The organism is Deltaproteobacteria bacterium (genome assembly GCA_019309045.1).
GTDB lineage: Bacteria > Desulfobacterota > Syntrophobacteria > BM002 > BM002 > JAFDGZ01.
Genome location: JAFDGZ010000004.1, coordinates 1 through 57,671, shown reverse-complemented (window position 1 = coordinate 57,671; position 57,671 = coordinate 1). Strand labels below are relative to the sequence as shown.

Genomic DNA, 57,671 nt, shown 5'->3' with positions numbered 1-57,671 from the left:
GATATCTATGTTTTCACCGTTATCGTAGCTGTTGCCGGCGTCAAAGAATATTACACCCCTCAAACCCTGGGACTCTATGAGAGGAAAGAGGAGTTCTGCGTTGAAAAGCGCCATCTTGTTGCCGCCTATCCGGTCACCCGTCTTCCGGTCACGTGGACTCACGTCACCTGAACCAAAAGAGCGAATTGAGTTTATGCCACCTAGAAAGAAGCGTTCATAGATGGGCACCATGCCATCCACCTCCTCTATAAAGCCGATCTTTCCATGAAGAAAGCCGACGAATTTCCAGAACAGAGGATAGTACCAGCCGCTGTTAAATATGGCTTTGATGTACCCCGCATCTCCTCCCAGGCCGGCAAAGTCCAGAGTGAGACTATTGTCGGAGCCTCTGGTGGTGAAGAACGGGTGATCTCTGCTGTCCCGGCGCAGAATAGTGCTGATTACGCTGGAGATGATGGTGCCCTTCTGATCCTTGATAAAGTCAGCTGCCGAACTAGATACATTCTGCACTGCGGAGTGGTCATAGCCATAGGACATATACAGCCTGGTGTAATCCCACACCGGGTAGCCAAAGCCCAACTTGCCGCCATAACTTTCCTTGCTGTACTCGTCGTAATCCCGGAACCATCTATAGGCAGAAACACTTGTAGAGAGGGGCATGTCAAACAGCCAGGGTTCGGTGAACTGCAGCATAAATCTGTTGGAGTCTTTGCCGAATTGCCCCTGAAACTGTAGCTGCTGACCTCTCCCGAAAAGATTGCGCTCGGCGATTTGGCCGGCCACAAAAACTTTGTCTGCAGAGCTGTAGCCAGCCCCCAGAGAAACAAAACTGGTAGGTTTTTCCTTCACCTTGACATTGAGATCCATTTCATTCGGCTTTTTCCCCTTCATGGTGTCTACGGCCACACCTTCAAAATAATCCAACCTACGGAGATTTTGAACGCTTCGCTGCAGTTTGGCCTTGTCGTAGCGTCCCTGCTCTACTACTCGCAGCTCGCGCCTGATCACCTTGTCGCGTGTCTTGGTGTTGCCGCTGATTGTTATCCTGCCAAAGTATACCAGCTGGCCTTTGTTTACCTCGTAGTCAACATCAACCAGCTGTTCAGCAGGATTTTCACGAATGCGAGGAATCACCTCTGCAAAGGCATAACCCTTGTCCGTGTAGTAATTGGTAATCGCTTCAATGTCCCGCGCCAGAACTTCTCTGCTAAAGTATTCTGTCTCTGGTAACTTTAAGGAACTCTGCAGTTTTTTTTCATCCTCCGGCTCGATCCCCGTGACCTTCACCTTGCCCACCCTAAAGCGCTTCCCTTCAAAGATGGGAAATTCAATATTAATTCCCTTGTCATCGTAGGTAATCACCGGACTTCCCACCTTGGCGTCCACAAACCCCTGGTTGTGATAGAATGCCGCCAGTCGATCCACGTCAATGTCCAGCTGTTCTTGCTTGAGGATGCCGGACTCTGTGAGCCAGAAAAAGAATCCTTTCTCTGAAGTCTTGATCTTCTTCTTGAGTTCTTTGTCGCTAAATTCGTGGTTTCCAGTAAAGATAATCTTCCTTATGTAGAGCTTCTGGTGTTCTTTGATGTTGAATTTCACCACCACGGCATTGCCTTTCAAAGGCTGCACTTCGTAGGTTACCTTGGCATTGTAGTATCCTTTGTCTCGATAGAGCGCCCGTATTCTTTCCATATCTTCAGTGATGGTAGCCTGCTTCAGGATGGTATAGGGCTTGGTGGCAATGGCACCCCGGATGTCATCCTCCTTCACTGCATGGGCGCCATGAATTACCACCTTGTTGATGGTCGGCTTTTCCACCACAACGAAAATAACCTTCTGCCCCTGGGGGGTATCTTCAGTCTCTATCCGCACATCCGTAAAATAGCCCATCTTATAAATGGCTGTGAGATCCTTGCGTAATTGTGCCTGGTCCAATAGTTGACCTGGCTTGCTGTGAATTACTAGCTTTATTGCCTCGTCTTCTACCCGGCGATTGCCGCGGATAACTATCTCATAGATCTTCTTCTTGCGGTAGACACGAATACTGATCTCTGCAACCACATCGGCCACGGCACTGGCAAGATTTTCCAGACCCACCTTCACCGCGTATATGGAGGCAGTTGGCCTGGCGCCCTTCACATCTACCAGGCGAACATCGAGGCTGATTTGCTCGGCAAACTTGCTCAAACTTCCGTACAAAACGAAGTCGCACTCCAAGGACCGACCAATGGCTCTCGCCAGGGCGTCAGTCATTGCGGTGCCCACCTGTATTGCTTCACCCTGAAGGGCGTCTTTGGCAGAGATGGGCTGAAATCCTTGCTTTCGCAAGCTTTTCATGAACAGGTTCAACAGCGGTCCCTGCAGACCGCTGAGATCCTCCACACTATGAAAGGTGAATGGCACGATGGCTATCCGTACGGCCTGCCCATAAAGCGACTGGACCCAGACGAGACAAAAGAGAAACGGAATCAGATAGAAGCACTTTCTCAACTTGCTGACGCCCCCTTGACGTCCTCCGAAACTTGCCGCAAAGTACCGTCTTTCAACTGCAGTCTGAACTCCATCATACCGGCCAACTCCATATTATGAGTGACCACCACCATACTCACATTGTGTTCACGATTAAGGCGTAACAACAGTTCATGAATATCGCCTCCAGTTCTCGTGTCCAGATTTCCCGTGGGCTCATCTGCAAGAAGTACTTTTGGTCTGAGCACCAGGGCGCGCGCCACAGCAACCCGTTGCTGCTCGCCCCCAGACAGTTCTCCAACACGATGTGCCAACCGATGGCTCAAGCCAACCTGAGCCAGCACCTCTTCTGCCATTTCTCTGGACTCTCTCTTGCCTTTGCGGGCAATTAAAGCTGGCATCATGGTGTTTTCTAGTGCGGTGAATTCGGCAAGCAGATGATGAAACTGAAACACAAAGCCGATGGTCTGGTTGCGGAACATTGCCAGGGCTTCTTCAGGCAAACTGAATACGTCCTCCCCCTCGTACTGCACCGTACCTGAACTTGGACGTTCCAGCGTCCCGAGGATGTGGAGTAAGGTGGATTTGCCTACTCCTGAAGCTCCCACCACTGCCACACTCTGGCCTCTTTTTATGCTGAGATTGACCCCACGCAACACCTCCACACGGCGCTCGTCACTGCCGAAGTGTTTGTACAACTCAGACACCTGCACAAGGGGTTCTGCTCTACTCATAACGAATGGCCTCTGCCGGATCGAGCCGCGAAGCCTGCCAGGCGGGATACAGTGTGGCAGCAAGGGTTATGGCCATTGCAGCCAAGGCTATGACGGCGACGTCTATTGGATCCATCTTTACCGGGAGGGTGGAAATGTAGTACACATCCTTGGGCAGCTCGATGAATTTGTATTTCGCCAGCAGTTTGCACACAGCATAGCCGCCGGCAAGTCCGAGCATGGTACCAACTACCCCAATGACCAGACCTTCGATCATGAATATTTTCATGATGCTTCGGCTGGTCGCCCCCATAGATTTCAGAATGGCTATATCTCTTGTCTTCTCCATCACCACCATAATGAGAGTACTGATAATATTAAATGCTGCCACCAATATTATGAGAGCAAGAATGATGAACATGACTATCTTTTCCAGCTTCAAGGCAGAAAAAAGGTTTTTATTCATTCGCATCCAGTCCCGACAGTAGAAAGGAAACCCTCCCAGTAGCTTCTTGATATGTCGCGCCACAATGTCAGCCCTGTAAATATCCTCGACCCTTACCTCGATGCCGGTGATTTTTCCTTTCATGCCAAGGAAGCGCTGGGCCGCTGGGAGTGAGACGTAGGCCAGTGTGCTGTCATACTCATACATGCCAGATTCAAAGACTCCCACCATCTTGAATGCTTGTGCTCGAGGCATTTGGCCAAATGGTGTCAAGCGGCCTACGGGTGAAAGCACTGTAATCACCTGCCCTTTCACTACACCTAGATTCCTGGCCAACTCGTTGCCCAGGATGATTCCAGGCAAAGCACTGCCTGCCACAGGGATGTCTTGCCTGGCCAGGTCAGCCAGACTTCCCTGCCTCAGGTTTCTTCCCAGGCTCAACACCTTACCAGCTGTCTGCGGATCTATCCCCCTGAGCACAGCACCGGAGGTAGTCTGTCCAGTGCTGAGCATCACCTGAGAATAAATGAAAGGAGTGGCTGCCACAACACCCGGGACTGCTTCTATTCGAGAGGTCAACTGTTGATAGTTGGCTAGGGCACCAGTATAACTCGAGACCACCACGTGTGAGGTAACCCCCAGTATCTTTTGACGCAGATCTTCCTTGAAGCCGTTCATCACCGCCAGGACAATTATGAGGGCTGTTACCCCCACCATGACGCCGGCAACAGATATAAAAGTGATCAAGGAAATGAAGGTCTGTTTGCGTTTCGCTTTCAGATAGCGAAGACCGATAAACAGTTCGTAGGGCATAGCTATTTATGTTTAGGGGTGGGTAGTAACGACCAGCCCATATCTCCGCAGACCCCAGCAGCGCAGCTCTAGCGAGCATGGCAGAGAGCAAATCGAGCCAATCGGGGATCACCTTGCTGAGATCTTATAGCAGATTTCCATCCACACCGCCACTCAGCTGCGCTCGGGCCTCATGTGCGGGAACAGAATTACCTCCCTTATGGAAGCTCTGTTGGTGAAAAGCATTATCACCCTATCGATGCCGACTCCTTCACCAGCCGCAGGAGGCATGCCATACTCCAGGGCCCTGAGGTAGTCCTCATCCATGAAATGAGCTTCTTCGTCGCCTGCTTCCCGCTCGGCCACCTGCTGCATGAATCTCGTCCTTTGATCATCAGGGTCATTCAGCTCGGAAAAACCATTGGCAATTTCTCGGCCGCCTATGAACAGCTCAAATCTGTCCACCACAGAAGGATCGGCCACATTCCGCCGCGCCAAAGGTGAAACTTCCACAGGATAATGAGTGATGAAAGTGGGTTGTATCAACTTGGGCTCAACCAGTACATCAAAGAGTTTGGTTATGATTTTGGCCGGTCCTTGTTTTGCAGTGGCAATACCCAGACTCTCTGCCCGGGCCATGAGCTTGCTGCTGTCTTCGATCTCATCTCGGCCCAGACCACCAATATCGACGAGCGCTTCGTACAGGGGCAGTTTTCGCCAGGGTGGGGTGAGATCAATGTCCATTCCCTGATAGGAAAAGCGGAGATCCCCGTTGAGCTGCGAAGCGAGGAAGCAAAACATTTCTTCACTCAAGCGCATCAAATCCTCATAGGTGGCATATGCCTGATAAAACTCCAGCATGGTGAACTCGGGGTTGTGTTCAAAGGAGATGCCTTCGTTGCGAAAGTTTCGATTCAATTCGAATACCTTCTCGAATCCTCCCACCAGCAACCTCTTGAGATAGAGTTCAGGAGCAACCCGCAGATAGAGTTCGATGCCCAGGGCATTATGGAATGTGGTAAACGGTTTGGCAGTAGCACCTCCGGGAATGGGCTGCATCATGGGCGTCTCGACTTCCAAAAAGCCTCTGGTCTGAAGGAATTCCCGGAGCTTCTCAATGATAACCGCTCGCCTGACAAACAGTTGGCGCACCTCTTCGTTGACAATGAGGTCCACATAGCGCTGCCGATACCTTGCCTCCACATCTCGAAAGCCATGGTATTTTTCTGGCAGCGGCCTGAGGCTCTTGGTCAGTAAACGAATTTCCTGGCAGAGCAGGGTCAATTCACCTGTCCGGGTGCGAAACAGGGTTCCTTTGACGCCAACCAGATCACCTATGTCAAACTTTCGGAAGAGGCCATAACTGTCCTGGCCCACCTCCTCTTTTTTGACGTAGATTTGCAGCCTGCCGGTGGCATCCTGTAGAGTCACGAATGATGCTCGTCCAAAGGAGCGTATCGCCATGATGCGGCCGGCGCAAACAAATACCCGCCTCTGTTGTGCCAACTTATCGTCGTCTAAATCCTGGTAGCTAGCCTTGATGTTGGCAAATCTATCCTGGACAGCAAAGTCGTTACAGTAGATGTCAACCCCTGCCTGCCTGAGTCTCTCCGCTTTCTGCCGGCGTTGTCTCAGCAGTTGGCTCAATTCATCTGTGGCCATTTTCATGAATCCTTTGAGGCGAGCCCTTCACTGCTGAACCCACTGGCTGCAAGGCGACTCCTGCAAAAAATGGCCGCTGTATATTCGGCAACATAACAGCACATACATCTGCTGCCAAACACTCCATCTGGGCAGTAGCGGTGGCTCCTCCTCTCACTGGGTTGTGGCATGTATCTCAAGGGGCGTTACGATAAACGATTTGCCGGCAGGAGTCAAGCTCTAACAGAGGGGAGACATTTCATATTTTCAAGTTATGTTGACAGGTTGTCTGTTTGTCACCAGAGGGCTGCAGCGGGCCCCAGACCTGGCCACTTTCTATTCACTTTCGAGAGAACCATTTTCTGGAGAGTGATCTGTACTAGCCAGAGGCAGATAAATGGTGAAGGTGGTTCCTGAACGGCCGTCGCTTTTGAAAAAGATCCTGCCGCCATAATTCTCAATGATTCTGTGGACAATTGTCAAACCAAGCCCGGTACCGCTTTCTTTGGTAGTAAAGAAGGGATTGAATATCTTGTCCTGAATTTCCTGGGGAATCCCTGGACCAGTGTCCAAAATGGAGATCTTGGCAAAGTTCTTCCTGCTGTTTCCTGTACCATTTTCATAATGGATTCCGGTAGATATGCATATTTCCCCACCGTCATTCATGCTGTGCAGGGCATTCAGCATCAGGTTCCAGATCACCTGTTCTAGCTGTTGAGAATCAATATTTACCCAGAGATTGTCGGCAAAATTCTTGCGGATCCGTACGAGCCTCGGCAGTTCAGGGCTGTTACCCAGGATTTCCAGGGTATCGTTTATCACCTGGTGTATCTCCACAGACTCCTCTGCCTTCCTTGCTGGCTTGGAAAAGAGAAGGAACTCATTGACCAGGGCATTGAGCCGTTCAGCCTCACGCAAGGTTATATCCATGAGACGCTGGTATTCATCCTCTAGAGTCAATTCATCTCTCATCATTTGCAGAGATCCACTGAGAGATGCCAGGGGGTTCTTTATTTCATGGGCAATCCCAGCTGCGAGCTCGCCCACTACAGCGAGACGGTCCATCCGGCGAATCTGTTCTTCCATGCGGCGAATTTCAGTTAAATCTTGAAAAATAAGAATGAGACCAAATTCATGGCCGCGCGGGTCAGAAAGTACTGACTGAGAGAAACCCAGATGCACTGTGGTGCCATCCTTGCGGGTAAAACTAAAGTCGTTGCGCTCCGGTCGCCGTCTTGCCCCATCTCCCCTGGACTGCTTGCCTCCTATCAGCCGGGGAGCTATCTCGGGGAAAATGGCACTGATGTGTTTTCCCTGCATCTCTGCCAGCTTGAATCCTGAGATGCTTTCAGCAGCCCGATTTACATAGGTTATTCTCAGTGCATTATCCAGGGTGATCAGTCCACTGTTGATGCTCTGCACTATATTGCGATTGAGCAACTCCAGTTGATCGAGATCATACTGCTTCTCTTCCAACTTTGCGCCGCTGCGGCGAAGTTCCTCGGCGAGATAACTGCTCAAAAAAGCCACCGCGTAGAAAGCCATAATATTCATGAGAACAGTGTAAAAATAGTAGCCACTACTGTAATGCATGGCAGTCGAAGAGCGGGTGTAGAAGGGATGAGCAAGACCGAAATACTGCATATCGAGAAGCACGCCATAGAAAATGCTGCTAGCTGAAGCAATGAACAGTCCTCCTCGACGATACAGCATGATGGCAGCATTTATTATTACCAGGATGTACATGAAGGAAAAAATACTTTCGATGCCGCCGGTGACATAAATGAGGGCAGTGACGAAGACCACATCCAGGACGAGCTGGATGTAGGCCAGCAGTTTTACCCTGTTTGCCCTGTGCAACCGTCTCAAGAGCAGGACGTAGCAGCCAGTGGCAAAATAGATCAGCACAGCCACTGTGTAGAGGGAGATCGGTGAGGCATTGATAAAGAACTGGTAGGCCTTTGCCTGGACTACTGCCGTAACTGCGAGCAGAAAGGTGGCAAAGAGCACCCTGAGGAACATCAGCCTCTTGAGTTTCCTCAAGAGCTCAGCTGTAGCACCCTTGACAGGATCTTCATTCACAGACATCTTCGCTTAGTCCTTCGATTCATAAGTTCAATGACGAACTTATTTCCTCAGGACCTAGTGCTGGGTGAGCAATTGCTTCGAGATAAATTAGCAGAATACGTCACTGTATTTGCGAATCGTAGTACTTAGCCGCCCACAGCTCCGGCCATCTGAAATATCGGCAAATACATGGATATCACCAGAGCACCGATAGTGCCGCCGAGAAACACCATCATGAAGGGCTCCAACATGGAGGTGAGCGCCTCCACAGCAGCATCTACCTCATCATCATAAAAATCGGCAATCTTACCCAGCATGGTGTCAAGAGCTCCCGTAGCCTCCCCCACAGAGATCATCTGCACCACCATGGAGGGAAATACTTCACTGTCAGCAAGAGGCTCAGCAATAGTACGCCCCTCGCTGATACTCTGCCTGGTCTCTCTGATTGCCTCCTCAATGGTCCGGTTGCCTGCTGTGGCCGCCACAATTTCAAGGCTGTCCAGGATAGGCACCCCACTGCCGATCATGGTTCCCAGTGTGCGGGTAAACTTGGCCACCGCCACCTTGCGAATGAGCACGCCAAAAATAGGCACCCGGAGTATGAGTCTGTCCACCAGAGCTCTGCCCTTTTCAGTACGATAGAACCTTCTGAAAGCAAATACCAGAATAGCCAGCCCCACAATCATATAAAGAATATTACCTTTGACAAAATTGCTCAAGTTTACCACGATCTGGGTAGGAAGCGGCAGAGCGCGGCCAAAATCTGCAAACATGGTCTGAAACACCGGGATTACAAACACCAGGATTACTGCCACCACCAGGACGGCAATTGCCGTGACCACAATAGGATAGGTCATGGCGCTCTTGACTTTCTTCTTGAGCTTCGCCGCCTTCTCAATGTAATTCGCCAGGCGATTGAGAATGATATCTAGGATGCCGCCTACCTCCCCTGCTGCCACCAGGTTGACAAAGAGTTCGTCGAAGACTTGCGGGTGCTTCTTGAGTGCATCGGCAAAGGTCGAGCCTTCTTCCACATCTTCTTTTACCTGTTTGAGAATGCGTTTGAAGGTGCGGTTGTCCTGCTGACTGTACAGAATATCAAGACACTGTACCAGGGGAAGGCCTGCATCAATCATGGTGGCAAATTGCCGCGTCATGACCACAATATCCTTTTCGGTCACTTTGGGCTGAAAGGCCTTGACGTTTGCGAAGATGTCTTTCGGCTTGGGTTTGATTTTTTTGGGTTCGATGCCCTGTCGTCTGAGGGTGAGGCGGACCATATTCTCATTTTCCGCGTCCAGTTCACCCTTTTTCTTTTTTCCCTTCCGATTGATTCCTACCCACACGTATTCCGCCATACCGTGCTCCTTGTCATATTTCTTGGCAGCATCTTCGCCTTACAATTGCTGCCCCTGATCGCATGTTATCTTTACCCTTTTTTCAAGGGTTAGTCCTTCACGGAGCAGCGTACCACCTCTTCAACTGTAGTGATTCCAGCCTTCAACTTGTTGATTCCTGATTGCCGCAAGGTCAACATGCCGAGCCTCATTGCCTCCCGTTTGATCTCGGTGGTAGAAGCCCCTACCAGGACCAACTCTTTGATCTCATCATAGAGGGGCATGACCTCGTACAGGGCAATTCTGCCCTTGTAACCGGTCTGGTTGCACGAGGCACAACCAGCACCACGGTAGCAGGTAATGCTGCCCACTTCTTCTTCTGGAACGCCGAGATCCAGCAAGGTCTCCTGCGGTACTTCCATCTCCTGCTTGCAGTCCTCACAAATCATCCGCGCCAGTCTCTGGGCTAGAATGAGATTGACGGCCGAGGCCACCAGAAAAGGTTCCACACCCATATTGAGCAGACGGTTGACTGTACTGGGGGCGTCATTGGTGTGCAGGGTGCTGAGAACCAGGTGCCCTGTTAGGGCCGCTTTGATTGCTATTTCAGCAGTTTCGAAATCTCGGATCTCTCCCACCATGATAATATCAGGGTCCTGGCGGAGAAAAGAACGCAATGCTGCCGCAAATGTGAGGCCGATGGACTCGTGGATCTGCACCTGATTGATGCCACTGAGATTGAACTCCACAGGATCTTCTGCTGTTGATATGTTTTCAGTGGTCTTGTTCAGCTCGGACAGAGCGCTGTAAAGAGTGGTGGTTTTGCCGCTCCCTGTGGGACCGGTAACCAGGACCATGCCAAAGGGCTTATGGATCGCTTCTTTGAACTCTTTCAGCTGCTTCTCCTGGAAGCCGAGCTTGGTCATATCCAACTGCAGATTGGATTTGTCCAGAAGCCGCAGCACCACTTTCTCGCCGAACAGCGTGGGCAGCACGGAGACACGGAAATCCATCTCCTTGCCTTTTGTCTTTAACTTTATGCGGCCATCCTGAGGCAGGCGGCGCTCGGCTATATCGAGTCTGGACATGATTTTGATACGTGAAATCAGAGCATTTTTCAAGCGCAGAGGCGGCCTCATTATCTCATAGAGCACACCGTCTATTCTGAAGCGCACCCTGAAACTCTTTTCATATGGTTCGATATGGATGTCACTTGCCATTTTCTTGATGGCGTCCACCAGTATGAGGTTCACCAGTTTTACTACCGGAGCCTGTTCAGCAGCGCTTTCCAGTTCACTGATGTCGAGTTCTTCAGTAGAACTGATCACATCGACGCCATCGTCGGCAAACTCGCTGATCACGTCTTCCAGGTTGGCACCGGCGTCATAGAACCTGTCCATAGCCTGTTTGATGGCGCTTTCGGTGGCAACCGTCACCCTCACATTTTTTCTGGTGAGAAACCTGATGTCATCAATGATGAATATGTTGGAGGGATCCACCATGGCTATGGTCAGAGTCTGACCCTCCAGGGATATGGGCACAATTTTGTACTTCTGCACAATGTTGGAGGGGATCATGTCGATGACTTCAGGATCCACGTCCAATTTGGAAGGATCAGTAACCGGCACCCCATATTGCTTGCTCAGAAATTCCAGCAGTTCTCCCTCTTCCAGGTAGCCCATCTTGACCAGATGGGTCCCCAGGACGCCGCCGTTGTTCTTCTGCTCCTGGAGTGCGTTCTCCAACTGCTCCTCAGTGATGAGTGTTTCGCGGACAAGAAGTTCGCCCAGCTTCTTTACCATGCCTGACCCCTAGTGGCTTAATGGTCGCTTCAGATTGATAAATTCTCTGGGTCAGTTATGCAAAATGTGGACCAGAAGCAGGGGTTTCTCCAGGCAGCAAAAAGGCTTCATTCCATCAGCAGGTTCCGCCAATTGCTCGGCACTGCAAAGGACTGCATCACAGTTCGCCCCACAGCCGGCAATGTCGGCAGCCACCTGGCTGAGCTGTGCTCTTCTTCTTCAATACCAGGCATCTCGTTGCTAATGCAGCTGAGACAGAGCGGTACTCAGCAGTTCGAGGCCCCGTTCTATTACTTGCACCGAAGTAGCAAAAGAAAAGCGCAGATAACCGTCCTCACCAAAGGCGATGCCGGGAACAGTGGCAATCTGAGCCTTTTCCAACAGGTAAGAGGCAAGATCAACCGAGTTTTCTATGGTGTCGCTGGCAAAGGAGCGACCGTAAAATGCACTGCAATTCACAAATACATAGAAAGCTCCGGCAGGTCGAAAGGCCCGAACACCCGGAATTTTCTCCAGAAGGCTCAGCATGAGCTGGCGCCGCTGTTCATACTTGTCCACCATGTACTGCACTGCCTCCTGGGGACCGGTCAGGGCAGCCAGCGCCGCTTTCTGGGCGATGGAATTGGGGTTGGAAGTGTTCTGGCCCTGAATCTTGTTTACTGCGGCGGCTATCTCTGCGGGTGCAGCCAGATAGCCTATGCGCCAGCCCGTCATGGCATACGTCTTGGATACACCGTTCACCACAATAGTATACTGTCTGAGCTCATCGTCCAGCATGGCAAGGCTGTTCCAGTTTAGACCGTCAAACAGTATTCTGTAATAGATATCATCTGATATGACCAGCAAGCGGTGCTGCAGTACCACCTCCGCCAGCTCTGCAAGCTCCTCACTGCTGTACACAGTACCCGTGGGATTGCTGGGACTGTTGAGGATCAGGCCGCGGCAGCGCTCCGTTAGGTGGTCTTCCAGAATTGCCGCGGTCAGCTTGAAATCATTTTCCTCGAGGGTGGGGACCACCACAGGCTCTGCTCCTGCCAGCCTGACTATGTCCGGGTAACTCACCCAGTAAGGAGCTGGCACGATAACCTGGTCGCCTGGATTAAAGAGAACCTGAGCTAGATTGTATAAACTGTGCTTGGCACCGCAGGAGACAATGACCTGTGAACGCTCGTAGGAGAGGCCATAATATTTTTCAAATTCTGCAATTATGGCATCTTTCAACTCTTCGATGCCGCCAACAGGCGTATACTTGGTAAAGCCCTGGCGAATTGCCTCAATAGCTGCCTGGCACACGTGTTCGGGGGTGTGGAAGTCAGGTTCGCCAATGGAAAAATTTATCACTTCCAACCCCTGAGCACGCAACTCTCTGGCCCTGCTGCTGATAGCAAAGGTGGCCGAGGGTTTGATCTTGCTCATCCGTTCAGCAAGTTGCATCGTGAATTCTCCTTTTGCCACACCGGTTCTCCGCCTGCCAGGTACGACTGCAGAAGTGCTTCTCACCGGGCATGAAGCGGCGAGGTTTCCAGGGAGATTCACTCCTCTGGAGTCTTGCTGCTCAACGGCAGTCCGGCTCTGTCAATAGAATACCCGCCGCAAAAACAAACCGCGCGCCGGCGCTGTCATGCCAGCCTGGCGACGATCTCTCGCCGCCACAATTTCAGCAAAGTCCTCCCCAGTAAGCTTTCCCCTGCCTGCCTCCATCAGAGTGCCCACGATTGTGCGCACCATATGGCGGAGAAAGCCGTCTGCCTGCAAGGAAATTATCCAGATATCGCCCCCCGCTTTGCTGATTCTGGCATCGATAATGGTCCTCTCTGTTTGGCTCACTCTGCTGCCTGCAGCCTTGAACGAGGCAAAATCATGCCTGCCCACGAGCAGTTGCAGGCACTCTTCGATTCGCTGCCAGTCGAGCGGCTGCCGAATGTGCCAGGCATACTGGCGCCCCAGGGCAGGGGCAACTGAACCATTGTGTACCCTGTACTGATAGAGCTTACTGCGCGCCTTGAAACGGGCATGGAAATCGAGGGGGACTTCCTCCAGTTTCAGAGCTACTATATCACTCGGGAGGAGACTGTTCAAACCATGAAACAGCCCCCCTGCAGGAATCCGGCTTCGAGTGTGAAAGTTCGCCACTTGACCGCAGGCGTGCACCCCAGCATCAGTGCGTCCTGCTGCGTGCAAGCGGACTGGCTCGCAAGTAATGGTCTCCAGGCAAGTCTCTACCACCTCCTGGATAGTGAGAACCCCGCGTTGTCGTTGCCAGCCATGATAAAGGGAACCATCATACTCGAGGGTAACCTTGTAATTTTTCTTGGCACCCGCAGCCCGCCGGGGGATTCTCCGGCCCACCTGGGATGATTTCAGCTCGTCTCTCCCCACGACCACAACACGCCCGCAAGTTGAACTTGCTTTCTGCCATGGTGCTTCTCTCACGGCTGCCACACTCGCAAGTCAAGGCCGCTGTCTTCTGGGAAGCCACACATGAGATTCATATTGCATACTGCCTGGCCTGAAGCTCCCCTGGTGAGATTGTCGATTGCACTGATGACGATGATGCGTCCGGTGCGACGGTCCAGACGCCAGCCGATGTCACAAAAATTGGTGCCCCGTACCTGGAGAGTTGCAGGGAGCTGGCCTCCTTCCATTATCCTGACGAACCTGGCACGGCCGTATGCCTGCTCAAAGGCTTGCCGGACCTCCGCCTCTGTCACCTCGGCAGTCAACCTGCCGTACACCGTAGAAAGAATACCCCTGGACATGGGCACCAGGTGCGGCGTGAAGACTACCCGCAGTTCCTCTCCTGCAACAGCGCTCAATTCCTGTTCTATCTCAGGAGTGTGGCGGTGCTCTCCCACCTTGTACGCCTTGAATCCTTCATTGGCCTCGCAGTAATGAGTTGTCAGGGTGGCGGCCCGCCCCGCCCCACTTACTCCTGATTTACAATCAGCAATTATGCTGTCGAGTGCTATGAATCCGTGAGCCACCAGTGGCGCTGCCGCCAGGATCACCCCGGTGGGATAACAGCCAGGATTGCCTACAATCCTCGCAGTACGAATAGTCTTGCCGTGCAGTTCTGGAAGGCCATAAACAGCCTCTGCCAACAGCTCCCTGGCTGTATGTTCTTGATACCACTGTTCATATGTAGAGGCACGGCGAAAACGGAAATCAGCACTCAAGTCTACCACCCGCTTGCCCGCAGAAACCAGAGGAGCCACCACTTCCATGGCCTTTTTGTGGGGAAGCGCCACAAAAACAAAATCAGCCTTCTGCGCCAGGGTCTCCACATCCAGAGGTTCACACACCAGAGAACATACACCCTGCAATGCAGGAAACACCGTGGCTATGGGCTTGCCAGCATAACTTTGAGATGTCAACGCCACAAGCTGCACCTGAGGATGCTGCTGCAGCAGTGAGACCAGTTCAAAGCCCGTATAACCTGTACTGCCAACCACTGCCACCCGTAGTTGCATTATGTCACCTTTCTGGCACTCCTGTTTTTCCTGGCACGCCTGAAGGCGCTTTTGCAGGTGTAACAGGAGCAGCCGCAGCCAGGGGCTGAAGAACCTCAGCAATAGATCCCGCCACAAAAAAAGGAGGGCCTGAAACCCTCCTCTCCGCTGCCCTTGTAGTGATGCTTTATCGTTTAGAATATTGAAATCTTGCCCGCGCCCCGGGTTGTCCGTACTTCTTGCGCTCTTTCACCCTGGAGTCTCGGGTAAGGAAGCCCGCCTTTTTGAGTACCTTGCGAAACTCGGGGTTCACCTCCAGCAAAGCCTTGCTGATGCCGTGTTTGATGGCGCCGGCCTGCCCTGAAATCCCGCCGCCCCTGACATTCACATAAAGATCAAACTTTCCGAGCGTGCCGGTGAGTTCCAGGGGCTGACGCACGACCATCTTTGCAGTTTCTCTCTTGATGTACTCATCTATGGGCCGCTTGTTGATGGTTATATTCCCTTCGCCTGGCCACATCCACACGCGGGCAATGGCACTCTTTCTCTTTCCTGTAGCGTAATAGCGTTCCTCAGCCATGAAATTTCTCCGTAGCACTGCAGATCAATAAGGTAGCTCCAGTGGCCGCGGCTGTTGAGCTTCATGAGGATGCTCCGGACCAGCATACACCTTCAGCTTCTTGTAGAGCTTGCGGCCGAGTCGGTTCTTCGGCAGCATGCCCCACACTGCAAAGCGAATCAGATCCTCGGGCCGCTTCTCCAGGAGCTTCTTGGCAGTAATGGACTTCAACCCCCCTATGTAGCCTGAATGTCTGTAATAGACCTTCTTGTCCCACTTTCTCCCGGTCAATCTAATCTTGTCGGCATTCACCACCACAATAAAATCACCTGTGTCTGCATGTGGGGTGTACATGGGCTGGTGCTTGCCTCTCAATCTCGAGGCCAATTGGCTTGCCAGGCGACCCAGTACTCGATCACTAGCGTCCACCACATACCAGACTCGGTTCTCCGGGATGGTCTTGGCACTGACCGTTTTCATTAGCTTTCTCCCAGGTACTGGTTTAGAATCAGTTCTTATACTAGCAAGTGCTCCCGCTTGTCAAGAAAAAGCAGCAATAAAATGCATCTTTTCTCATAAACCTTCATATCAATCACCCAGGCCAATGGCGGGGGTGTGCAATTCACCGATACCTCCCAGGCTGAATCCCAGCAATACCCTGGAATTGTTGGGCTCATCCACATACCCCAGGGAGATGCCCCAGCACTGCCGCTGCAAGCGTACCAGGTATTCGGTCTGCAGGTTCTCCTTGCGGTCGAAAGAGTAGTTGCTGGCAATGCTGAAAGAGAGGCCGTCCCAGAGCTGCACAAGCATCTTGCCGTAAATCTGGTGGACGAATACATGGCCGTCCTTGTCGAGTATCCGCCGGTAGTTCACCTCCAGCTTGTCGCCTCTCTCATCGGCAAGAGTGCTGAGCAGTTCATGGCGTTTGAAGTCGCCGTCATGGGGAGACCATTCGCCTATGTAGGTGAGATTCTCCAGATAGCCTCCCGGGGTGAGATCCAACTGGGCAAACAGATTAGACAGCCTCCTTCTTTCTCTGACTTCGGGAACTACTCCCTTCTGCGGCCTGACGAAACTATAGGACTGGGCCAGTTTCAGCCTGCCCACGTCCTTGAACACCGTTTCTCCCGGCTTCTTGCCAGGCATCCGCGCCACAAAAAAGTTGGTCACGCTGTAAGTGAGCCTATTTCTTTTGCTAATCCGGTCAGTGGCATCAAAGAGGGGCAGATCTTTTTGATTCACTGGAGGTATATAGTCGTAGACTATTTCTGGTCTGAAAGTATGACGCAGTTTCGACCAGCCGAGCAGCCCAGTATCGAAGACCCGGCTGATGTCAGTCGAAGTTTTCAGGCGGGCGTTGACCAGCTGCCGACTCTGCAGGGTGCTCTCGGTCACCTTGCTGTCCTCAGATTCGTCAAAACGGTCTATCAGATAGATGGTCTCTTGCCAGGAAACAGACGGCTCCACTTCCAGGTATCTCTCCCAGTAGAGCGGCCAGGAAAGCCGCGGCGCCAGATCGAAGCGATGGCCGCGAGTGCCCTTCTGCCGCCAGTAGTTCACATAACTGGCCTCGGCCTGATAAAACAGGGGAGTGCTGAACAGGTGCTGACGGTCTGCTTGAAAGGTGAGCAAGGGGAATTGCTGCAGGGTGTATTTGTCTTCATTGTCGTTGAGGTTTTGATTGTAATTGAGTTGACCGTTCAGGGCAGCAGAGGTCCAGGTCTTGTTCATTAACAGGAAGGACTCCCTGATAATGGAATTCTTGTCGCTGACAATGTCTCGGTGAAAGGTATCTTCGAAGATCTTGCTGGATACTTTGTAACTACTGAAGCCTGTCTTGAATTCCCTCAGATAATCCACATCACTGGCAAAGTCTAGATCCATTTTACCGTTTATACCCCAGGGCAGGGAGGCGTCCTGCTTCGATCTCCACCACCAGCGGCGGCGATAGTTGCCGTCCAAACCTGGTGCCACTTCTCTGAACCCTTTGTTGCGCAAATTTTTCGGCTTCTCCTGATCGTTCAGGTAGTCGAAGCGCATAATTCCCTGGCTCCGGGCGCTTCGCACATAGCGAAACTCGCCCCCTGACATCAATCCCCGTTTGCTCATATAGTGAGCATAGTAAGTGGCGTCAGCACTGTCACTGATTGCCCAGAAAAAGGGGAGATCAAACTCTTTTCCTAAAAGGCTCGAGTCGGCCAGTCTGGGCGGCAGCAGTCCTGTTTGCCTGTCTTTGCCTGCAGGATAGGATACATAGGGGGTATAGAAAACCGGCACTTTGCCGATATAGAAGCGCACATGCTTGGCCGTACTGGAGCCGTCAGTCTGGACGAATACGTCTCGACCTCGAAAACGCCAGCTCGGGTGATCTCCATCACAAGAGGTAAGGGTGGCCTTTTCGAGATGGTACTTCTTGTCTCCAACTTTCTCAATGAGATGGCCGCTGAAGTAAAAGTGGTTCCTGGCGGCAAATCCCCTGGCCTCTTCGATGCTGCCGGTCTCACTGTCGAGATGGATAATGGCCCGCTCCCCCTCCAACCAGTTGTCTCCCTGCTGCAGCCGGACGTTTCCTTCCAGTACAGCCTCCATGTTGCGGCTGTCCAACCGGATGCGGTCAGCGCTGATCAGCCAGTCCCCCGAAGTGAGGCGTACAGAACCCTCGGCGGTATAAACCTCGCTGCGACTGTCATAGCTGAGCTTGGCCGCCTGCAGATGCCAGGGTACAATGCTGCCCTGCTGCGCGGCGCCGTCTTTGCCTGCCGCCCGCACCTCCAGCTCACCCCTGGCCAGCATCGCCAGCATAGAGAACAACAGGAGCGCAATCCAACTAGGTCTGGTCCTCATTGCCTGTGAAGCTCCGACGCTCGTTGATTTCCTTCACCTCTCCCAGAAAATAAAGAGAGCCGGTTACCAGTACGAGGTCTTCCTGGTCGGCCAGCTCGGCAGCCCTCGCCAGAGCTGGCGCTGCTTCCTGCACCACCTCCAGCCGCCCGGCGAACTTCCTGGCAGCCGCCAGGATCGCCTCTGGCCGGGCGCCTCTTTCATAGCGAGGTTTGGTCACAATCAGGTGGGCAGCCAGCGGTGCAATATAGCGGAGCATGGCAGAGACATCCTTGTCCTCCATAACCCCGAGCACTACAATGAGCCTGCGGTAGCGAAACTGTTCTCTCAGGCTGCGACTGAGGCAAGACATGCCTGCAGGGTTGTGGGCGCCGTCCAACAGCACCTGCGGTTGACGACTGAGCCACTCCAGCCTTCCGGGCCAGCGGACCTTCGCCAATCCCTGCATGATGTCTCCGGGCGCCAGCTCTACCTTGCCCTGTTCTTGCAGGACTTCGAGGGCTCCCAGGGCTGTGGCCGCATTCACCATCTGATGTCTCCCTGCCAGCGGTATGTGGAGCGGCTTCAACCGCCAGCGGAGGCCCCGGTAGGAAAAGCCGCCTCTAGGCAGCGACCTGACCCTGATGTGGCGGCCGATCCGGTAACAAGCCGCCTCTGCCTCCTGGCATTTCTGCTCGATCACGGCCAGCACCGCTGGCTGCCTGGCAGCAGTAACCAACGGCACCCCTTCCTTGATGATCCCTGCTTTTTCTCTGGCAATTTCAGTCAGGCTGCTGCCGAGAAATTCCTGGTGCTCCAGGGACACATTGGTTATGACCGCAACCTGGGGGCGCAGCACATTGGTAGCGTCGAGTCTGCCGCCCATCCCCACCTCCAGGATGGCCCAGTCCACACCCTTTTCGGCAAAAAGGCTGAGCGCCATTGCCGTGGTCATTTCGAAAAAAGTGGGAGGCTCCTGATCATCAACAACAGCGCGCACCCGCTGAAAACAGCTCATTATCTCCTGGTCGGTCACATCTTTTTCATTCAGGCGAAAGCGCTCATTGAAGCGAACCAGGTGTGGTGAGGTGTAGAGACCAACTCGGTAGCCGGCCTGGTGGAGAACCGCTGATATCATCGCTGCTGTGGAGCCCTTGCCATTGGTGCCGGCAATGTGGATGACTTTCAACTGTTCGTGGGGGTTTCCCAGGCGGTGCAGCAGATTCCTGGTGCTCGACAGGCCAAATTTGATGCCGTACTTCTGCAAATCGTAAAGGTAGGAAAGATTCTTCTGGTAGGTAGTCTGGCCCATGAAGCTATTGCCTCTTCGGTTGCAAGGGGCACGCCCTTACTCTACCCGGGACAAGCCACCAGCTCTAGTCCCCTGGCTGGGGAAGCAAGCGCTGCAGAGGTGCATATTGCAGATGCAGCAGCCTGGTGCGGCCGTCTTCAAAGCGGACTCGCACCTTGGATCTCTCCAGCGATGCCAGCACTCGTCCTCTGCCGAAATAGGGATGACGCACTGCGTCGCCCGGGGCGAACTCGTTGCCGTCTGCCAGGCTCTCACCCCGCCAGGACTCGAGACGGCTTTCGGAACCAGGGGCCGTCTCCAGCCGAACAGATGCAGGCAGATGATTCAGAAATGGAGACAGCCTGGCGATTCTCTTTCCGGTAGCCCGGTCATAGACCTGCTGGGGAGCACATAGACAGAGGTGATCCTTGGCGCGGGTGACCGCCACATAGAGCAGCCTTCTCTCTTCCTCCAACGCTCTTTCATCGCTGTATGCCTGGTATGGTGGCAGCCTGCCTTCCACCACCGAAATGACGAAGACCGCCTGCCATTCCAGTCCCTTGGCCGAATGAATGGTGGAAAGCACCAAGCGGTCCTCGCTTTGCTCTGGGGAGTTTTCCAGCACAGCAGCAGTGAGCGGCTCCAGGGTCACATCAGCCAGGAAGTCTGACAAGCGCTGGTATTTTGTGGTCCAGTCTTGCAAGTAGTCCAGTTCCTGCAAACGCTTTGGATAGTTGTCGTAGCGGGCCACCAGCATGGGTTGATAGTAGTCCCGCACCAGCCGCACTTGCTGGCTTACAGTCAGCCCGGGTTGATTGAGTTGTCGGTAAAGATCAACGAGTCGGTGCAAACCATGATGGGCTGGTAGTCTGCGAGCAAAGTCTGCCAGAGCATCCCAGCTGGAATCAGCTCTGCCCATAGCCGCCAGTATTTCCTGGCTTCGCTTGGCTCCCACCTGGTCAACAAGCTGGAGCAGGCGAGTCCAGCTCATACTATCCAGGGGATTGATCAGGACCTTGAGGTGCGCCAGCAGGTCCTTTACATGAGCTGATTCGATAAACTTGAAGCCGCCATATTTCACAAAAGGGATGCCGAGCCGCCCGAGCTCCACTTCCAGGTCAAAGGAATGATAGCTCGCCCTGAACAAAACCGCCATTTGCCGCAGAGGTACGCCACGCTGCTGCAACTGGACTATTTTCTCACAGACATATGTTGATTGCGCCCCCTCATCAAGGGGCCGCGCCAGTACAGGATCGACTCCTTCTTGCCGCACAGTGAAAAGACACTTGGTATATTTCTCTTTAGCCCATTGAATTACCGTATTGGCCACATCCAGAATGGGCTGGCTGCTGCGGTAGTTCTGTTCGAGCTTGTAAATTCTCGCCCCGGGATACACCCTGGGGAATTCGAGGATGTTGCCGTAGTCTGCTCCTCGGAAAGCATAGATCGCCTGGCTGTCGTCGCCCACCACCATGATGTTGCCATGGACTCTGGCCAGATCTTTGACAATATCTGCCTGGAGCCGGTTGGTATCCTGGTACTCGTCCACCAGTATGTAGAGATATTGCCGGGAAAGCTCCTGACAGACATCCGGGTGTTCCCGGAGAAGCTTCCGCAGATAGACCAGAAGGTCGTCGAAATCCATCACCTGATTCTGTCGCTTGTAAGTTTCATAAGCGTTCTGCAGCGCTGTCAGTCTGTCTCTGTGATGGAGGAACTGGCCGTAGTCGCGCTCCAGGAGTTCCTCCAGGGATTGATCTCTGTTCACTGCTTTGCTGAAGATGTCCACCACCGTGCGCTTCTTGGGAAAGCGCAGGGAGCGGTCCCGCAGATCCATCTTACCCATGAGAAAACTGACCACATCCTCGGCATCACCCCGGTCGAGAATGGTGAAGTCGGCAGAGTATGAAAATCTCCCACAGTAACGATGCAGAATATGGTTGGCCACGGAGTGAAAAGTACCGCCCCTTACCTGGCGACAGCGGTCGTCCAGGATGGCTGCAGCTCTGCTGAGCATTTCATCCGCAGCTCTGCGGGTGAAGGTCAACAGCAGAATGGTAGATGGATCTACGCCCTGGTCAACCAGCCAGGCCACCCGATAAATGAGGGTTCTGGTCTTGCCGCTGCCAGCGCCGGCCACGATCAGCACCGGGCCGTCCGGCGCAGTTACCGCCGCATATTGGGCTGGGTTCAATTGTCGTTCGTAGTCAATTCGCATAGACCCGAGTCAGCTAGTCCCGTAGCAGCCCGAAAACCATATGACTTCAGCAGGACAATTCATGAAACAGCCCCTTCAGCTCTTGCTGAAATAGTCGACTATGGCGCCAGCAAGTCCTTCAATAGTGTAGTCATCAGGAACGACGCCTGCCTGTAGGCCATGTTTTCTTGCTGTTTCAGCGGTAATAGGGCCGATACAGGCCACCATCGTCTCCCCGACAAGGGCGGCCATGTTCTCCCCTGGGAACATGGCCGCAAAGTTCTCCACCGTGGAAGAGCTGGTAAAAGTAAGGCAGTCAACAGTTCCCTCTCTGAGCAGTTGGCGAACTTCAGCCACCTGCTGTCCGGGACGAATCGTTTGATACACCGGCACCACCGTTACCTGGCCCCCCAGCTGCCGCAACCTTTCAGGCAAGACCTCTCGAGCTCTGGCAGCACGAGGCAAGAGGAACCTTCGCCCACGAATCTCTTCTTCTCCCAGCTCTTCGACCACTGCCTCAGCGCGATACTCTGCAGGTACCAGATCGAGTCTAAGGCCTCGCGAACTGAGTGCTGCCGCTGTTTTCGGACCAATGGCCCCGATTTTTCTTCTGTAAAGGGCCCGAACATCCTCGCCCAGTTGGCTGAGCCGTTCAAAAAAATAGCCCACCCCGTTCACACTGGTAAACAACACCCAGTGATGTTGTGGCAACGCCTTGATTGCTTCATCGACTGGCGCCCAAGTGTCAGGCGGCACCACCTTGATTGTAGGAAACTCCACACACTGAGCCCCGAGGTTCTCGAGCAGTCTCTTGAATTCGCTTGCCTGCTCTCTCGCCCGGGTGATCACCAGGGTCCTGCCATACAGGGGGCGCTGTTCGAACCAGTTCAACTCAGAGCGCAGCTGCACCACCTCGCCCACCACAATGATGGCTGGCGGTCTTATGCCACTGGCAGAGGCAATCTCGCTGATGTCAGCCAGGGACCCGGTGACTGTCTGCTGCTTACCGGTGCTGCCCCAGCGTATGACCGCAACGGGGGTGCCGGGCTCTCTGCCGCCAGCCAGCAATCTGGCTGCAATATGTTCCAGGTTTTTCACTCCCATGAGGAACACCAGAGTCCCTACACCAGTAGCGAGTTCAGGCCAGTGAATGTCAGAATCCTCCTTGCCAGCCATTTCATGGCCGGTAACAAAGGCTACTGACGAACTGTGCCGGCGATGGGTCAGAGGAATGCCTGCATATGCAGGCACCGCTATGGCAGAAGTCACCCCCGGGACCACTTCGAAGCTGATGCCTGCCCGAGCCAACGCCTGGGCCTCCTCTCCTCCACGGCCAAACATAAAAGGATCGCCGCCCTTGAGTCGCACCACTACCTGATGGCGCCCCCTGTCAATGAGCAGAGCATTGATATCCTCCTGACTCATGGCATGGCTCCCTGCCTGCTTGCCTACATAAATTATTTCTGCATTATCGGCAGCGTGTTCCAGGAGCTCCTTGCTGGCCAGGTAATCGTAAATAATGCACTGAGCCTGTCGCAGACACTCCACACCTTTTAAAGTAATAAGGGCCGGATCGCCGGGTCCGGCCCCCACAAGATAGACTTTGCCTTTCTGCACACTCAAGATTCTTGCACTCCTCTGTGTGGACCCGAACAACCTCATCTAAGCGTCCACAAAAACGTTGCAGTCGTCCTCAATTTGCTCCAGAGCAATTCTGCTCCTGACCGTATATCTCTTTAAGGATTTCTTCTCCTCCGCCAGCAAGTATCTCTGTTGCCAGTTGTGCTCCCAGGAGTTCTGCTTCGGCAACCTCACCCTGCAGTTTCCTGCGGATGAGACGGCGACCCTGCAAGTCGGCAACCATCCCAGTAAGTGCCAGCCTGCCGTTCTCCAGCAAAGCCAGGGCGCCGATAGGCACCTGGCAGCCCCCCTGCAGTCTGTGCAGAAAGGAGCGTTCTGCTTTCACCGCCGCCATGGTTGGCTGGTGGACCAGCGCTTGCACCATATCATTGGTGGCAGCATCATCTATCCTCGTCTCGATGCCCAGGGCTCCCTGCCCCACAGCCGGCAGCATTGTCTCTGGCCCGAGGTATTCCGTAATGACCCTTTGCAGACCGAGGCGGTGGAGTCCAGCTGCTGCCAGAATAATGGCGTCGTATCCCTCTGTTTCGAGCTTCCGCAGCCTGGTGTCCACATTACCCCTCAAGGTTTGGATATGGAAATCAGGCCGCTGGTGCAATAGCTGGGCAGCTCGTCGTAGACTGCTCGTTCCCACCACAGCTCCGGGCGGCAGATCCGCCAGGCAAGATCCTTTCTTGCAAAGAAGAGCGTCACGGCAGTCGTCTCTCGTCGGAGTAGCGGCCAGATGCAATCCGGGGGGCAATTCGGCCGGCATGTCTTTGACACTGTGGACAGCCAGATCAATCCTGCCGTCCAGCAGAGCTTCTTCGATCTCTTTGACAAACAATCCCTTGCCGCCCACCCGAGCCAGAGGAACGTCAACTATCTTGTCACCTTTGGTCTTAATGGCAACGAGATCTACTGTGAGGCCGTCATGGGCAGCGAGCAGTTCTGCCTTTACCCAGTTTGCCTGCCACAGAGCGAGTACGCTGCCCCTGGTGCCGATTCGCAGCCGCCGGTATTCACTCATTGGCCTAGACTCCAAGGCTCTCTTCTCAGTGACAACTGCTGCAATTACTGGCAGTGCAACCACTGCAGCTGCCAGCGCTGGAGCCCATTCTGCTGCTGGCGGCACCTTTGTCCCCGCCACTCTTGAAGCCGCAGACAGAAAGGAGACGATTCACCTTGTCTGTGCCGCACCCAGGACAGACCACTGGATCTGAGGATCGGAAGACGAGAATCTCGAACTGGCTGTCACACCCCTTGCAATAATATTCATAAATAGGCATGCCCTTCTCCTAAAACAGCAAAGTATCAGCTGAGATGCTACCTGCGATGCTACCTGCCCTGATCCGGGCAAGGCAAAGCAAAAACCGGCTCAAAGCGAAGACCTCTTCCTCGATGCTCAACTGTTCACAACCCCACACCAAGAACAGGGCCACAAATCGGCAGTCTTTTCTTCTATCATAACTGCCACCGAGCAACAAGTGGACATGAATTTCATGAATTTCCTCTTTCGACCCGGATGGCGCTCCCGGTTGCGACGTTGAGGAATTTCTCCGGATCGTCCAAGACCCGGCCGATGACGTTGACGGGGCTTGCCGGCCGTATCTCTCCTGGAGAGCTTATAGGAGTAGAGCCAAAAAAGATGCAGAATGCTTGCCCCGTTGGCCAATAACCGAGATCGCCCTTTTCCACGAGTTCACGAGCATCCGCCTCCAGTTCACACTCCACAGGAATCTTGAAATATATTTCTTCACCCCAAGTATTGACTGTAGCCTCAATGGGGAGAGCCTGCCAGACCGCCTCAGCAGTCAGAGAGTCGTTCAATTCGGCCTCAGCCTCCACATCAGCAGTTCTGATAACAATTTTTTTCATTACCCTGCCCCCCATCAAGCTTCCCTGTGCTGACTTTTCCTGCCAGAGTCTAGAAAACAACCTTTCCTGCGCCGTCTACCATCAAACAGGGTGGCCTCATCTCTGGCACCAAGTGCTCAAATGGTCTCAACCGCCTGCCATGTTCTCGCCGGCCATCCTCTCTACGATAGCAGCTGCCAGCAGAGGAATCATAATCTCATGGTGGCCTATGAGCTCTATTCCTCTGCCCCCCACTCTGGTGGGTCTCTGCAAGACGTTTACCCGTGGACGATAGTGCCTGTGGAAATCCATGTTCACTGTGGTAAGATCATCAAGCTGATAGCCAAGATTTCTCACCAGGGTAACCGCTTTGAGAAAGACCTCGGGTAACAGCACCGCAGAACCAACATTGAGGTAGACGCCCCCCTGGAGCCCGGACACAGCTCTGGCGAAGATTCGAAAGTCAAGATGGCTGGCCGCTCCAGTTGCAGCAGGATCCACACTGGGATGCAGGTGGATGGTGTCCGTACCGAGCGCAACATGAACGGTCACTGGCAGGTTCAGTCGCGCACCTGCAGCCACAATACTCTGCGCCAGATGAGGAGCACCAGATGCCAACAAGGCCCTGCCCACTGCAGCGCCGAGGCCATCAACTGCCCGGGCCCCCTTTATTGCTGCATTAAGAAAATCAGCAGTATCAGCGGTCATGCCAAAGCTGCCATCAACCAGAGCAGCAGCCACATCCTCTGAAGTATGGCCGGCCAGCGCCAGTTCGGCATCGTGGATGATGCCCGCCCCATTCAGTGCCACCCCGTCCAACAGGCGGCGCTCCATGAGATCTACAATCACTGGCCCCAGGCCTACCTTGATAGGATGAGCCCCCATACCCAGCAGCACTCTAGCGCCGCGCCTCTTGGCCTGCACAACTCGCTCTACAACCTGGCGAAAACTCTCAGCGGCAAGAATATGCGGCAGTCGCGCCAGGAATTCTCTGAAGGTGCCCCCTGCAGTCCAGGGTCGGCCAGCTGCCTGTAAAGATACCTTTGAATGCCGCTTCTCGAGTCGGCTGGTTCGCACTCCATCGAGTGATATGGGATCCAGGGGTGAGCCGTGCTTGCTCATCATCTTTCCAATCTCTGAAATAGTCGATAGTCAACCAGCTCGCAGATAATGTGACCGAAGGTTATGTGGCACTCTTGAATTCTGGCAGTACTGCTGCCCTCTCCTTGGATAAGAACGTCGACAACTTCTGCTACCTTGCCGCCCTCAGGCCCGGTCATGCCAATGGTGCGCAGCCCCCTCTCCCTTGCTGCCACCAGGGCTTCGACAATGTTAGCAGACGTTCCACTGGTGCTGATGCCCCAGGCCACATCCCCTGCTACCCCCAGGGCCTTCACCTGCTTGGCGAAGATGTCTTTGAAGTCATAGTCGTTGCCAACACTCGTCAGAATTGAAGTGTCAGTGGTAAGAGCCATGGCAGGCAGGGGCGGCCGTTCAATCATGAACCTGTTGACAAGTTCAGCGGCGATGTGCTGGGCGTCTGCTGCCGAGCCCCCATTGCCGAAAATCATCAGTTTATTCTCTTCATAAAAGGCCTCGACAATTACGGCAGCAGCCTGGACCAGGGATGCCGGCCCTCGTTCCAGACATCGCTTTTTCGCCTGGATGCTCTCGAGGAGACTTCTTCTGGCAATATCTGTCATTTCATCCATGGCGCTTCAGTAGGCCCTCTTCTCATGGCGGCATATTCAGGCAGCCGGCGGCCAGGCAGTGTTTGACTCAGGATATGGCAGCCAACATGTTACTATCTCACAGGCGTGGCCTTGTCAATCAATTGCCGGCAAAGACGGGGAGCTGCCAGCATTCATCTGCCAGCCTTTCTGCTGCTGTCATTCTGGATACACCACAGTGTGGAGAGCTGAGTTGTGCTGAATATCCAGGTCCAGCCGATCTTTGAGCAGATGAAACACCGGCCCTGGTTTACCAGTACCCACCGTGTGTCCATCAAAGGTGGTTATGGCAAGAATATCAAAGGTAGTGCCAAAAAGAAGCATCTCGGAACTGCTGTATGCCTCACTGAGGGTGATATCCTCAAACAACACCTCCTTCAGAGCACCCTGCTCTACCAGAGGCTGTGCCAGTTCAGCAACCCTCGTTACAGTGGTTCCTTGAAGGATGCGGGAAAATTTGGGAAATCTCAGCCGGCCATCCCTGCTCACCACACCAATATTCTCCGTGGACCCCTCGCCGAGAAAGCCATTGTCGTCCAGAGAGATGGTGAAATCCACGCCCATATCCACGGCCTCCTTTTTCATGAGGACGTTCGGCAGGTAGTTACAGCTCTTGATATTGGCAAAGTAAGATTTCTTTGAGGGGATGCTACTGCTCTTTGCACTCACTCCCGTCCTGTACACCTCTTCGGCAGGGGATATTAGACTGCAAGCTACTATGTAGAGCTGGGAACGTGGACACTCGTACGGATTGGTAGTAAACCCACCCGGGCCTCGAGAGACGAACAACCTGACCAGACAATCCTTCACCGCTGCTATGCGAATGGTCTCCACAATCAAGTTGACCATCTCGTCGTGACCAACAGGCAGCCTTAAATAGAGAGCCCGGGCAGAGCGCTCAAGACGCTCCAGGTGACGGTGGAGATTGTACAACTTACCATCCACGCACTTGAACACTTCAAAAACACCGTCGCCGCGATGGACAATATGATCATCCATGGGAACCGTCATGAGAAAGGGATGAGTAACCACCCCACCCAGCACACTGCTGTACATGGCAAAATAATTCTCATGATAAGGTTTGACGTATGACTCTGCCAGACTACGACAATCCTCTATACCGAAATGAGGCAAGGTCATATTCGACTCCTTTCTCGGGAGTTGGCTCAGTGCTTCGATTCGCAAACACAGTGACGTATGCTGCTGATTTACCTCAAGGCAATTGCTCACTCAGCACTAACTGAGTGAATAAGTTCGTCATTGAACTTCTGAATCGAAGGACTTGGTCGGCGTGTTCTGCCACCTTGAGAAGTGGTAGTTCTCCCGGCAATATTTCCCTCCGAGTGCTCGGCAATAACATGATAGTACCTCGCGCCAGCCAGGTACTCCCTGCAGATTCAGGGCTGGCGGCCGCCATGACCACGGTTCATTTGCCATTGCTGCAGCCTGTCTGTCTTTGCACGTCTAGGGCAGCCATACGTACATAAACAGAGGAGTATCTGCTTGCTGTTGCCAGGGCGCTTCCTGTTGCAACCGTCGCAGCCAGGACTCTTCAGCCATGGTTGACAGGGAATAGATGTTATCGACATAGGTGCCTGGTCGTCGATAAAGGACAATTTTTGCCTCAGGCACAGCTGCTGCACTGCGAGCCCAGTTGAGAGTATCTTCCAAATAGGCCAACTTGTCCACTAGATGGAGTTCTAAAGCCTGCTTTGCCGAGACTAGCCGGCCGTCTGCCACTGTTGCCAGGTCCTGCGAAGTCATGCTCGGCCTTCCATTGCGGACAACCTCCAAAAAGGCGTCCTTGTAGCCATTGATGATGTCTTGGAGGATCTTTCTCTCCTCCGGAGTCAGGCGACGAAACGGCGACCACATGTCCTTTTTGTCACCTGACTTTATTGACTGTCCTTCGACGCCAATCTTTTCCAGCAATCCCTGGATATTGAACTGCAGGGCTATCACTCCTATGCTTCCTGTGATGCTCGTGGGCTGGGCCGCAATATAGTCGGCGGCAGTAGCCACGTAGTACCCTCCTGAAGTGGCCACGCCCATGAGATGGGCAGCCACTTTGGCCTTAGTTTTTCTCTTGAACTCTATGATTTCGTGATGCAGCAGGTCACTGGCCGTTACTGTGCCCCCAGGAGTGTGAATGCGGAGCACCACAACTTTCACCGCCTCATCCTCGGCCGCCTTATCGAGCTCTTCTTTGACCCTGGCAACCACGCTGGCCCGTTCCCGGAAGAGATCGAGGCTGCTACTCTCCCTACTGGTGAGAATGCCACTCACGTCAATCAGCACAATCTTGCCTGGTCCCTTCCCCTCGACAACTTTTTCTTCCAGAGGCCTGGCTGGCTGATAAAGACTCACATTTACAAGAGTACAGCCACTGCCAAGGAAAACGAAACATACCAACCACAGTCCCAGTACACTCTTTCTTCTGGCATGTCGCAGCTGCATGCACATCTCCTTTCTCTGATTCGGAACAATCCCCAACAATATGTTAAGAGTGGCAAAGCGTGATCACGACTGGGCCAAAATCTCGCCTTGTCGAGCAGAGGATCCAATGAGTCTGCCACCTTGTTCCTCTGGTAGACAATCAAGTTTGACGACTGCTGTCTGATCTGCTATGAGCAAGCAGGCTATCACTTCTCCACGGGAGCAGCCATCCATGGTATCTCTGCAAGCGGTTGAACAAGCGTCTGCCGTACTCAGCCAGGTGGCAAGCAAGACGCCTCTGGTCTACTCCAATTCATTGAGTCGACAATCTGGTGCCCGGATCTACCTCAAACTGGAGAATCTCCAGAAGACAGGCTCCTTTAAATTCCGCGGCGCCTATCACAAGCTCGTCAACATCAAGGATGAGCTGGGGCCCCTGGGAGTGGTAGCTGCCTCCGCTGGTAATCATGCCCAGGGTGTGGCCCTTGCAGCACAACTCATGCGTATCCCGGCAACCATTGTCATGCCCCAGTGGGCCTCAATAAGCAAACAGATCGCCACCAGATCCTACGGCGGTGAGGTCATCCTCTCGGGCAAGACAATTGCAGAGAGCCTGGCTATAGCTCGCCGCTTGGAAAAAGAGGGCCGCCGATTCATTCATCCCTACGATGACGAGGAGGTCATTGCTGGTCAGGGCAGCATTGGTCTGGAAATCCTCGAGCAACTCCCCGAAGTGGATGCCATACTGGTCCCTGTGGGTGGCGGCGGTCTGATCGCCGGTATAGCCACCGCAGTGAAGTCCAGGCGTCCCCGGGTCTCCATTATCGGGGTGCAAACAGCAGCCTGCCCTGCAGCGCTGGCAGCCCGGCGCCACGGCCAACCAGTAGCAGTGCCGGCAGCCCGAACCATTGCCGATGGCATCAATGTCAGACAAATCGGCCAGCTGACCTTTCCCATTATTGAACAGTTGGTAGACGAACTCGTGGAAGTAGAGGAAGAGCAAATAGCAGCTGCCATTCTGGAGTTGTTGGAAAGAAAAAAAGTTCTTGCCGAAGGCTCCGGGGCAGTACCCCTGGCGGCGCTGCTCGGCAAGAGACTGCGCCAACTTCAGAATAAATCGGTGGTCCTGGTTGTCAGCGGCGGCAATGTCGATAGCCATTTGCTCGGCAAGATCCTCAGACAGGGATTGTTCAGAAGCGGCCGAATTCTCAGATTCTCAGTAGAACTCGCCGACGTACCTGGATCTCTTGCGGATCTCCTGGACATTATTGCGCAGCAGGGCGGCAATATCATCCATATCTTCCACGATCGGATGGGGCGTCACCTGCCCCTGGGTGTCAGCCGCGTGGAACTGGAGCTGGAGACTCGCGGCGCAGACCATACAAGCGCCATCCTGGAAGTCCTCGCTGCCAAAGACTATTCGGTAGACATCCGTTGACCCTCCTCGATGCGTGCCATTAACCGCTGGATCTCCCGGTCCTCCGGCGCCAGTTTGGCTGCCCGGCGGCACTGCCGTGCTGCTTCGTCCCATTGCTGGTTTTCCAGCAGCAAGCCTGCAAACCTTTTCAACATGAGGATATTGTCCGGCTCCAGTTCAACGCTTCGCCTGGCGAGAGAGAGCGCTACCTCCATATTCGCCTGCCGTCCGCTGTATATGAGTGCCAGGCCGCTGAGCGCCCTGGCATCATCACTGTGGAGCTTCAGCGCCTTTTTGAAGGCGAGCAGTGCTCTGTCATGGGCTCCTTTGCGGAGCAACCATTCCCCCAGCAGTCGATATGCCTTTGGCCAGCGAGGTTTCAGTTCAACTGCCTTCTCGAGGTTGCGCAGGGCTTCGGCCAGTCTGCCCTGCTGTTCCTGAAGCGTTGCCAGCTGGAACCATGTACCAGGCTCTTGCGGTGCCAGTTCAGCGGCTCGTTTCAAGGCCTCCTCGGCTTCTCTTTCACGGCCCAGGCTCCAGAGAGCGCGCCCCAGGTTGTAGTGCGGCATGAAGTCAGCCTCATCAGAGGCAGTGATTATGGCAAATTCCCTGACAGCCTCTTCCATGTTTCCCATTTGAGCCAGACACACGGCAAGGCTGTTTCTCACATTGATGTTTGCCGGGTCAAGCATTAGAGCCTGCCGGAACTCTGCCAGCGCTTGTTCGAATCTGCCCGTCTCAAAAAGCCTGTCTCCACTGATGTTCAAACTCACTGCATCGAACACCACCTGAGCGTCTGGACCCAGGTAACCCGCGTGCACCAGCGCCTTTTGTCCATTTTTCAACAAGGCGCTCTTTGGAAATCCTGGACAAGGATGGCCGCTTATCCCCACAGTCACGCTGGTGTTCAGGGTAGTCTTCGCTATCCGGCGCAATGCCTCAGCTCTGGTGCAGGCATCTTTTTCAATCAGACCGTCAAAGAACACCACGAAGCGATCCACGCCGAGCCATTCGAAGAATGTTCCCCCCACAGCAGGACTTCGACAGTTCTCGAGTACCTCTCTGGCTCTGCGAGCAGCCTCTGCAGTTCCTTTCTGATGCTGCCATTCCTCCCACTGGTCAAGTTTGACCAGGAGCAGACTGCAGGGCCCATCGTCCTGCAGAAAGCCAGACAGACGTTGTTCAACGATTTCTTCAGGCCGAGGCGCCAGTCCTTTTTCTTGCATGGAGCGATAGGTTACAGCCACCTCTCCCGGGGTCTTGCAGGCAGTTTCTACCGCCAGTACCGCCCGGTGGATTATTTCCTCAGAGGCTGCAGCTGTTCTATCCCCGTCATTTTTTTCCCAAGGGAGAATAGGGCCAAGGTCATAGAAATCTTGAGGAAATTCAGCACTGCCAGCATGCACAGCCCAGTCACTATCAGCTCGCCTAGGTTGGCAGTCATCCTCCTGCAGGTGTTCAATAATCTCATGGGTCCATGCTTGCACAGCACTCGCCCCGGCCTGGCGCCAGAGAATGGCCACATACCCTCCACCGAGGTGGGCTGCCATGGCTCCTGCAGGCAATGCTTGCGCCAGTCTGGGTCCCATTCTTGTCCAAAAAGGGCCGGCACCTGCCCAGGGTTCAGGTGTTGGACTTGCATGCAAACATATCAGGGTAAAGTGTGGTGCAAAGTACTCCTCACTGAGCATTCTTCTAGGTGTCAACCTGCTGCCACTTTCTGCCTGGTCAATGAGGCGGCTAAGTTCGGCCATGAGCGTCTGCCGGCGCCACAAGCCAGTTTCACTGTCGCTGACACTCTGCTTCTCCAGTTGCAATGTATGGAGACAGAGAGCTACAAGTCTTTCCAGGGCTGAGAGCTCTTCTGGATTTTCTAGCTTCCTCTCGAGATCTTCTGCAAGCAACAGCCCGAGCACTTTATCTTCTTGCATGAGGGGAAAGACTGCCCACTGCTGGTTCTCATCATATGTGGGTTTTCGGGTGAGAATGGCCTTATTTGCAGCCTTTAACAGCAACTTAGGGGCTCGACTGCGTCCGAGAAGGTCATAGTCGGGAAAAGGCGGCAGTACTGTGATCTGTTCACAGTGGAGAAGGTCGCTAAGTTGTTGCTGGAAAATTTCTTCAGCACTCATCAGGTCTGCGGCCGTCAACGCAATGCTCCTCACATCCATGCTTTGATCCCACCTCCACTAATCTGCCATTGAAGTCCTGATCCGGGAAAGCCCTCTTTCAGCTTGCCTGCAGGCTGGCAGCAGCAGCAATGATGTCTTCGTCTCCAGATTGCAAGGTTCTGACGTCCAGAACAAAAATATCCTGTTCAATCCTGCCGATAACAGGTGGCTGGTGCCTTCTGAAAAGTTTTTCCAGCTGGGATGCCGAAAATTTTCTAGAGTGCAGAGCCACTAATTTGGAGGGCAACGTCTGCACAGGCAGGGCGCCGCCGCCCACTTTGGAAAAGCCTGCAATAATTTCCGCTTCCAGAGTGCTGCCCGCTGCGGCGCGGATCTGGGCCACAACTGCAGCCGCCCTCCTCTGCAGTTCCTCCTCATCTGCAGCAATCATTTTCAGCGTAGGGATAGAGCGGACGGCAGTCTCCTCATCCCGGTAGAGGCGCAAGGTTGCCTCCAGGGCTGCCAGGGTCAGCTTGTCGATCCGCAGGGCTCTGGTGAGAGGATTCTGCCGCAGTCGGGCTATGATGTCCTTGCGGGCGAGAATGATGCCAGCCTGAGGGCCTCCGAGAAGCTTGTCCCCGCTGAAAGTAACCACATCCACCCCAGTGGCGACTGAATCCTGCACTGTTGGCTCTCCCTGGAGCCCAAAACGAGACAGATCAACAAAACAGCCGCTGCCGAGATCTTCCATTACCGGCAGCCCGTGCTTCCTGCCAAGTCCCACCAGGGATTGCAAATCCACACTGGCGGTAAAGCCGACAATTTGATAGTTGCTCGTATGCGCCTTGAGCAGCAAGCCGGTTTCAGGCCCGATACTTCTCTCATAATCATGTAGATGGGTACGATTGGTGCAGCCCACCTCGTGCAATCGAGCGCCGCTTTTTGCCATCACATCAGGAATGCGAAACGCCCCGCCAATCTCCACCAACTCTCCCCTCGAGACAATAACCTCCAGACCCTGGGCAAGAGTGTTCAGCACGAGGAGAACTGCACCGGCATTATTGTTGACCACCAGAGCCCCTTCTGCCCCGGTGATCTCGCAAAGAATCTCCTCGGCATGAACGTAGCGTGATCCTCTGGCCCCGGCCTCGAGATCGTATTCCAGGTTTGTATAATGGCTGCCAATAAGTTGCAGCCGCTCCAGGGCAGCTTCACAGAGAAGCGAGCGCCCCAAGTTGGTGTGCACAATAATGCCAGTGCCATTGACGAGGCTGCGCAGGGTAAAAGCGGCCCGTTTTTCAGTGTCTCTGATCACATTCTGAACCAGTTGTTCAATCTCTGGTACAGCCCTCTTGGAGGTGGACACTCCCTCCAGGATCTCACTCCGGTAGCGACTCAAAACCTGTCGCACAACCATGACCACCAGAGATCGCGGCTGTTGCTGCAGGAGCTTCTCTATCTGCTGGTGGCGAAGCAGTTCGTCCACTGCTGGCAAGGATCGCAATAATTCTTGGACGCTTACATCATTCATGAGCCAATCCCCTTGAAATCGGCATGAAACAAGCAGCAGGTTGCTGCAATAAACCGTACCCCCTGAGATGGATTGCCGGATATGAACTGCTTTCCACATCAGCAGTCAGTTGCTGCCCTCCACCCCTGCAGCTTTTCTACTACACGAATCCCCGCAAGATGGCAAGGTTTTTGCCTGAACAGCCTGCTGCAGCCGGCATGAATCCAGCCAGTGCTCCAGCTCCATCTTATGGGTGTCGTCACTGCATTGTCGAACTCTTTGCACAACTCCATTCTCTTGCAATCTGCCGAGAGATACGTTAGTTTTTTCGCGCCCTGAAGATGCTTAGCAGGTGGCAGACTGGAAAAGCTGCAACCCCCATGCTGTCAACCTCTGCAAAGCTCTTTTCGCCAGGCAAATCATGCTATAAATGCCGGGAGAGTAGTTACACTAATAGATGCCGGCAACTATTATCTTTTCAGATGAACCGTGGTTTGTGGAGTGGAATCCTTGAGCTTGCCCACCCGTAGACAAGAAGAGCAGGAGTGGAAGCCTCTGGTAGGAGGGGCGCGCCTCCACGACCTGTACACCCTCATAGAAGGCGGCGCCAGGCAGATCGATCTCCAGGGTCTGACAGAGTGGAGTCTCGCCTATGTTCTGAGCAGGCTACTTGCCCGCATCAAGCGCACCATTCTCCTGCTCACCTCTACAAGCAGACAGGCATCGCAAATACACCAGAGTCTCTCTTTTTTTCTCGGACTGCCTGAACAGTGGTCTGCAGACCCACTGGAGTGCCCCCTCTGGCATTTTCCTGCAGCGCGTCAGCTGATGGCCAGAGAACCTATGGTTGCACCTGCTATTCAGGCCCAACGACTGGCAGCCCTATATGTCTCAGCAGCAAGTGGCGCTGCCAAGATCCTTGTAGCCCCAGCCGCCGCAGTCATGGAAAAAGTTTTGCCCAAACAGGACTGCATGGCAGCCAGTCGATATCTGGTGCTTGGTGAGTCTGTTGATCGTCAAGACCTCATCTCCCACCTTGTAACCTGCGGCTATTATCGCACTGAACTGGTGGAGGCAGTGGGCGATTTCAGTGTCAGGGGAGATATCATCGATCTCTTCACACCTCTTTATCATCAGCCAATCCGCCTCGAGTTCTTCGATGAAACACTGGAGTCCATCAGGCTTTTCAACCCTGGCAGTCAGCGTTCCCTGGCTGTGCTGGAAGATGTCATCCTCATACCTGCCCATGAGGTTATTCTCACAGCAGAGAATGAGCAGCGGGCCCGCCCACAACTGAGCAGAATTCAGAGAGAGGCAGCCGAGGGTCGAAGCAGACTGGACTCATGGTTGAGCCGGGCGGTCCGTGGCCAGCACTATCCTGGCATTGATCGGCTGCTGCCCCTGTACTACCAGCAGCTGGAGTCTCTCTTCCATTATCTGCCAGGGTCCGCCGTAGTTGTTCTCTCCAACCCTGGGGCAATTGCCAGAGAGGTGAGAGATCGATTCGCAGAGGCAGAGCGCAAACACGACGAAGACCTCTTCCAGGGAGGCTGGCTGCTCCCTGCCGACAGCCATCTCCTCAAACCTGAGGAACTGCATGAGTTCTGCGAGCGCTATCCACAAATCCGTCAGGGTGGTCTGCCAGTGGAAGATCATTCTCCTCAGCCCAGGAGAAAAACCCTCCGATTTCTCGTGGAAGATCATGACAGTCTTCGACAGGAAATCGCCAGCCATTCAGAGCGCCAAAGGCTGCTCGAACCACTGGCGCGCCGACTGCTCCTGTGGCAAAAGTCAGGGATAAGCCCGTTTCTCATCTGCCGCACCGCTGAGCAGGCGCGTCGTGTCCAGGAATTACTTACCGACTATGGTGTGGATGCAACCTTCAGCAGCCACAAGTTCACGGAACTTTCCTTCCACGCCCCGGTGACAAAGATCCTTCTGGGAGATTTCCCGCGAGGATTCCTGTGGGCTGACGAGGGACTGGCCGTGGTCACCGAAACGGAACTATACGGGGACAAACAGCGAAGAAGACGTTTGAGCCACCCTGCAGCAGGACGGCCAGTTGACTCCTTTGCCGAACTGCAGCCAGGGGATTACGTGGTTCACCTCGACCACGGCATTGGCGTATATCAGGGACTGGTCCATCTCAAAGTCGATGGGCTGGCAAATGATTTCCTCTTTCTCGAGTATCAGGACGGCGACCGACTCTACCTGCCTGTTGATCGCCTCAACAGGGTGCACCGCTACATCGGCATCGACGGGCACCACGTCAGAGTCGATAAACTTGGGGACAGACGTTGGACTGCCACCAGAAAGAAGGTTCAGAAATCCATCCAGGAGATGGCCCGCGAACTCCTGCAGATTTACGCTGAACGCCAGCTCAAGGAAGGGACCCGGTTTTCCCCGCCGGACACTATTTTCAGGGAATTCGAAGCCTCTTTTCCACATGAGGAAACAGCGGATCAGGCTGCAGCCATCAACGATGTGCTTGCCGACATGCAGTCCAGCCAGTGCATGGACCGGCTCATATGCGGTGATGTGGGCTTCGGCAAAACTGAGGTGGCCCTACGGGCTGCTTTCAAAGCTGTGATGGATGGCAAACAGGTCGCCTTGCTCGTGCCCACCACGGTTTTGGCCGAGCAGCATTTTCTTACTTTCAAAGAAAGGCTCGACGGTTATCCTGTATTTCTGGATGTGCTCAGTCGTTTCAAGAGCCGGGCAGCTCAACAGAAAATTCTGGCAGATCTACGACAAGGTCGTATAGACATCATTATAGGCACACACCGGCTGCTGCAAGATGATGTGCTTTTCAGGGATCTTGGCCTGCTGATTATCGATGAGGAACACCGTTTCGGCGTCAGGCACAAGGAGAAGCTGAAAAAGTTGCGTTCCCAGGTGGATGTGCTTACCCTGACCGCTACGCCCATCCCTCGCACCCTGCACATGTCCCTGGTAGGCATTAGGAACTTGAGCACCATTGACACGGCACCCGAAGATAGGCGCGCTATTGTGACGCGAATATGCGCCTTCGACGATGCGGTGATCAGAGACGGCATCCTCCATGAAAAAAAACGTGGAGGGCAGGTATTTTTTGTCCATAATAATGTGAAGACAATATACCGGATGGCCAACCATATCAAGGAACTGGTTCCTGAAGCAACAGTGGCTGTAGCTCACGGCCAGATGCGGGAACGTGATCTGGAAAGAGTCATGCTGGATTTCGTCCGCCAGCGGCTCGACGTCCTTGTCTGCACCACCATCATCGAGTCAGGACTGGATATCCCGGCAGCCAATACCATATTCATCAATCGGGCTGACAAGTTCGGCCTGGCGCAAATATACCAGCTCAGGGGGCGAGTGGGACGCTCATCAGAACAGGCCTATGCTTACCTGCTCGTGCCAGGGGAACATCTCCTCACCCGCCAGGCTCAACGTCGTTTGACCGCGTTGATGGATTTTACTGAATTGGGCTCCGGTTTCAAGATCGCTCTCAATGACCTGCAAATCCGCGGCGCCGGCAACATACTCGGCGCAGCCCAATCCGGACACATCGCCGCTGTAGGCTATGAAATGTATGTTCACTTGATGGAAAAGACCATAGCTGAACTCAAAGGTGAACAGCTGATTGAACCAGTGGAGCCTGAAATTCACCTCAATATTTCAGCTCATTTGCCAGCAAGCTATATAGAGGATGGCCGGCAACGGCTCCTTATGTACAGGCGGTTGGCTGCAGCTCATGATGAAGCGAGTCTGCAAAGCATGCAGGAAGAACTTGTAGATCGATTCGGGCCGCTTCCCCAGGAGGCGAAGCACCTGCTGGCGGTTCTGGAGCTCAAAGTGTTACTGCGGAAGCTCTGGGTGAAACGGTTGGATGCAGCTGATGGCTTCTTTACCCTCAGTTTTGTGGAAGACCCGGACATTGATGTGGGAAAACTGGTGCAGCTGGCCGCCACTGAGCCGGAACGTTTCAGGTTATCTACAGACTTCCGCCTCCGGGTGAAAACCTCTTGCGGAGAAGTAGAGCAATCCCTGGCGGAGCTGAAAAAGCTCTTGCAGAAGTTACAGTAACGTGTTATCAAACTTATTTACGCGTTTTTGTTTTGAGTACGGGCAGTTAGATCTTGACGCTCGGCATATTCTAGGATGGCTCATGTACGGCAAGCGTCTTCCATTTTGCCTGACTCTCATGATTTTATTGGGAGCTTTCCTGGCCCGAGCAGCACCTGCTGTGCAGATTGTGGATCGCATCGTTGCTTACGTAAATGACGACATTATTACCCTGAGCGAGCTCGAAGAAAATGTGGATCAGTATATCGCCCTCAGAAGACTGAACCCCCTGGTGAAAAACAACAAGGAATCTCTGGACCAGATCCGCCGCACAATATTAGAGAACATGATCGACGAACGACTGGCACAGCAGGAGATCAGCCGCTTGAAAATCACGGTGAGCGAGGCCGAGATTGACCAGGCTGTGGACAAGATACGTCGAGAAAACCATATGAGCCAGGCAGCCCTCGAGGCACAGCTTCGTAAAGAAGGAAAGACCATCGAGGAATTGAGGGAGACCATCAAGAGCAATTTGAAGCGAAGCCGCCTAATCAACCTGCAGGTTAGAAGAAAAACGGTCATCACAGACGAGCAAATCGACAAGTACTACAAAGCACATCTGCAAGAATTCCAGGAAAAGGCAAGACAGCGTCTCCAGGATATTTTCCTGCCCTTATCTCCGGAGATGTCAGCACAAGAGCGCTCGCAGGTTCTCGCCCAGGCACACCATATACTCCAGCAACTCAAGCAAGGTCAGGATTTTGCTGCCCTTGCTCGCCGTTACAGCAGAGGTCCGGGTGCGGCGGAGGGTGGAGAATTGGGCTACTTTTCCAAGGGCGAACTGGATCCTGTTATCGAAGAGGCCATCAAGGATCTCGGCCCTGGTGACCTGAGTCCAGTAATCGAAACGAGCCGGGGTGTTCACATCATTCGAATAGTCGAGGTAGACAGAACAGCTGCCAAGTCTCTCGATGAGGTGCGAGACAGGATACGCGCAAAGCTATACAGGGAAGAAATGAATCGCAAGTTTAGACAATGGCTCAAGGGGCTCAGAGAACGTTCGTATATAAAGATTGTCTATTGACGGACTCAACGCCGCAACTCGCCACAAAATGGGAAATGAGGCCATGAAAAGTCTCGGAGAATATCTCAGGTCGGAACGAGAAGCGCGCGGCATTAGTTTGGAAGAGATTGTCGCCGATACCAAAATCAGTCTGTTGATGCTCAATGCCCTGGAAGCAGGCAACACCACGCAACTGCCCGCACCTGTACTGGTGAAGGGCTTCTTGCGCGCCTATGCGGAGCGGGTGGGTCTGGATCCTGAGGCTGTGGTTCTCAGGTACCAGGATCTCATTGAAGAGGAAAGCACAGGCGACGAGGCCCTGGTGAAGTTTCATGAGCGACAAATTCGCAGCTCGAGAACGAGAAAAGGACTCCTGCTGGGCGCAGGGGCAGCGGCCATCCTGGGCGTCGCCGGGGTAATCCTCTGGTTGATTCTGCACTTCCAGCCCCAGCTGCCCTCAGGTGGCCTGCCTCAGGTCGGCCCGCAAGAAACTGCTGCACCTTCTGCAGCTGTTGAAAAACAGCCGTCCTCCAAATCCAGCCCCGGTGCTGAAGCAGCAGCTGGTTCGACAGTTTCGGCGGTGAAAGCTCCTGGTTCAGAGCCTTCTCCAGCTGCAGCAGAAGAGGAAGTAGCAGCCCCAGCTCCAGAAGAGCAGCCGAGCAGCACCACCGCAAAGGTTGTGGCCCAGCCCCAATCTGCCGCAGAAAAGCCCGCCGCCCCGAAAGAAGAGCCTGCAGTCAAACTCCAGCTCGCCGCTGGTAGCCGAACTCCCCCGGAGCCCACGCTGACGGCGCCATATGAACTCAGGGCTGAAGCAGTCGAGCCGACCTGGCTGAAAATTATCATCGATGACAGGAAGCCGTCTGAATATATCCTTAAATCAGGAGAGGTTATGAAGTGGCAAGCCAAATCCAAGTTCAAGCTTCGCATAGGAAATGCTGCTGGAGTAAAGCTATTTCTGAACAGCAAGCCCCTAAAACCTCTCGGGGCCAGCGGCCAGGTTGTCCAGTTGCTCCTGCCAGATCCAGCCTTGATGCAGGAGAGCTATTCCGAAACTCCGTCCCCCTGACAATCCCATGAGCATTGATAACAAAACTCTTCTCGACAAGCTGAAATCACTTCTCAACGAACAGAAGGTGGCGGAGGCCACCAAGTTGCTCGCCCAACTCCACCCTGCAGACATTGCTGATCTTTTCGAACAACTCGATGAAGCAGAAAAAAAGTTATTGTTTCAGAGGCTCGATACAGACACCGCTTCCGAGGTAATCTCAGAGCTCTCCGAGTACTCAAGAGATCAGATTGTCGCCCATCTTTCCCACCGTCAACTGGGTGAAATTGTTGATGAATTGGACTCTGACGATGCTGCCGATCTGCTTGCCGGCAGACCACAAGAAATGGTGGAAGAAGTACTGGCGCACGTTGACATCAGGGACTCCCGCAGGGTGCGCCGACTTCTCGCTTATGGCGAAGAGACTGCCGGCGGCATCATGCAGGCAGAGTATCTGGCCGTACCCTTGGAGTCCACGGTGGCAGACGCCATCAACCACGTCAGAGAGCATGGCGCCGAACTGGAGGGGCTCGCCAACATCTTCGTGGTAGATCAAAGCGACAAGGTGGTGGGCCAGTTGAGCCTGCGAAAGCTCATTCTGGCAAAGCCAGAGGACAAAGTCTCGGAGGTCATGGACACTGCTATTCATCCTATTCCTGTGGATATGGACCAGGAGGATGTGGCAAGGATGTTCCAGAAGTACGATCTCATTTCCGCGCCGGTGGTGGATCATAACGGCTGCCTCATAGGACGGATAACCATAGATGATATTGTCGATATTATCGAAGAAGAGGTCTCTGAGGACGTCCTGCGCATGGCAGGCACCCATGAGGATGAACTGGTGTATGGGGATCAGATCTGGAAGATTTCCCGCGTGCGTCTTCCCTGGCTCATCACCAACCTCTTCGGCGGCTTGCTGACCGGATATTTGCTCTGGCTCTTCAAGGTTACCCTTGCTGATGCCATTGTCCTGGTCACCTTTGTGCCGGTCATTACAGCCATGGGCGGCAATGTGGGGCTGCAGTCCTCATCCATTACGGTGAGAGGGTTGGCAACGGGTCAGGTCGATTTGCGCAGCGTCGGCCGCGCCGTGTTCAAGGAAGTCAAGGTGGGTCTGATCATGGCCGCGGCCTGCGGTCTCACTGTGGGCATCTGTGCAGAATTGTGGCACCACAATGCGGCTCTAGGGCTTACTGTGGGCTCAGCCATGGCTGGCGCCATCACAGTGGCATCATTCATGGGCACAGTGGTGCCCATCATGTTCAAGCGCTTTGGCATAGATCCAGCGGTGGCCTCTGGCCCCTTCGTGACAACAGCCAATGATATTACCGGCATTCTCATCTATCTCTCCATATCCACCATCTTTTTGAAGTACATTGTGAGTTGACAAGCTCGGCAGTGGAGGCCAACAATACTCTGTGTCAAGTTGGTTGCTCAGCAACTGTGGGGCCTATTTTGGCTGCAGGGAATGCAGATGATTATCCGCCGCAGCAGATCGATCATCCTCAGAACAACTGATTACGGCGAATCAGACCGTCTGATTACTTTTTTCAGCAGACGAACGGGGCTCTTGAAGGGCATTGCCAAGGGAGCGCGCCGCAGCAAGAAGAGGTTTGTCCATTCCCTGGAGCCTCTCTGCTACGCAAGCATCACCTACGCTGAGCGCTCTGCTTCTGGCTTGGTGCGCATCGATGCCAGCGAATTGAGAAATCCCTTCACCTCGCTGCGAGCAGATATTGAACGGCTGGGCTACGGCAGCCTCGGTTGTGAGGTGATCCTTGGCATTGCACCTGAGCGTCAGGCCAATCCCCCTCTGTTTGACTTGCTGCTGCAATATCTGCTGCAACTGGAAAAGGGTCGTGATCCTGAAAGCATCTCCCTGCTTTTTCAGATACGCGTCCTCAGTCTGAGCGGCTTTGCCCCAAATCTACAAGGTTGTATTCAGTGCCATCGCCAGCCAGACGCTGCTGCGGGATGGTCTTTTTCAGTTGCAGCAGGCTCACTTTGCTGCCCTGAGCACAGCCGGAGCACTGACAGCTATGCCGTTTCATTGGGAACAATCCTGCTCCTCCGCCAGGCCCAACTGTTTCCGGTAGCCCGAATGTGGCGACTCAGATTTCATCCACGCTCGCGGGAGGAATGCCGCCCCCTGCTCATCGATCTCCTCCGCCACCACCTGGAGAAGGATCTGAAGTCCCTGAAATTACTCCGTCAGATAGGAGCCCTGCCCCAGGCCACCTCCTTGACTTGAACGCCAAAAAATCTCGCTCTGGAGAAGGGCATCCAGTCAACTGTTCCGGCTTGGAGCAGTCAATGGTGACAAATGTGGAGGAAAAAGCTAAAATACAGCAACAAAAGTCTTTGCAGATGGCCATACAGTTACCCACATGTATATGAGGTGGCTCCCATGCGAAAAAGAGCGTCCGCCCTTTTGCTAGCGGTTCTGATTCTGTTCTCGCTTGTCTGGGCCTGCAGCACTGTACCGATTACTGGCAGGTCACAGCTCGATCTGGTGCCGGATTCCACCATGTTGGCATTGAGCTTCCAAGAGTACGACAAGTTCCTCAGCAGCCATAAACTGAGCGAGAATAAAGAACAGGTGGCCATGGTCAAAAGAGTAGGCAAACGCATCCAGAAGGCTGTGGAGGAATATTTCAGCCAACACGGCCTCACGCAGGAACTGAAGGGCTATGACTGGGAGTTCAACCTGGTGGAGAGCGACGAAGTCAACGCCTGGGCCATGCCTGGCGGCAAGGTGGTAGTATATACGGGCATACTGCCCATCACCAAGGATGAAACCGGACTCGCCGTGGTAATGGGCCATGAAATAGGCCACGCCATAGCAAAGCACGGCAACGAAAGGATGAGCCAGGGCTTGCTCTACCAGATGGGAGGAATCGCTCTGGCCGTGGCCCTGGATACGCATCCGTCACAAACCAATCAACTATTTATGGCAGCCTACGGCCTGGGCGCTCAGGTGGGCATTTTGCTGCCATACAGCCGCTTGCAGGAAGAAGAAGCGGACCACTTGGGCCTCATTCTCATGGCCATGGCTGGCTATGACCCCCGAGAGGCTGTACCCTTCTGGCGCAGGATGGCTGCAGAAAAAAAAGGCAAGGCCCCCCCCGAATTCCTCAGCACACACCCCTCGGACGAGACCCGCATCAGGAAGATAGAGGAGTTGATTCCAGAAGCTATGAAGTATTACCGAAGACAGGAGTAGGCAGGATTCCTTCTCTCTCGCTCTCGACGGAGGCAAATAAATTTTTCTTTATTGTTCACCTGCCAGTGACTTCCAGAATTAGAGCCTGTTCCAAGGCTGCCACGAATGCTTCCTCCTTGCCCCGTTCAACAAGCGATGCTGCTGAAAATCTGTGACAACCGTCAGCAGTCCCACCCACGATCCTGGTCGCCTCAGGCAGCAAATGCATAAGATCTGGCTGCAGCCCCTCGATTATCCGCCTCTTGAGGGCAGGAGGTACTCGGGCGGAAACCTTTGTCAGCACCAGGCCTATTTCCCCCACGCCTGGTACGGATTCAGGAAAGTGCTGGAAACCAACGAGATATTTGTCCGGCTTTACGAGCTGCTCGGCAATGAGTCTCTCCAGAAACAGACCGATTGCCTTGACACCCATGGGTAGAAATCGGTCTCTGACATCCAACCATTGAACATGGACGCTTTGCTGCAGTGCTCCCTGGCGAATTCGTTGCAACTCAGCCTCGAAGCTTTGCTCCCTGAGGGCGGCCAGGTTGGCAGCTTTCTGCAGCGCCAACCCCTGGTCTTCTCCAAGAAGGAAGCGCACGGCAACTTGCGGGCCGCTCTCCTGAAAGCCGACGGAACCGAGGAGGTTCAGTATGTCAGTGATCTCTGCCACTGTCCTGGCCCCCATAGTGGGCACAACAAGAGTCCGCTCAGCGCTGCGCAAGTAACCGTTGGCAATTGCTGCAGCCAGCAGCTTCTTATTGAGTCCGAGCAACTCCATTTCCTGGAATTGTCCATCCCCATAGGCACCGAGTACTGCAAACAGGGCCAGTTCGCCCTGAACAGCCGCCGATTCCACCCCTGACCGCCTCAGCAGCTGCTCTGCGAAATAAGCAGAGACGGCGGCCCCCGAAGCTTCCGTATCGCCGTCTATGCCAAAATGTTCCGGGTTGAGGTGAACCACCTGGGCCGGCGTCTTTCCACCCGGCAAATGGTGATCCACAATGACCACAAGCCTGTTGCCAGCGGCATGTCTACCGATGAGGTGAGAAGACTGCCCTCCCAGGTCGGCATAGAAAACTACACCCTGGTGGCGGTCATGGATTTTTTCAACGATGAGTTCGTGAATCTTTTCTACTGGCAAGAGACAACAGGGAAGTGACAGGGTTTTGAATACCCTGAGCAGAGCGGCTGCGGCACATAGACCGTCAGCATCATTGTGATGCACCACTGTGGTTGTCTGAGGATTATGTTCAATGGCGGCGAGAACCGAAGCCGCTGCCTCAATGATTTCTTTTTTGAACACTTCAAGTTTCGCGTTCACCATGGACTTCACCTTGATGGCAGGAGTTCCCCAGAGTTATAGTCGAAAAGCAAGATGTGTTCTACAGGAAGATGTACGAGAATGGTCTCTCCCAGTCGCACTTCCACCTCCCTCATAACCAGGACGTTGAAGAGTTCTTTCTCATGCGCAACCTTCAATACTGTCTCCGGGCCTGAGGGCAGAACCGTTTGAACTCTGGCCTCGATTGTATTCAGGCCATGCTCTGACACCAGGGCCACATTTTCCGGGCGTATTGCCAGTACCACCTGGTGGCCGTCTTTCAGGCCGTGGTATGCCGTTTGCCAACATGAAAACGCGGTTTTCACTTGCAGGCCCGCAGCGTCGGTATCGGTCGACTGCTGCACTCTGCCAAGCAGCTGGTTGATGGGTGGACTGCCGATGAAATCTGCCACAAAAAGCGTCCGGGGCTGATGATAAACATTCTTCGGCGTGTCCAGCTGCTCTACCCGTCCTCTGTTTATAACGGCAATCCGATCAGCCATGGTCTGGGCTTCAACCTGGTCGTGGGTCACATAAACCGTAGTTGCATTCGTCTGTAGATGCAAATTTTTGATCTCAGCCCGCATTTCCAGCCGCAGTTTTGCATCTAAATTGGACAGGGGCTCGTCCATGAGGAAGATATGGGGCTCACTCACTAGCATTCTTGCCAGAGCAACCCTTTGCTGCTGGCCACCGCTCATCTCCTGGGGATATCGCTGCTCCATGCCTGCCAGCTGCATGTACCCCAGCACATGGGCCACACTCTTGCTGATGGTCTCTCTATCCTTTTTCTTTACTCGCAGGCCGAAGGCTATGTTGTCGAATACAGTCATGTGGGGCCAGAGGGCATAGCTTTGAAACACCAGACCAACGTCCCGCTCCCGGGCAGGGATGAAGACCCCTTTCTTGCTCGAGAAAACCAGGGAATTCTTCAGATAGATCTCCCCAGAAGTAGGAACCTCTAGACCTGCTATCATCCGCAGCATTGTAGTCTTGCCGCACCCCGAGGGACCGAGCAACACTAGAAACTCTTTCTCCTCGATGACAAATGAAACATCATCTACTGCCACCACATCACCATACTTCTTGGTAAGGTTTCTCACTTCCACAATAGGTGCAGACATCTGCTCTACTCGCTCAATCTCTGGATTACCTTCTCTTTCGCTAATCTCTTGGACAGAAGTTCGCCAACCACGACAATGATGATAATCATGACGCTGATAGCACTGGAAAACTGGGTGTATCCCTGTTCTTCATAGCGGAAAGTCATGGTAGTAAGCGTCCTGGTACCAGGGTTCACCAGCAGAATAATAAGCGAAAGCTCCCGCATTACAGTAATGAACACCAGAATAAAGCCAGAAAGTGCCCCCTGAAACGAAAGCGGCAGGATAATTTTTCTGAAGCGATAGAACCAGCTTGCTCCCAGGGTCTCCGAGGCCTCCTCCAGTTCTCCGCCGATCTGCATCATGGAGGTAATGCCTACCCTGCCGGTAAAGGGAAGATTCTTGGCAATGCAGACCAGGGCCAACAGCAAGAAACTGCCATAGAGAGCCGGTATGGGGCCGATCTTGTGCGTAAAGAGGGACAGATAGAGCGCCCCGAAAGCGATGCCTGGAACCAGGTAGGGTAGAAAAGAAGTCTGTTCAACCAGATGAGCAAGCCTGGTGTTGCGACCTTTGACCACTGCGTATCCTATGAAAATGCCAAAAAAGCCAGCAAAGCAGGATGCCACCAGGGCAAGCTTGATACTGTTCCAGGCAGCCTTGATGATGGCACGGTTGCGCAGCAGACCCGCCTCACCTTCAGCAAAGGCTGTACCACCCTTGCCTATCCAGAAGAGCAGCGTCAGATGCTCGAGGGAATAGTCGCTGCTATATAAAGCAAACGTCTGCCAGAGTATGAGAAGAAAGGGCATCACAACTGAGATTATCAGGAGCATGCCAACGGCCGCCAGTAGAGGGTAACGCATCTTTCCCAGGGGGGTGCGCACGACCCTGAAGCCTTTGCCGGCGATAGTGACGAAGCTTTTTCTTTTGCCGATTATACGCTGGTTGAAGTGAATGATGCTCGAAGAAATCGCAATCAGGATAAAGGCAAGAATGTAGCCCACTGAAGGCACCCTGTTCATAATATTTGCATATATCTGCGTTGCCAGCGTGTAATAGCGCACTGGGGTCCCGAGGAAATAGGGAGTGCCAAAGGTGCCCACCACCCTGGAAAAAGTGAGAATAAAGCTAGACATCAAGGCAGGCAGCACCAGGGGAAAGGTAATTTTGCGCAAGATGTGCACTCTCGTTGCCTCAAAGATCTCTCCAGATTCTTCCAGGCTCGAGTCAATGCTTGTCAGGGCAGCAGACACCAACAGAAAGGTAAAGGGGAAATAATGCACCTACAGAGTCAAAACAATTGGAAAGTAGCCGTAAGACAGCCAGTTGGGTGGGCTGATGCCGGTGAAGAATTGAAAAAGGCCGGCTACTCCCCCTACCCGGTCGTTCTTGAAGAGACTCAACCAGGCCAGGGCATGAATGTAGGAGGGAATGACGTATGGCAGTACCACGGCGGTGGCAACAAAGCCGCGTAGCGGCAGGTCGGTTCTGACCGCCAGCCAGGCAAGCACCGAGCCAATAAGCATGGCAAACAAGGAGACGCTCAAAGCAGTAGCAAGGGAATTCCACAGAGGACGCACCAGGATGTTCCTGGTAAGGCTGCTGGCAAAGATCCTTCTCCAGTGAAAAAGAGTAAACTCCCCCGGACTGGCGCTTCTAAACAACCGTACGTCGGCAAAATGCCAGACAAAGGTGTCTTTTATCATCTTTAAAAAAGGTATGATTACAATGATGAGGAGGAGGGCCAGAAGGATCAGAGATATTATGACATGAGGTTGACGAAGGTAGTTGCGAATCTTGCTGAAGGTAACTGCCAACGATTCTTTTGTGGGAGAGAAAACGGCTTCCAATGAATCATCTTCAGAAAACCCGGGTGGCACCCGGAGGAGCACGCCCGGGATGGAGTCAACAACTTACTTGAGGTGAGATACCCAGAAGTCCAGGATTTTCTGACCGTTGGTCCAGACATAATTGGGATCCGAGGTCCAGACGTTGAGTTTCAAGAGGCTGCGAGCTCCTTTGGGTGGCGGCACGTCTTTCCGGATGGGAAAATCACCGAGTACATAGTATGGTACATAGCCCTGGCCGCCCTTAGCATCACCCTTGCTCCAACGTATCGGGAGCTTGGCGGCATTGCAATAGAAACAAGTGACTCTGTGTATAAGACGAGAACCATCGCGGCACTATCTATATGTGAAGACATTGTCTTCTGCTCTAAAACTCCAGATCATCAAAAGCGACAAACATACCCTGCCCACAAGAGCACAACTGGGATAGCCGGAGCCCCGCTCAGCCTCTTGGCTTTCTTTCTTTTTCATACTTCTGCAGCTTCTTGTGCAGCGTCTTTCTGGTAATCCCCAGCCTTCTGGCCGCCTCGCTCTTGTTGCCGCCCACTGCCTCGAGAGTGGCCAACACTGCCTCTTTTTCGATCTCCTCGAGTGAGCGCCCAGAAGTTGCTCCCTGGGCCATCAAGGGGACCATTTGGACGGGCGAGTACCCCTTGGTTATACTCATAGGCAATTCTGTTTCGGTTATGTAGTCGCCGAGGGAGAGTATGACTGCCCTTTCCACTGCATTCTCCAGTTCGCGCACATTACCAGGCCACTCGTACTTGAGGAGCATGTCCATAGCCACAGGGCTGAAGCCTTTGAGCTGTCTCCTGTTTTTCTTGCTGTATATTTCCAGAAAGTGTTGCGCCAGCAGAGGGATATCCTCGCGTCGCTCCCTCAATGGCGGCACTCGCAAAGTAACCACATTCAAACGGTAATAGAGATCTTCTCTGAACCTGCCTGCCGAGACCTCATCCTGAAGGTCCCTGTTGGTGGCTGCCAGGATGCGAACATCAACCTTGAGACTCTCATCACTGCCCACCCGTTGTATCTCCCTTTCCTGGATGACCCGGAGCAGTTTGGCCTGCATCATTGGCGACATCTCGCCGATCTCATCGAGAAAGATGGTCCCCTTGTTGGCTTGCATGAACCGTCCTTCCCGTCTTCTGTCTGCACCGGTAAAGGCTCCCTTCTCGTGGCCGAACAGTTCCGACTCCAGCAGAGTTTCAGTCAGAGCAGCACAATTGACGATAACCAACGGACCCTCCTGGCGGCCACTGTTGTAGTGAATGGACCTGGCGATCAGCTCCTTGCCGGTGCCGCTTTCGCCGGTAATCAGAGCAGTGGCCTCGGATGGAGCCACCATGGCCACCATCTCCAGCAGCTCCTTCATTGCCGGGCTCTTGCCAATAATCTTGTCCAGTTTGAAATCGGAAACAAGCCTTTGTTTAAGGGTGCGAATTTCCTCCTTGAGGTTGGTGTGCTCCAGGGCCCTCTCCAGAGTCAATTTCAGGACGTCGAAGTCCAGGGGCTTGGTAAGATAATCGTAGGCTCCTGCCTTGAGCGCCTCCACCGCCGACTCTATAGAGGAGTAGGCCGTCATGATGAGAATGGGAATTGCCGGATTATATTCCTTGATCAGTTTCAAGGCTTCGATGCCGCTCATCTCCGCCATGCGAACGTCCATCAGCACCAGGTCGAAGGGATTATCCTTGACCTTGTCCACTGCCATACTGCCGTCATCTGCTCCTTCTACCCGATAGCCCCAGTTCTTGATGATAGTAAGCAGCACAGTGAGATGCGAGGCATCGTCATCAACCACCAGAATTCGTGCCTGGGCTTTCTGGTTCATAGTCAATTCCTCTCGATTCCACCAGCCGAGGCAGGCAGATAAATGGTAAAGAGCGCACCTTTGCCAACTTCGCTCTTTACTTTGATGTTTCCGCCGTGAGCCTCCACTATCTTGTGCACAATGGCCAGACCCAATCCTGTTCCTTTGGTTTTTGTGGTGAAATACGGATCGAACACCTTTGAGAGCTCCTCAGTTCGAATGCCAGGCCCAGTATCAGCAATCTCAACGGCCACTCGGCGATTGCGGGTCAGCATACTGCTTATTGACAGAATTCCCCCCTCGGTCATGGCCTGAATCCCATTGAGGCAGAGATTGAGTATGGCCTGAGAAAAACGATCAGGATCAATGAACACCGACGGCAGGTCGTCTGCCAAGGCCACCTCCAGCTTCACACCACTGGCCCTGGCATCTTCTTGAATGAGCCGCACCGAGTGCTGCAAGACCTCATTGACATTCATCTCTCGGAGTCGCAGCTCCGAAGGCCTGGCAAATTCCAGCAACTCACTGATTACCCTGTTCAAACGGTCAACCTCACGTACCATTACTGCAGCTGCCTCTCTGTCTTCGCTGCCCTCATCGAATTTGTCCCCAAAATAGCCAGCCAGTCCCTTGATGGAACTGAGAGGGTTCCTGATCTCGTGGGCCACGCCTGCTGCCAGATTACCGAGGGCGGCCAGCTTTTCCTGGCGGCGAATTTCAGCCTGCAGCCTCTTGACTTCGCCCAGGTCTCTAAGTATGAGGATATTACCGACAAATTCTCCTTCTTCATTGATGATCTTCGAGCCACTCACACTCAGAGGCATAGGTGCTTCTGCTGAGAAAAAGCACTCCATCTCCCGTTCGAGTACTGCCTGGCCACTTTCCAGGATCTCCTTGAAGTTGCACCACTGTTTGGAAAATACCTCTTCAGGAGGTTTGCCTCGGACTTGAGCCAGGGTCGAGCCAGTTATTTTTTCAGCCGCTTCATTGAGAAAGGCAATGCGGCCGTCTCTGTCCGTAGCGATCAGACCCACGGGAAGACTCCGCACCACCTCGTTGGCAAAGGCGCTGGTGTCCTGCAACGCCCGGTTCGTGGCCCGGTAACTCTCGGCTATGAAAAGGGAGACGAACCCGGCAAAACCGAGGAGCAGCAGCACCGCTGACAGCACCATGGTATTGCGTATGTCCTCCCTGCGCGCCTCCAAGAATGGTGTGGTATCAAAGGCAGCGAATATAATCCTCTGTTGCTTGCTCTTTTCATCCGGGAAACACCAGTCGTTTTTCCAGCGCTTCATCATTGGAGCAGCCATGTGGCCGCGCCGTCTTCCCAGCCTCTCATGGCCGCAATTTGCCAGCGGTTGGAAATACTTGTAAACTTCGAAAACCCGACGGACTCTCTGCGAATCAGTCAGCCTCCACTGGACAACTGCACTGGGATGCAGTGCTGCAAGTGTGCTCGGCTCCATGAGTCTGCGACCAATCTGACTCGTGTCACTGTGGGCCAGGACCAAGCCCGTTTCATCAGTCACTGCCAGGTAGACAATGTCTGGCTGCCGCGCCGTCTCTTCCAACAGATTCTGGACCTGATCACCACCCCACATCATGGCCATCATGCCGGTGCGGGCTCCAGCCTCAAACGACCTGATCAGGGCGGCGCCTTTTTCCAGAAGGAGCTGAGACATGTAGCGCTTTTCCCGATTAATATTTCTCACCGCCAGCGTCATGACCACCGTGAGCAAAATGACCACTCCTCCCACAATTACCCAGGGAGAAAGGTACATTCCTAGCCGCTTTTTTCTAATAGTCTCGAACTTCATTTGAAGTCTCTTGTTGCCTCGTCTGGGCGTTGCCCCTAGCCCGGTCCGTCAAGAATTAACTCCATTCAAGCTAATTTTGAGTGAGAGGCTAAGGGTTCGCAGCGCAAAGCGTCGTCTTCTCAGAACTTCCTACCATGCAAACCTCCCAGCCTCCTGTCCCTGCCCCCCTCTTAGATAACCTGACCTGGATACTTTGTAAACACTTCCGGATGCAGAAAGTGTGTATTTTTTACTCACCCTATCCCCTGTCGTGGCTGCCCTGCCGCTGACCTGACATCCAGATATTAAAGCTTATGCTATATAATCAAATAGTTACAAATTATCTCCCGCCTGTGGCACGCCTCTTGCGCTATACCGCTGGGCAAAGAGCCCTGGTTTTGGCTCCAAGACTAATAAAACAACACGATAAGGAGGTAGAGATGAAAAAGTTAATTATCGTACTGGTCACAGTGGCAGCATTGGGTTTTGTTGGCTCCCAGGCCCTGGCCTGGTGGGGTCCTGGTGGAGGCTGGGGCGCATGGGGCCCGGGATGTGGCTACTATGCCAATACCAATCCAACCGTTCAACAGCAGTTTCTCAATGACACTGCAAAACTGAGAAGCGATCTGGCTGCCAAGAGGGCGGAGTACGTTGCGCTCATGGCCCAGCCCAATCCTGACCCCAGGAGAACTGCCGAGCTTTCTCGAGAAATCTTTCAACTTCAGGAGCAGCTCCGGCTCAAGGCGCAGGAGCATGGACTGCAGAGCTGGGGTGGTGGTGCTCATGGTTATCATGGAGGACATCACATGGGACCGTATGCAGGCGGCTACTGCTGGCGCTAGTTAACTGACTCTGGGGGAGGAGAGCCCACCCCTCCCCCTTCGACTCAAGGTGAGATCATGTGGGGATGCAGATATTTTCCATTTTTTTCCTGGGGTGGCCACTTCTGGCCTGGTAATCTTTTTTCCATTCTCTTGTGGGGCATGATCATTCTAGCCATCATTTATCTCATCGGTAAGCTGGCAGCTGCCTTGAGACCGAGGAGGAACAGGCTGGAAAACGACAGGAATGATTCACTGTCAATACTCAAAATAAGATATGCCAGGGGAGAGCTCAGTCAGGAAGAATACTTCAGGATGAAAGAGATATTGGAACAGCCATATTGAGAGGCAAAGAGATATAACTGGCTCTGGATCAGTGCCGGAGAATCTTTCCCCGGTTATACTTGAAAAGATGACAGAGCCCAGCGGCAATTCAGCAAAGGAGATCTCATGAAAAAGATAATAGCAATAGGTGTAGTGGTCGGCTTGGCTGCCTTCTTTGGTCTGGCCACCCTTTACGCCCAGGCTCAGGGCCCTGGAGCCATGGGTCAGCATAGTGGACCCACCCAGGGTTATGGACCTCAGCAGCAGGGAAGCTGGAACTGTCCTTATGGCGGCCCTCGGCATGGAGGAGGCCGGGGCATGGGACCCGGGATGATGGGACAGGGCTGGCGCCGGGGAGGACCCGGCATGATGGGCCGGAGTGGACAGCAGGGTTACGGCATGGGGCAACGGCAAATGGGACCTGGCTATGGTCCGGGGTCCCAATACCAACAGCAACCCCAGAAGCCCATGCAAAAGCAAGATGCAGAGACTATTTTGAACAACTATCTTGCCTCTACCAGAAACCCTAATCTGAAGCTCGGCAAGATCGAGGACAAGGGAAATGTCTTTCAGGCGGACATTACCACCAAGGACGGCTCCCTGGTGGATAGAATCATGGTGGACAAGAGCACAGGTTGGATACGCTCTGCCTATTGAGAACACTCCAGAAACCTCACGCTGTCAAGACATCAAGCGATTCCTGGACGGCGTGAGGCCTTCTTCCCTTTTGCACCTCTCGGAAGAGTCACCGTAAAGATGCTTCCTTTATCTGGGCAGCTTTCTGCACGCACATCCCCGCCATGGAATCTGGCGATAGCTCTGACTAGACTGAGCCCGAGTCCAATACCTGGCTCTGATCTGCTCTTGTCGCCCCGATAGAACCTGTCGAAGATGTGGGGCAAATCTGCCGCTGTAATGCCGATCCCCGTGTCGGCGACAGAAATGAACACATGATTATCATCATCTTTCAAGGTCACCCTGACGCTTCCCCCAGCCCCGGTGTATTTCAAGGCATTGTCAAGCAGGTTGGCAACCAGTCTTTGCAGCTTCTGTGGATCTCCCTGGAGGATGCAGTGCCTGGGCATGCTTTTCTCTATGAGCACTTTCTTGTCTTCTGCAATGGGACGGAACAGGTCACACGCCTGCTGGATCAAGCGGACAACGTCCACCTCCTCCCTCTGCAGGCTCCCCACCCCAGACTCTACCTCAGATATATCCAACATTGTATTGACTACGGCAAGCAGCCGATCACACTCCTCCACCGTGTTTGCGGCCATAGCCTGGAATTCTTCCGGAGTGCTGTTGGTGGTCAGGACCAGCTCAGCCGTGCCCCTGATTCTTGCCAGAGGATTTCTCAGATCATGGGCTATATTGTCGCTCATCTCTTTCATCTCTTTAATGAGCACATTGATGCGGTCCAGCATCTGATTGAAGGCGGTTGCCAGCCGTTCCACCTCCCCTCCTTTGGAGGCCAGGGCGACACGTCTGTCCAGGGTCCCTGCGGATATCTCTAGAGCTGTATTGGTCACCTGCTCTATACCAGCCAGGGCACGCCTGGCCATAAACCATCCGATGATAGTGGCAAGAAACATCACTGAAATCACTACCCTGCCAAATATCTCCCGCAACAACCCCAGAAATTCACCGTCTTCTTCCACGGACTCGCCTATTTGCAATACTGTGCCGGGACCGATCTTGCCGTAGACTATTCTCGCCGGATATTCATGCCCTGGCAGGGCAACTGTTTCGAAAATCTGGCCCCCACCAGCAGTCAGCTGGCCTAGAGCCTTGCCATTTATCCCTATCCCTTCCCATGGTGACATGTCAGTGGAGGCCAGGACTTCACCGTCAAGTGACAGCAATCTATAGAATACTTTGCCGACCCCATCTGACTGGGCGTCTCTGAGGAGTTCGCTCTCTACTTTGGCAAAACCGTCCGTGGCGAGCATTGATGAGTACTCTTCCAGGTCGCTTGCCAGGTCAAGATCTCTGTTTTTTTCCATGACTGAGCTGAGAAGGAGATAAAAGGCCAGGAATGCTGCCACCGTGGAAATGGTGAATATCCCCGCATACCAGAGGGTGAGGCGGAAGGCCAGTGACCTCCCCATGCTACTTATCTTCTTTGAGAACATACCCTACCCCGTAGACGGTGTGAATGAGCTTGCTGGCAAATCCCTTGTCGATCTTGTCACGCAGTCTGCAGATTCGCACTTCCACAACATTGGTATGTGGATCGAAGTTGTAGTCCCAGACGTGTTCCATGATCATGGTTTTGGACACTACCTTTCCCGCGTTGCGCATGAGGTATTCCAGCAAAGAAAACTCCAGGGGCTGCAGATCGATTTTTTCTCCTGCTCGCCTAACTTCACGTGAGAGGAGATCTAGACAAAGGTCAGCCACCTCCAGGCTAGTGGGCTCCGCCTTGCCTGTAGCCCTGCGGATAAGGGCCTGCAACCGGGCGAGCAGCTCGGCAAAGGCAAAGGGTTTGGTGAGGTAATCGTCTCCGCCCTGCTGCAGACCCCTCACTCGATCGCTTACCGAGCGTTTGGCGCTCAGAATGAGTACTGGCGTGGTTTTTTTCTGTCTGCGGAGCTCTTCAATAAGAGTCAAACCGTCAAGCTTCGGCAGCATGATGTCTATGATTGCCGCGTCGTAAGGTTCAGAGAGAGCCATGTGCAGGCCATCCTCACCATCATGGGAATAGTCCACCGCATACCCCGCCTCTTTCAACCCCTTGCCAATGAAAGAGGAAATCTTCATATCATCTTCAACCAGCAGTACACGCATTGACAATCACCTCGTGTGTTTCGCAGAAATTCGTCAGAAAGAAAAAACCTTCAGTTGAATCTTGATGATGAGAGGAAGCCGAACCCTGTTGTCGCATCTCCAGGTGCATGTCTGTTCCCTATTTTTCCTAATTAGCATAATTCTCCAAATCCCTGCAATAAGTTCGGGTATGCCGGCAAAGGTAAACTCTTGGCTCGGTCTTTATCTCTCGAGAAGCTAATTAGAAAAGTCCAGCACGTACCAATCAGTTTTGCAGGAGTAGCGAGGGAAAATAGTAAGTAGCGGCCTCAAAATCGGAGGAATCCCTTTTTTCGTCACCTCAGCGCGGGCCCGTATCTGGTAATGCTCACCCTTATGAAGCTTTGTGGTGGGAGCCAATTTCAGGTGCTCCACAGAGAAGAGCACGTGCATGGCCTCAGTAAAGGAGGGCGTGGTCAGGAGCGCCTGCGAACTGTTGTCATCCAACACCACATAGTTTTTCCTGGTAAGGTCGTATTTCAACGTTCGCTGGATTGTTACTTCAGTCAGTTTCTCGTCGAGCCATAGCGAACGTATTCGAGAAAAGACCACGGAGATAGCAACATTTACCGGAATGCCGTCCATGGTGCTGTGCTGTATTCTAGCGCAGAGGTCGTCTCCCAGCCCCACTCTCACCAGAACAGCCCCATTGCTGGCGAAAACAAGGATATGCTCCGGTTGCCTACTGCTGGCACTCACCACACTTGCTGACACTGTGAAAAAGAAGAGGAAGGAAAAAAGGGTTGTCCTTTTCATTTGACCTGTTCTCTTGTCTGCAACGGCAAAGAAAGTCGAGCCCATGAACTGATCGCCAAATTTCCCTGCAGGCAACTCGAAGAAGGAGCCTTGCCACTGCTACTTTGACCTTGAGCTAATGAAGACAACAGCTTCTCTGCCGAGGGCAGCGGCTTTAGCCGTCTGAGGCTATTATTGGCCCGCGCACCAACTGGCGCGCGGGCCGTATCATTTGTTAATCTCGATGCTCAGAAATTCGTATCCACCAACTCCACTCGCTCTCCGGTGTCTGGATTTCTCTCTAGAACTACACCCACGCCATTCTTGTAAAACTTGTATTCCACCACGTCGGGCTCGATTGGGCTGTAGTCCCTGGTCTTGACGCAGGTACCGGCACATTCGAATCCCTGTACTTCCGAGCCGGGGGAGACGCCCACACCAAGTATTTCTGCCATATCCTCGGCATCACCCAGGGAGAACTCCTGGCGATAGACATCCCCCTTTACAGGGTCGGCAGGCATGATGATGCCGGGCTTCGCCCCTTCCAGGCCGAAAATCCACGAACCTTCCATGCTGGGCAGTTCTTCCTCATAGTCTAAAGAAAATTCACCAAAATACCACACGTTGCCCTCCTTATCCTGGGCATACCAGTCATAGGTGTCTTCCTTGACATCTTCTGGATCGGTTGAATCGCCATCATACACCACATCATGAACCACAACACACTGAACCCCCATGATCTCTCTGGTTACCTTCAGCACCTCGTCGGTGGTGGTCTCAGTAATTTCATCGCCCTCTTTGGTATGGTAAGTCCACTTGTAGCCTCGCACCAGAGGGAAGTAAGGGTTTGCGTTTGCCGCAGTGATATTGCCGGGAAGAACAAAATCATTCTGGTCGATCTCCGGGAGGGGATCGTAGGGCGCTTCTCCTATGGCATCACAGACCTCCAGACGAGCCCAGAACTGGTCCCGGCATTCCTGGATCGCTTCAGGGAGTGAATCCTTTGCCTCAGCCATACAGTCTCTGCGGCTTTCCCGATCAGAAATATTGCGGCAGTTCCCTCTGGCGATCCAGTAGTCATCCTTCGCTTCATGCTTGCATGCAATAAAAGCATACACCGAGGTATTGCTGCAGGCCCATCCCCAGGGAAGAGGAAGGGAGCCATCAGCCGCTGCGGGCTGACTAAAGCCCCAGATGAGAGCTGATAGAAGTAGAAATATCCCTCCAAACTGGAACACTCGGCTTAGCGTCCACAAGCTCATGCTGGCCAGACTTGCTTTCTGCTGCATCTTTTTCATAGTAATCCTCCTGTGTTCTCTGGTTTGTTCGCCACTGTCAGGAATTCCAGCTGATTCTGGCTGATACTATCACCAGGAAGATGGCCAAAACTTTACTGGAGGATTACCAAAAGGTAAGGATTTCGGGGATGGGTGGGTTGACTCTCGGGCCAGCCTGGGACAGTCTCAAAACTCGA

At 53.5% G+C, this 57,671-nt stretch carries 45 protein-coding genes (1 of these 45 running past the window's edge); 10 read left to right on the top strand and 35 right to left on the bottom strand.

From position 1 onward, the window contains the following. From bamA to sppA, 23 genes are all read right to left on the bottom strand, one after another. A protein-coding gene (bamA, locus tag JRI89_01870; protein ID MBW2069981.1) for an outer membrane protein assembly factor BamA crosses the window boundary here: on the bottom strand, nucleotides 1–2,490 show its 5' portion. 144 nt of this gene lie to the left of the window's left edge; 2,490 of the gene's 2,634 nt are visible here — the first part of the coding sequence; it begins with the start codon at nucleotides 2,488–2,490; the stop codon falls past the left edge of the window. Then, the gene (locus JRI89_01865; protein MBW2069980.1) at nucleotides 2,487–3,203 is read right to left on the bottom strand and encodes an ABC transporter ATP-binding protein; all 717 of its coding nucleotides are present in this window, start codon (nucleotides 3,201–3,203) and stop codon (nucleotides 2,487–2,489) included. The genes bamA and JRI89_01865 overlap by 4 nt, the downstream gene beginning before the upstream one ends. Next, nucleotides 3,196–4,440: a lipoprotein-releasing ABC transporter permease subunit gene (locus JRI89_01860; protein MBW2069979.1), complete on the bottom strand. Its 1,245-nt coding sequence runs from the start codon at nucleotides 4,438–4,440 to the stop codon at nucleotides 3,196–3,198. Before JRI89_01860 ends, JRI89_01865 begins: the two co-directional genes overlap by 8 nt. 153 nt (nucleotides 4,441–4,593) lie before the next feature. After that, nucleotides 4,594–6,081, bottom strand: coding sequence for a lysine--tRNA ligase (gene lysS, locus JRI89_01855; GenBank protein ID MBW2069978.1), 1,488 nt, complete (start codon nucleotides 6,079–6,081; stop codon nucleotides 4,594–4,596). Nucleotides 6,082–6,396: 315 nt separating this feature from the next. Further along, nucleotides 6,397–8,148, bottom strand: a complete 1,752-nt coding sequence (locus tag JRI89_01850; GenBank protein ID MBW2069977.1) for a PAS domain S-box protein — start codon at nucleotides 8,146–8,148, stop codon at nucleotides 6,397–6,399. Between the two features lie 125 nt (nucleotides 8,149–8,273). After that, nucleotides 8,274–9,485 carry a type II secretion system F family protein gene (locus JRI89_01845; protein ID MBW2069976.1) on the bottom strand — a complete coding sequence of 404 codons (1,212 nt, stop codon included), beginning with the start codon at nucleotides 9,483–9,485 and terminating at the stop codon, nucleotides 8,274–8,276. Between the two features lie 89 nt (nucleotides 9,486–9,574). Then, entirely contained in the window at nucleotides 9,575–11,266 is a 1,692-nt protein-coding gene (gene pilB / locus JRI89_01840; GenBank protein MBW2069975.1) for a type IV-A pilus assembly ATPase PilB, read from the bottom strand. Nucleotides 11,267–11,506: 240 nt separating this feature from the next. Next, nucleotides 11,507–12,700, bottom strand: coding sequence for a pyridoxal phosphate-dependent aminotransferase (locus JRI89_01835; GenBank protein MBW2069974.1), 1,194 nt, complete (start codon nucleotides 12,698–12,700; stop codon nucleotides 11,507–11,509). Nucleotides 12,701–12,841: 141 nt separating this feature from the next. Next, complete coding sequence (truA, locus tag JRI89_01830) at nucleotides 12,842–13,603, bottom strand: tRNA pseudouridine(38-40) synthase TruA (protein ID MBW2069973.1); 762 nt, start codon at nucleotides 13,601–13,603, stop codon at nucleotides 12,842–12,844. A 92-nt stretch (nucleotides 13,604–13,695) separates the two neighbouring features. Continuing rightward, a complete protein-coding gene (locus JRI89_01825) occupies nucleotides 13,696–14,736 on the bottom strand; it encodes an N-acetyl-gamma-glutamyl-phosphate reductase (protein MBW2069972.1) in 1,041 nt (346 codons plus the stop codon). 166 nt (nucleotides 14,737–14,902) lie between these two features. Next, on the bottom strand, nucleotides 14,903–15,295 hold the full coding sequence (rpsI, locus tag JRI89_01820; protein MBW2069971.1) for a 30S ribosomal protein S9: 393 nt from the start codon (nucleotides 15,293–15,295) through the stop codon (nucleotides 14,903–14,905). Between the two features lie 24 nt (nucleotides 15,296–15,319). After that, nucleotides 15,320–15,754: a 50S ribosomal protein L13 gene (gene rplM, locus JRI89_01815; protein ID MBW2069970.1), complete on the bottom strand. Its 435-nt coding sequence runs from the start codon at nucleotides 15,752–15,754 to the stop codon at nucleotides 15,320–15,322. Nucleotides 15,755–15,862: 108 nt separating this feature from the next. Then, nucleotides 15,863–18,121, bottom strand: coding sequence for an LPS-assembly protein LptD (locus tag JRI89_01810; protein MBW2069969.1), 2,259 nt, complete (start codon nucleotides 18,119–18,121; stop codon nucleotides 15,863–15,865). Further along, entirely contained in the window at nucleotides 18,105–19,409 is a 1,305-nt protein-coding gene (locus JRI89_01805) for a bifunctional folylpolyglutamate synthase/dihydrofolate synthase (protein MBW2069968.1), read from the bottom strand. Before JRI89_01805 ends, JRI89_01810 begins: the two co-directional genes overlap by 17 nt. Before the next feature lie 64 nt (nucleotides 19,410–19,473). After that, complete coding sequence (locus JRI89_01800; protein ID MBW2069967.1) at nucleotides 19,474–21,606, bottom strand: ATP-dependent helicase; 2,133 nt, start codon at nucleotides 21,604–21,606, stop codon at nucleotides 19,474–19,476. A gap of 75 nt (nucleotides 21,607–21,681) precedes the next feature. Then, nucleotides 21,682–23,247, bottom strand: a complete 1,566-nt coding sequence (cobA, locus tag JRI89_01795; GenBank protein MBW2069966.1) for a uroporphyrinogen-III C-methyltransferase — start codon at nucleotides 23,245–23,247, stop codon at nucleotides 21,682–21,684. Between the two features lie 31 nt (nucleotides 23,248–23,278). Then, nucleotides 23,279–24,235 carry a hydroxymethylbilane synthase gene (hemC, locus tag JRI89_01790; protein ID MBW2069965.1) on the bottom strand — a complete coding sequence of 319 codons (957 nt, stop codon included), beginning with the start codon at nucleotides 24,233–24,235 and terminating at the stop codon, nucleotides 23,279–23,281. 25 nt (nucleotides 24,236–24,260) lie between these two features. After that, nucleotides 24,261–24,494 carry a zinc ribbon domain-containing protein gene (locus JRI89_01785; GenBank protein MBW2069964.1) on the bottom strand — a complete coding sequence of 78 codons (234 nt, stop codon included), beginning with the start codon at nucleotides 24,492–24,494 and terminating at the stop codon, nucleotides 24,261–24,263. 211 nt (nucleotides 24,495–24,705) lie between these two features. Continuing rightward, a complete protein-coding gene (locus JRI89_01780; protein ID MBW2069963.1) occupies nucleotides 24,706–25,083 on the bottom strand; it encodes a hypothetical protein in 378 nt (125 codons plus the stop codon). A gap of 126 nt (nucleotides 25,084–25,209) precedes the next feature. Beyond that, nucleotides 25,210–26,184, bottom strand: a complete 975-nt coding sequence (locus JRI89_01775; protein ID MBW2069962.1) for a hypothetical protein — start codon at nucleotides 26,182–26,184, stop codon at nucleotides 25,210–25,212. Next, nucleotides 26,184–26,774, bottom strand: a complete 591-nt coding sequence (locus tag JRI89_01770) for a D-sedoheptulose 7-phosphate isomerase (GenBank protein ID MBW2069961.1) — start codon at nucleotides 26,772–26,774, stop codon at nucleotides 26,184–26,186. The genes JRI89_01775 and JRI89_01770 overlap by 1 nt, the downstream gene beginning before the upstream one ends. 177 nt (nucleotides 26,775–26,951) lie before the next feature. After that, entirely contained in the window at nucleotides 26,952–27,932 is a 981-nt protein-coding gene (locus JRI89_01765) for an aminotransferase class IV (GenBank protein ID MBW2069960.1), read from the bottom strand. Nucleotides 27,933–28,256: 324 nt separating this feature from the next. Further along, nucleotides 28,257–29,249, bottom strand: a complete 993-nt coding sequence (sppA, locus tag JRI89_01760; GenBank protein MBW2069959.1) for a signal peptide peptidase SppA — start codon at nucleotides 29,247–29,249, stop codon at nucleotides 28,257–28,259. Between the two features lie 211 nt (nucleotides 29,250–29,460). On the opposite strand from sppA, the gene JRI89_01755 reads away from it, so the two are divergent. Further along, entirely contained in the window at nucleotides 29,461–30,666 is a 1,206-nt protein-coding gene (locus tag JRI89_01755; protein MBW2069958.1) for a threonine ammonia-lyase, read from the top strand. On the opposite strand, the gene JRI89_01750 is transcribed toward JRI89_01755, so the two are convergent. Both JRI89_01750 and JRI89_01745 read right to left on the bottom strand, forming a co-directional pair. Continuing rightward, nucleotides 30,645–32,816 carry a tetratricopeptide repeat protein gene (locus JRI89_01750; protein ID MBW2069957.1) on the bottom strand — a complete coding sequence of 724 codons (2,172 nt, stop codon included), beginning with the start codon at nucleotides 32,814–32,816 and terminating at the stop codon, nucleotides 30,645–30,647. The two genes, JRI89_01755 and JRI89_01750, sit on opposite strands and share 22 nt — an antisense overlap. 58 nt (nucleotides 32,817–32,874) lie before the next feature. Next, nucleotides 32,875–34,287 (bottom strand): L-seryl-tRNA(Sec) selenium transferase, encoded by a 1,413-nt coding sequence (locus tag JRI89_01745; GenBank protein MBW2069956.1) that lies wholly within the window; start codon nucleotides 34,285–34,287, stop codon nucleotides 32,875–32,877. A 489-nt stretch (nucleotides 34,288–34,776) separates the two neighbouring features. Here JRI89_01745 and mfd point away from each other — a divergent pair, with 489 nt between their 5' ends. The 6 genes from mfd (at nucleotide 34,777) to JRI89_01715 (ending at nucleotide 43,647) form a co-directional block, all read left to right on the top strand. Continuing rightward, nucleotides 34,777–38,334, top strand: coding sequence for a transcription-repair coupling factor (gene mfd / locus JRI89_01740; protein ID MBW2069955.1), 3,558 nt, complete (start codon nucleotides 34,777–34,779; stop codon nucleotides 38,332–38,334). Between the two features lie 82 nt (nucleotides 38,335–38,416). Continuing rightward, nucleotides 38,417–39,397 carry a peptidylprolyl isomerase gene (locus JRI89_01735; GenBank protein ID MBW2069954.1) on the top strand — a complete coding sequence of 327 codons (981 nt, stop codon included), beginning with the start codon at nucleotides 38,417–38,419 and terminating at the stop codon, nucleotides 39,395–39,397. A gap of 43 nt (nucleotides 39,398–39,440) precedes the next feature. Continuing rightward, on the top strand, nucleotides 39,441–40,445 hold the full coding sequence (locus JRI89_01730) for a helix-turn-helix domain-containing protein (protein ID MBW2069953.1): 1,005 nt from the start codon (nucleotides 39,441–39,443) through the stop codon (nucleotides 40,443–40,445). A 7-nt stretch (nucleotides 40,446–40,452) separates the two neighbouring features. Further along, nucleotides 40,453–41,811: a magnesium transporter gene (gene mgtE, locus JRI89_01725; GenBank protein ID MBW2069952.1), complete on the top strand. Its 1,359-nt coding sequence runs from the start codon at nucleotides 40,453–40,455 to the stop codon at nucleotides 41,809–41,811. 87 nt (nucleotides 41,812–41,898) lie between these two features. Continuing rightward, on the top strand, nucleotides 41,899–42,675 hold the full coding sequence (gene recO / locus JRI89_01720) for a DNA repair protein RecO (GenBank protein MBW2069951.1): 777 nt from the start codon (nucleotides 41,899–41,901) through the stop codon (nucleotides 42,673–42,675). Between the two features lie 156 nt (nucleotides 42,676–42,831). Further along, nucleotides 42,832–43,647 (top strand): M48 family metallopeptidase, encoded by an 816-nt coding sequence (locus tag JRI89_01715; GenBank protein ID MBW2069950.1) that lies wholly within the window; start codon nucleotides 42,832–42,834, stop codon nucleotides 43,645–43,647. A gap of 55 nt (nucleotides 43,648–43,702) precedes the next feature. On the opposite strand, the gene JRI89_01710 is transcribed toward JRI89_01715, so the two are convergent. The 6 genes from JRI89_01710 to JRI89_01685 all read right to left on the bottom strand — a co-directional run bounded on the left by JRI89_01710 (nucleotide 43,703) and on the right by JRI89_01685 (nucleotide 51,533). Continuing rightward, nucleotides 43,703–44,953 (bottom strand): DHH family phosphoesterase, encoded by a 1,251-nt coding sequence (locus JRI89_01710; protein ID MBW2069949.1) that lies wholly within the window; start codon nucleotides 44,951–44,953, stop codon nucleotides 43,703–43,705. A 5-nt stretch (nucleotides 44,954–44,958) separates the two neighbouring features. Further along, nucleotides 44,959–46,074: an ABC transporter ATP-binding protein gene (locus JRI89_01705; GenBank protein MBW2069948.1), complete on the bottom strand. Its 1,116-nt coding sequence runs from the start codon at nucleotides 46,072–46,074 to the stop codon at nucleotides 44,959–44,961. Between the two features lie 5 nt (nucleotides 46,075–46,079). Next, the gene (locus JRI89_01700) at nucleotides 46,080–47,339 is read right to left on the bottom strand and encodes an iron ABC transporter permease (protein ID MBW2069947.1); all 1,260 of its coding nucleotides are present in this window, start codon (nucleotides 47,337–47,339) and stop codon (nucleotides 46,080–46,082) included. Further along, nucleotides 47,340–47,906 carry a hypothetical protein gene (locus JRI89_01695; GenBank protein ID MBW2069946.1) on the bottom strand — a complete coding sequence of 189 codons (567 nt, stop codon included), beginning with the start codon at nucleotides 47,904–47,906 and terminating at the stop codon, nucleotides 47,340–47,342. Nucleotides 47,907–48,345: 439 nt separating this feature from the next. Further along, nucleotides 48,346–49,737, bottom strand: a complete 1,392-nt coding sequence (locus JRI89_01690; GenBank protein ID MBW2069945.1) for a sigma 54-interacting transcriptional regulator — start codon at nucleotides 49,735–49,737, stop codon at nucleotides 48,346–48,348. Between the two features lie 2 nt (nucleotides 49,738–49,739). Then, nucleotides 49,740–51,533: a PAS domain-containing protein gene (locus tag JRI89_01685; protein MBW2069944.1), complete on the bottom strand. Its 1,794-nt coding sequence runs from the start codon at nucleotides 51,531–51,533 to the stop codon at nucleotides 49,740–49,742. 419 nt (nucleotides 51,534–51,952) lie between these two features. Between JRI89_01685 and JRI89_01680 the strand changes: the two genes are divergently transcribed. From JRI89_01680 to JRI89_01670, 3 genes are all read left to right on the top strand, one after another. Next, the gene (locus JRI89_01680) at nucleotides 51,953–52,354 is read left to right on the top strand and encodes a periplasmic heavy metal sensor (GenBank protein ID MBW2069943.1); all 402 of its coding nucleotides are present in this window, start codon (nucleotides 51,953–51,955) and stop codon (nucleotides 52,352–52,354) included. Nucleotides 52,355–52,411: 57 nt separating this feature from the next. After that, entirely contained in the window at nucleotides 52,412–52,678 is a 267-nt protein-coding gene (locus tag JRI89_01675; GenBank protein MBW2069942.1) for an SHOCT domain-containing protein, read from the top strand. Between the two features lie 105 nt (nucleotides 52,679–52,783). Next, nucleotides 52,784–53,314, top strand: coding sequence for a hypothetical protein (locus JRI89_01670; GenBank protein MBW2069941.1), 531 nt, complete (start codon nucleotides 52,784–52,786; stop codon nucleotides 53,312–53,314). 32 nt (nucleotides 53,315–53,346) lie between these two features. Here JRI89_01670 and JRI89_01665 read toward each other — a convergent pair whose 3' ends face one another. The 4 genes from JRI89_01665 to JRI89_01650 all read right to left on the bottom strand — a co-directional run bounded on the left by JRI89_01665 (nucleotide 53,347) and on the right by JRI89_01650 (nucleotide 57,495). Continuing rightward, nucleotides 53,347–54,765, bottom strand: a complete 1,419-nt coding sequence (locus tag JRI89_01665) for a HAMP domain-containing protein (GenBank protein MBW2069940.1) — start codon at nucleotides 54,763–54,765, stop codon at nucleotides 53,347–53,349. Nucleotide 54,766: 1 nt separating this feature from the next. Next, nucleotides 54,767–55,444, bottom strand: coding sequence for a response regulator transcription factor (locus tag JRI89_01660; protein MBW2069939.1), 678 nt, complete (start codon nucleotides 55,442–55,444; stop codon nucleotides 54,767–54,769). A 216-nt stretch (nucleotides 55,445–55,660) separates the two neighbouring features. Further along, nucleotides 55,661–56,218, bottom strand: a complete 558-nt coding sequence (locus JRI89_01655; GenBank protein ID MBW2069938.1) for a DUF4390 domain-containing protein — start codon at nucleotides 56,216–56,218, stop codon at nucleotides 55,661–55,663. A gap of 227 nt (nucleotides 56,219–56,445) precedes the next feature. Beyond that, entirely contained in the window at nucleotides 56,446–57,495 is a 1,050-nt protein-coding gene (locus tag JRI89_01650) for a hypothetical protein (GenBank protein MBW2069937.1), read from the bottom strand. Between the last annotated feature and the right edge of the window lie 176 nt (nucleotides 57,496–57,671).

What these genes read in the sequence shown, in the direction of transcription:
- JRI89_01775 (MBW2069962.1), bottom strand. Translation starts at nt 26,184, where the DNA reads ATGAGCAAGCACGGCTCACCCCTGGATCCCATATCACTCGATGGAGTG.
- JRI89_01655 (MBW2069938.1), bottom strand. Translation starts at nt 56,218, where the DNA reads ATGAAAAGGACAACCCTTTTTTCCTTCCTCTTCTTTTTCACAGTGTCA.
- JRI89_01845 (MBW2069976.1), bottom strand. Translation starts at nt 9,485, where the DNA reads ATGGCGGAATACGTGTGGGTAGGAATCAATCGGAAGGGAAAAAAGAAA.
- JRI89_01735 (MBW2069954.1), top strand. Translation starts at nt 38,417, where the DNA reads ATGTACGGCAAGCGTCTTCCATTTTGCCTGACTCTCATGATTTTATTG.
- cobA (MBW2069966.1), bottom strand. Translation starts at nt 23,247, where the DNA reads ATGAGGTTGTTCGGGTCCACACAGAGGAGTGCAAGAATCTTGAGTGTG.
- JRI89_01660 (MBW2069939.1), bottom strand. Translation starts at nt 55,444, where the DNA reads ATGCGTGTACTGCTGGTTGAAGATGATATGAAGATTTCCTCTTTCATT.
- recO (MBW2069951.1), top strand. Translation starts at nt 41,899, where the DNA reads ATGATTATCCGCCGCAGCAGATCGATCATCCTCAGAACAACTGATTAC.
- JRI89_01765 (MBW2069960.1), bottom strand. Translation starts at nt 27,932, where the DNA reads ATGACCTTGCCTCATTTCGGTATAGAGGATTGTCGTAGTCTGGCAGAG.
- JRI89_01730 (MBW2069953.1), top strand. Translation starts at nt 39,441, where the DNA reads ATGAAAAGTCTCGGAGAATATCTCAGGTCGGAACGAGAAGCGCGCGGC.
- lysS (MBW2069978.1), bottom strand. Translation starts at nt 6,081, where the DNA reads ATGGCCACAGATGAATTGAGCCAACTGCTGAGACAACGCCGGCAGAAA.
- JRI89_01780 (MBW2069963.1), bottom strand. Translation starts at nt 25,083, where the DNA reads ATGAAAAAAATTGTTATCAGAACTGCTGATGTGGAGGCTGAGGCCGAA.
- JRI89_01785 (MBW2069964.1), bottom strand. Translation starts at nt 24,494, where the DNA reads ATGCCTATTTATGAATATTATTGCAAGGGGTGTGACAGCCAGTTCGAG.
- JRI89_01650 (MBW2069937.1), bottom strand. Translation starts at nt 57,495, where the DNA reads ATGAAAAAGATGCAGCAGAAAGCAAGTCTGGCCAGCATGAGCTTGTGG.
- JRI89_01805 (MBW2069968.1), bottom strand. Translation starts at nt 19,409, where the DNA reads ATGGGCCAGACTACCTACCAGAAGAATCTTTCCTACCTTTACGATTTG.
- JRI89_01680 (MBW2069943.1), top strand. Translation starts at nt 51,953, where the DNA reads ATGAAAAAGTTAATTATCGTACTGGTCACAGTGGCAGCATTGGGTTTT.
- JRI89_01690 (MBW2069945.1), bottom strand. Translation starts at nt 49,737, where the DNA reads ATGAACCAGAAAGCCCAGGCACGAATTCTGGTGGTTGATGACGATGCC.
- JRI89_01715 (MBW2069950.1), top strand. Translation starts at nt 42,832, where the DNA reads ATGCGAAAAAGAGCGTCCGCCCTTTTGCTAGCGGTTCTGATTCTGTTC.
- pilB (MBW2069975.1), bottom strand. Translation starts at nt 11,266, where the DNA reads ATGGTAAAGAAGCTGGGCGAACTTCTTGTCCGCGAAACACTCATCACT.
- JRI89_01770 (MBW2069961.1), bottom strand. Translation starts at nt 26,774, where the DNA reads ATGGATGAAATGACAGATATTGCCAGAAGAAGTCTCCTCGAGAGCATC.
- JRI89_01825 (MBW2069972.1), bottom strand. Translation starts at nt 14,736, where the DNA reads ATGCAACTACGGGTGGCAGTGGTTGGCAGTACAGGTTATACGGGCTTT.
- JRI89_01705 (MBW2069948.1), bottom strand. Translation starts at nt 46,074, where the DNA reads ATGTCTGCACCTATTGTGGAAGTGAGAAACCTTACCAAGAAGTATGGT.
- JRI89_01750 (MBW2069957.1), bottom strand. Translation starts at nt 32,816, where the DNA reads ATGGATGTGAGGAGCATTGCGTTGACGGCCGCAGACCTGATGAGTGCT.
- JRI89_01685 (MBW2069944.1), bottom strand. Translation starts at nt 51,533, where the DNA reads ATGAAGTTCGAGACTATTAGAAAAAAGCGGCTAGGAATGTACCTTTCT.
- JRI89_01670 (MBW2069941.1), top strand. Translation starts at nt 52,784, where the DNA reads ATGAAAAAGATAATAGCAATAGGTGTAGTGGTCGGCTTGGCTGCCTTC.
- rplM (MBW2069970.1), bottom strand. Translation starts at nt 15,754, where the DNA reads ATGAAAACGGTCAGTGCCAAGACCATCCCGGAGAACCGAGTCTGGTAT.
- JRI89_01665 (MBW2069940.1), bottom strand. Translation starts at nt 54,765, where the DNA reads ATGGGGAGGTCACTGGCCTTCCGCCTCACCCTCTGGTATGCGGGGATA.
- JRI89_01860 (MBW2069979.1), bottom strand. Translation starts at nt 4,440, where the DNA reads ATGCCCTACGAACTGTTTATCGGTCTTCGCTATCTGAAAGCGAAACGC.
- JRI89_01835 (MBW2069974.1), bottom strand. Translation starts at nt 12,700, where the DNA reads ATGCAACTTGCTGAACGGATGAGCAAGATCAAACCCTCGGCCACCTTT.
- JRI89_01800 (MBW2069967.1), bottom strand. Translation starts at nt 21,606, where the DNA reads ATGCGAATTGACTACGAACGACAATTGAACCCAGCCCAATATGCGGCG.
- JRI89_01810 (MBW2069969.1), bottom strand. Translation starts at nt 18,121, where the DNA reads ATGAGGACCAGACCTAGTTGGATTGCGCTCCTGTTGTTCTCTATGCTG.
- hemC (MBW2069965.1), bottom strand. Translation starts at nt 24,235, where the DNA reads ATGAGTGAATACCGGCGGCTGCGAATCGGCACCAGGGGCAGCGTACTC.
- JRI89_01850 (MBW2069977.1), bottom strand. Translation starts at nt 8,148, where the DNA reads ATGTCTGTGAATGAAGATCCTGTCAAGGGTGCTACAGCTGAGCTCTTG.
- JRI89_01710 (MBW2069949.1), bottom strand. Translation starts at nt 44,953, where the DNA reads ATGGTGAACGCGAAACTTGAAGTGTTCAAAAAAGAAATCATTGAGGCA.
- mgtE (MBW2069952.1), top strand. Translation starts at nt 40,453, where the DNA reads ATGAGCATTGATAACAAAACTCTTCTCGACAAGCTGAAATCACTTCTC.
- JRI89_01865 (MBW2069980.1), bottom strand. Translation starts at nt 3,203, where the DNA reads ATGAGTAGAGCAGAACCCCTTGTGCAGGTGTCTGAGTTGTACAAACAC.
- sppA (MBW2069959.1), bottom strand. Translation starts at nt 29,249, where the DNA reads ATGCAGCTGCGACATGCCAGAAGAAAGAGTGTACTGGGACTGTGGTTG.
- JRI89_01675 (MBW2069942.1), top strand. Translation starts at nt 52,412, where the DNA reads ATGTGGGGATGCAGATATTTTCCATTTTTTTCCTGGGGTGGCCACTTC.
- JRI89_01755 (MBW2069958.1), top strand. Translation starts at nt 29,461, where the DNA reads ATGGTATCTCTGCAAGCGGTTGAACAAGCGTCTGCCGTACTCAGCCAG.
- rpsI (MBW2069971.1), bottom strand. Translation starts at nt 15,295, where the DNA reads ATGGCTGAGGAACGCTATTACGCTACAGGAAAGAGAAAGAGTGCCATT.
- JRI89_01745 (MBW2069956.1), bottom strand. Translation starts at nt 34,287, where the DNA reads ATGAATGATGTAAGCGTCCAAGAATTATTGCGATCCTTGCCAGCAGTG.